This window comes from Psychrobacter sp. PAMC 21119 (assembly GCF_000247495.1).
Classification (GTDB): Bacteria; Pseudomonadota; Gammaproteobacteria; order Pseudomonadales; family Moraxellaceae; genus Psychrobacter; species Psychrobacter glaciei.
The window spans coordinates 1-57,671 of the sequence record NZ_AHVZ01000014.1 but is presented as its reverse complement, the minus strand read 5'-3'; the positions used below and the strand labels follow the sequence as shown (position 1 = coordinate 57,671).

At 43.7% G+C, this 57,671-nt stretch carries 44 protein-coding genes and 1 pseudogene (1 of these 45 running past the window's edge); 18 read left to right on the top strand and 27 right to left on the bottom strand.

The annotated features are described in order from the left end of the window. The 5 genes from nhaC to RH96_RS06070 all read right to left on the bottom strand — a co-directional run. Window positions 1–1,304, bottom strand: partial view of a Na+/H+ antiporter NhaC gene (gene nhaC / locus RH96_RS06090; protein ID WP_010198580.1) — the 5' portion only. Its footprint begins 160 nt before the window's first position; 1,304 of the gene's 1,464 nt are visible here — the first part of the coding sequence; the start codon lies at window positions 1,302–1,304; its stop codon lies off the left edge, out of view. A 205-nt stretch (window positions 1,305–1,509) separates the two neighbouring features. After that, entirely contained in the window at window positions 1,510–3,000 is a 1,491-nt protein-coding gene (locus tag RH96_RS06085; protein WP_010198578.1) for an aldehyde dehydrogenase family protein, read from the bottom strand. A gap of 142 nt (window positions 3,001–3,142) precedes the next feature. Beyond that, a complete protein-coding gene (locus tag RH96_RS06080) occupies window positions 3,143–4,555 on the bottom strand; it encodes a VOC family protein (RefSeq protein WP_010198575.1) in 1,413 nt (470 codons plus the stop codon). A gap of 285 nt (window positions 4,556–4,840) precedes the next feature. Then, window positions 4,841–6,106, bottom strand: a complete 1,266-nt coding sequence (locus RH96_RS06075; protein WP_010198573.1) for an aspartate aminotransferase family protein — start codon at window positions 6,104–6,106, stop codon at window positions 4,841–4,843. Between the two features lie 210 nt (window positions 6,107–6,316). After that, entirely contained in the window at window positions 6,317–7,291 is a 975-nt protein-coding gene (locus RH96_RS06070) for a LysR substrate-binding domain-containing protein (RefSeq protein WP_010198566.1), read from the bottom strand. 455 nt (window positions 7,292–7,746) lie between these two features. Between RH96_RS06070 and RH96_RS06065 the strand changes: the two genes are divergently transcribed. After that, on the top strand, window positions 7,747–8,946 hold the full coding sequence (locus tag RH96_RS06065; RefSeq protein ID WP_010198564.1) for a sugar transporter: 1,200 nt from the start codon (window positions 7,747–7,749) through the stop codon (window positions 8,944–8,946). Window positions 8,947–9,060: 114 nt separating this feature from the next. On the opposite strand, the gene arfB is transcribed toward RH96_RS06065, so the two are convergent. Next, window positions 9,061–9,474, bottom strand: coding sequence for an alternative ribosome rescue aminoacyl-tRNA hydrolase ArfB (gene arfB / locus RH96_RS06060; protein ID WP_010198548.1), 414 nt, complete (start codon window positions 9,472–9,474; stop codon window positions 9,061–9,063). 378 nt (window positions 9,475–9,852) lie between these two features. Here arfB and uvrA point away from each other — a divergent pair, with 378 nt between their 5' ends. Next, window positions 9,853–12,414 carry an excinuclease ABC subunit UvrA gene (uvrA, locus tag RH96_RS06055; RefSeq protein ID WP_010198545.1) on the top strand — a complete coding sequence of 854 codons (2,562 nt, stop codon included), beginning with the start codon at window positions 9,853–9,855 and terminating at the stop codon, window positions 12,412–12,414. A gap of 31 nt (window positions 12,415–12,445) precedes the next feature. Here uvrA and RH96_RS06050 read toward each other — a convergent pair whose 3' ends face one another. From RH96_RS06050 to RH96_RS06030, 5 genes are all read right to left on the bottom strand, one after another. After that, a complete protein-coding gene (locus RH96_RS06050; RefSeq protein WP_010198544.1) occupies window positions 12,446–13,279 on the bottom strand; it encodes an HpcH/HpaI aldolase/citrate lyase family protein in 834 nt (277 codons plus the stop codon). Between the two features lie 173 nt (window positions 13,280–13,452). Next, entirely contained in the window at window positions 13,453–14,217 is a 765-nt protein-coding gene (locus RH96_RS06045; protein ID WP_264623037.1) for an SDR family oxidoreductase, read from the bottom strand. 162 nt (window positions 14,218–14,379) lie between these two features. Further along, window positions 14,380–15,174 (bottom strand): SDR family NAD(P)-dependent oxidoreductase, encoded by a 795-nt coding sequence (locus RH96_RS06040; protein WP_010198540.1) that lies wholly within the window; start codon window positions 15,172–15,174, stop codon window positions 14,380–14,382. Window positions 15,175–15,177: 3 nt separating this feature from the next. Continuing rightward, window positions 15,178–16,185 (bottom strand): NADP-dependent oxidoreductase, encoded by a 1,008-nt coding sequence (locus RH96_RS06035; RefSeq protein ID WP_010198539.1) that lies wholly within the window; start codon window positions 16,183–16,185, stop codon window positions 15,178–15,180. Window positions 16,186–16,406: 221 nt separating this feature from the next. Further along, the gene (locus tag RH96_RS06030) at window positions 16,407–18,212 is read right to left on the bottom strand and encodes an acyl-CoA dehydrogenase (RefSeq protein ID WP_010198537.1); all 1,806 of its coding nucleotides are present in this window, start codon (window positions 18,210–18,212) and stop codon (window positions 16,407–16,409) included. Window positions 18,213–18,411: 199 nt separating this feature from the next. On the opposite strand from RH96_RS06030, the gene RH96_RS06025 reads away from it, so the two are divergent. Further along, window positions 18,412–19,458, top strand: a complete 1,047-nt coding sequence (locus RH96_RS06025; protein WP_010198530.1) for a GlxA family transcriptional regulator — start codon at window positions 18,412–18,414, stop codon at window positions 19,456–19,458. Window positions 19,459–19,679: 221 nt separating this feature from the next. On the opposite strand, the gene RH96_RS06020 is transcribed toward RH96_RS06025, so the two are convergent. Beyond that, a complete protein-coding gene (locus RH96_RS06020; RefSeq protein WP_010198528.1) occupies window positions 19,680–20,921 on the bottom strand; it encodes an LD-carboxypeptidase in 1,242 nt (413 codons plus the stop codon). A gap of 273 nt (window positions 20,922–21,194) precedes the next feature. Between RH96_RS06020 and RH96_RS06015 the strand changes: the two genes are divergently transcribed. Further along, window positions 21,195–21,671 carry a YkvA family protein gene (locus tag RH96_RS06015; RefSeq protein ID WP_010198525.1) on the top strand — a complete coding sequence of 159 codons (477 nt, stop codon included), beginning with the start codon at window positions 21,195–21,197 and terminating at the stop codon, window positions 21,669–21,671. Between the two features lie 286 nt (window positions 21,672–21,957). Here RH96_RS06015 and RH96_RS06010 read toward each other — a convergent pair whose 3' ends face one another. Both RH96_RS06010 and RH96_RS06005 read right to left on the bottom strand, forming a co-directional pair. Further along, entirely contained in the window at window positions 21,958–22,245 is a 288-nt protein-coding gene (locus RH96_RS06010; protein ID WP_010198522.1) for a hypothetical protein, read from the bottom strand. 115 nt (window positions 22,246–22,360) lie between these two features. After that, window positions 22,361–22,915 carry a hypothetical protein gene (locus RH96_RS06005; RefSeq protein WP_010196135.1) on the bottom strand — a complete coding sequence of 185 codons (555 nt, stop codon included), beginning with the start codon at window positions 22,913–22,915 and terminating at the stop codon, window positions 22,361–22,363. Between the two features lie 394 nt (window positions 22,916–23,309). Between RH96_RS06005 and dnaQ the strand changes: the two are divergent. The 8 genes and pseudogenes from dnaQ (at window position 23,310) to RH96_RS05960 (ending at window position 32,048) form a co-directional block, all read left to right on the top strand. Next, window positions 23,310–24,913, top strand: a pseudogene (gene dnaQ, locus RH96_RS15305) (DNA polymerase III subunit epsilon). A 147-nt stretch (window positions 24,914–25,060) separates the two neighbouring features. Next, window positions 25,061–26,743 carry a hypothetical protein gene (locus RH96_RS05990; protein ID WP_010198519.1) on the top strand — a complete coding sequence of 561 codons (1,683 nt, stop codon included), beginning with the start codon at window positions 25,061–25,063 and terminating at the stop codon, window positions 26,741–26,743. Between the two features lie 345 nt (window positions 26,744–27,088). After that, window positions 27,089–27,754 carry an NAD(+) diphosphatase gene (nudC, locus tag RH96_RS15335; RefSeq protein ID WP_010198517.1) on the top strand — a complete coding sequence of 222 codons (666 nt, stop codon included), beginning with the start codon at window positions 27,089–27,091 and terminating at the stop codon, window positions 27,752–27,754. 190 nt (window positions 27,755–27,944) lie between these two features. Beyond that, on the top strand, window positions 27,945–28,778 hold the full coding sequence (locus tag RH96_RS05980) for an RnfABCDGE type electron transport complex subunit B (RefSeq protein WP_010198515.1): 834 nt from the start codon (window positions 27,945–27,947) through the stop codon (window positions 28,776–28,778). Window positions 28,779–28,862: 84 nt separating this feature from the next. Next, entirely contained in the window at window positions 28,863–29,558 is a 696-nt protein-coding gene (gene nth, locus RH96_RS05975) for an endonuclease III (RefSeq protein ID WP_010196146.1), read from the top strand. 90 nt (window positions 29,559–29,648) lie between these two features. Next, window positions 29,649–30,245 carry a DJ-1/PfpI family protein gene (locus RH96_RS05970; RefSeq protein WP_010196150.1) on the top strand — a complete coding sequence of 199 codons (597 nt, stop codon included), beginning with the start codon at window positions 29,649–29,651 and terminating at the stop codon, window positions 30,243–30,245. 165 nt (window positions 30,246–30,410) lie between these two features. Next, complete coding sequence (gene metK, locus RH96_RS05965; RefSeq protein ID WP_010196152.1) at window positions 30,411–31,577, top strand: methionine adenosyltransferase; 1,167 nt, start codon at window positions 30,411–30,413, stop codon at window positions 31,575–31,577. 84 nt (window positions 31,578–31,661) lie between these two features. Next, window positions 31,662–32,048: a DUF3144 domain-containing protein gene (locus tag RH96_RS05960; RefSeq protein WP_010196153.1), complete on the top strand. Its 387-nt coding sequence runs from the start codon at window positions 31,662–31,664 to the stop codon at window positions 32,046–32,048. 496 nt (window positions 32,049–32,544) lie between these two features. Here RH96_RS05960 and RH96_RS05955 read toward each other — a convergent pair whose 3' ends face one another. Together RH96_RS05955 and RH96_RS05950 are read right to left on the bottom strand one after the other, a co-directional pair. Next, complete coding sequence (locus RH96_RS05955; RefSeq protein WP_026037053.1) at window positions 32,545–32,883, bottom strand: RidA family protein; 339 nt, start codon at window positions 32,881–32,883, stop codon at window positions 32,545–32,547. A 59-nt stretch (window positions 32,884–32,942) separates the two neighbouring features. Next, window positions 32,943–34,190 (bottom strand): NAD(P)/FAD-dependent oxidoreductase, encoded by a 1,248-nt coding sequence (locus RH96_RS05950; protein ID WP_010196161.1) that lies wholly within the window; start codon window positions 34,188–34,190, stop codon window positions 32,943–32,945. 486 nt (window positions 34,191–34,676) lie between these two features. Here RH96_RS05950 and RH96_RS05945 point away from each other — a divergent pair, with 486 nt between their 5' ends. Then, window positions 34,677–39,374 (top strand): AAA domain-containing protein, encoded by a 4,698-nt coding sequence (locus RH96_RS05945; RefSeq protein WP_010196164.1) that lies wholly within the window; start codon window positions 34,677–34,679, stop codon window positions 39,372–39,374. 113 nt (window positions 39,375–39,487) lie between these two features. On the opposite strand, the gene thrH is transcribed toward RH96_RS05945, so the two are convergent. Both thrH and RH96_RS05935 read right to left on the bottom strand, forming a co-directional pair. Continuing rightward, the gene (gene thrH, locus RH96_RS05940) at window positions 39,488–40,159 is read right to left on the bottom strand and encodes a bifunctional phosphoserine phosphatase/homoserine phosphotransferase ThrH (RefSeq protein ID WP_010196166.1); all 672 of its coding nucleotides are present in this window, start codon (window positions 40,157–40,159) and stop codon (window positions 39,488–39,490) included. A gap of 11 nt (window positions 40,160–40,170) precedes the next feature. After that, complete coding sequence (locus tag RH96_RS05935) at window positions 40,171–40,779, bottom strand: LysE family translocator (RefSeq protein ID WP_010196169.1); 609 nt, start codon at window positions 40,777–40,779, stop codon at window positions 40,171–40,173. Window positions 40,780–40,923: 144 nt separating this feature from the next. Between RH96_RS05935 and RH96_RS05930 the strand changes: the two genes are divergently transcribed. Continuing rightward, window positions 40,924–41,808, top strand: a complete 885-nt coding sequence (locus tag RH96_RS05930; protein WP_010196172.1) for a LysR family transcriptional regulator — start codon at window positions 40,924–40,926, stop codon at window positions 41,806–41,808. Window positions 41,809–42,174: 366 nt separating this feature from the next. Here RH96_RS05930 and RH96_RS05925 read toward each other — a convergent pair whose 3' ends face one another. After that, window positions 42,175–44,361, bottom strand: a complete 2,187-nt coding sequence (locus tag RH96_RS05925) for an ATP-dependent helicase (protein WP_010196174.1) — start codon at window positions 44,359–44,361, stop codon at window positions 42,175–42,177. A 445-nt stretch (window positions 44,362–44,806) separates the two neighbouring features. On the opposite strand from RH96_RS05925, the gene ychF reads away from it, so the two are divergent. The 3 genes from ychF (at window position 44,807) to RH96_RS05910 (ending at window position 48,368) form a co-directional block, all read left to right on the top strand. Further along, window positions 44,807–45,898, top strand: coding sequence for a redox-regulated ATPase YchF (ychF, locus tag RH96_RS05920; RefSeq protein ID WP_010196176.1), 1,092 nt, complete (start codon window positions 44,807–44,809; stop codon window positions 45,896–45,898). Window positions 45,899–46,071: 173 nt separating this feature from the next. Continuing rightward, entirely contained in the window at window positions 46,072–47,493 is a 1,422-nt protein-coding gene (locus tag RH96_RS05915; protein WP_010196179.1) for a deoxyguanosinetriphosphate triphosphohydrolase, read from the top strand. 191 nt (window positions 47,494–47,684) lie between these two features. Then, complete coding sequence (locus RH96_RS05910) at window positions 47,685–48,368, top strand: TetR family transcriptional regulator (protein ID WP_026037055.1); 684 nt, start codon at window positions 47,685–47,687, stop codon at window positions 48,366–48,368. A 27-nt stretch (window positions 48,369–48,395) separates the two neighbouring features. Here the strand turns inward: RH96_RS05910 and gspK are convergent, their stop codons facing one another. The 6 genes from gspK to RH96_RS05880 form a co-directional block, all read right to left on the bottom strand. After that, window positions 48,396–49,493: a type II secretion system minor pseudopilin GspK gene (gene gspK / locus RH96_RS05905; protein ID WP_141629672.1), complete on the bottom strand. Its 1,098-nt coding sequence runs from the start codon at window positions 49,491–49,493 to the stop codon at window positions 48,396–48,398. Between the two features lie 42 nt (window positions 49,494–49,535). Next, window positions 49,536–50,387: a type II secretion system minor pseudopilin GspJ gene (gene gspJ, locus RH96_RS05900; RefSeq protein WP_010196187.1), complete on the bottom strand. Its 852-nt coding sequence runs from the start codon at window positions 50,385–50,387 to the stop codon at window positions 49,536–49,538. Beyond that, window positions 50,384–50,875 (bottom strand): type II secretion system minor pseudopilin GspI, encoded by a 492-nt coding sequence (gene gspI / locus RH96_RS05895; RefSeq protein ID WP_010196190.1) that lies wholly within the window; start codon window positions 50,873–50,875, stop codon window positions 50,384–50,386. Before gspI ends, gspJ begins: the two co-directional genes overlap by 4 nt. 3 nt (window positions 50,876–50,878) lie before the next feature. Next, window positions 50,879–51,691 (bottom strand): prepilin-type N-terminal cleavage/methylation domain-containing protein, encoded by an 813-nt coding sequence (locus RH96_RS05890; RefSeq protein WP_010196192.1) that lies wholly within the window; start codon window positions 51,689–51,691, stop codon window positions 50,879–50,881. A gap of 193 nt (window positions 51,692–51,884) precedes the next feature. Beyond that, window positions 51,885–52,568 (bottom strand): TetR/AcrR family transcriptional regulator, encoded by a 684-nt coding sequence (locus RH96_RS05885; protein WP_010196194.1) that lies wholly within the window; start codon window positions 52,566–52,568, stop codon window positions 51,885–51,887. 233 nt (window positions 52,569–52,801) lie between these two features. Then, window positions 52,802–53,590 carry a TatD family hydrolase gene (locus tag RH96_RS05880; RefSeq protein WP_010196197.1) on the bottom strand — a complete coding sequence of 263 codons (789 nt, stop codon included), beginning with the start codon at window positions 53,588–53,590 and terminating at the stop codon, window positions 52,802–52,804. Between the two features lie 311 nt (window positions 53,591–53,901). Between RH96_RS05880 and RH96_RS05875 the strand changes: the two genes are divergently transcribed. Further along, window positions 53,902–54,567 carry an acyltransferase gene (locus tag RH96_RS05875; protein ID WP_010196198.1) on the top strand — a complete coding sequence of 222 codons (666 nt, stop codon included), beginning with the start codon at window positions 53,902–53,904 and terminating at the stop codon, window positions 54,565–54,567. 53 nt (window positions 54,568–54,620) lie between these two features. Here the strand turns inward: RH96_RS05875 and RH96_RS05870 are convergent, their stop codons facing one another. After that, a complete protein-coding gene (locus RH96_RS05870) occupies window positions 54,621–56,408 on the bottom strand; it encodes a GspE/PulE family protein (protein WP_010196200.1) in 1,788 nt (595 codons plus the stop codon). A 102-nt stretch (window positions 56,409–56,510) separates the two neighbouring features. Beyond that, on the bottom strand, window positions 56,511–57,362 hold the full coding sequence (tsaA, locus tag RH96_RS05865) for a tRNA (N6-threonylcarbamoyladenosine(37)-N6)-methyltransferase TrmO (protein ID WP_010196202.1): 852 nt from the start codon (window positions 57,360–57,362) through the stop codon (window positions 56,511–56,513). Window positions 57,363–57,671 lie beyond the last annotated feature (309 nt).

The window sequence follows — 57,671 nt, the reverse complement described above, 5'->3', positions numbered from 1 at the left end:
AGGGTTGCAGCAACAAAGCTACCGCCCATGTTCCAAGGAATCAGCGGTGACAACAGCGTGCCACTGTCTTCAATAGAGCGCGTGAGTGTCGTGCGCTTATAGCCCATTTCTTTATATTTGTCTTTTAATAAACGCCCTGGCAGCACCAACGTTGTATAAACGTCACCGATTAAAGTACCGACACCAAGGACGCTGGCATAAGTCGTCAAAATCAAGCCGATACGCGATTTTACTGCCTTGTCTATTTTCGCCATAATGGCTTTTAAGGTGCCGTAGTGTTCAAGCGAGCCGACAAAAGCGAGTGCAAAGATGGTCAAGGTAATGACCCATGTCATTGACATGACGCCGCCTTTTGATAGCAATTTATCAACCACTTCAAAGCCCGTTTCACTGACAAAGCCGTTTTGTAAAACGTTAAAAATATCACTGACCCCAACGCCTTGCATAAAAAACGCAATAACTGATGCCACGACAACACCGCCCAAAACAGTTGGTATAGCTGGCATTTTCATCACAGCGGCAATCACGACTACAAGCGCAGGGAATAAAGTAATGACACTTAAATTGTAATTGTCAGCCAAATTGGTTTGTAAGGCTTGGATAGAAGATAAATCAATACTGTCATCGCCATAACCCATGCCAATCCATGCATAAAGCGCTAAGGCAGTAACCATGGCTGGGACAGTCGTTGGTAGCATACCTTTGATATGGTCCCAAAGCTCCACGCCCGCTGCCGCAGGTGTCAGGTTAGTGGTATCTGACAATGGCGACATTTTGTCCCCAAAAAAAGCACCCGAGACGATAGCACCGCCTGTAAAATGCGCTGGAATACCAAGTCCCATACCAATGCCCATCATCGCTAGCCCGACTGTACCGACCGTACCCCATGAGGTACCAGTGGCAACAGAAATAATGGCACAAATAATACAAACTGAAAATAAAAAGGAGGAAGGAGAAAAAATACTGAATCCATAGTAAAGAATGGTCGGCACCGTCCCTGCAATAATCCATGAACCAATGAGCATACCGACACCCATCAGAATAATCATCGCCGGCAAGCCGATTTTAATAACTTTTAAAAACCGCTCCTCCATACCCTGCCAGTCACGGCCACGCATCTTCATAAATAAGCCAGTGATTAAGATGCCACAGGCTAATGGAATGTGCGGGGTAAAGTCTTTAAATATGAAAAACTGCACCATAAGAATCATGGCAGTCAATACGAGAGGGGCAATATCAAGTAAGAAGCTAGAAGACGGACCGTAGCCATCATCAGCGGGGTCATGCGGTTTGTCATCGATCATGATAATTCTACCTTCCTTAGTAGTCGTCAATGGTCATTACAACCAATCCTTGATTGCTTATAGTTTTTGGTGTGCCAAACATATATAAAATATGCTTGGCAGTTCACGCTGAACACCTTATTTTTGACCACTTATGATGAGTCATTTGTGCTTAACCATTTATATATGAACAATCAATCACCCTGAGTGTTCATACATCTTCATATCAACCAAAACTAATGCCTTGGGCAAGTGGTAGCTCTGTTGAATAGTTGATGGTGTTGGTTTGGCGACGCATATAAGCTTTCCATGCGTCTGACCCTGACTCACGTCCACCGCCTGTTTCTTTTTCGCCACCAAATGCACCACCAATTTCAGCGCCACTAGTGCCGATATTGACGTTAGCGATGCCGCAATCACTACCGCGATCACTGAGGAAAGTCTCCGCTTCACGCAAGTCATTGGTAAAAATACATGACGATAATCCTTGTGGCACATCGTTTTGCATCTCGATTGCCTCATCAAAGTCTTTATAGGTCATGACATATAAAATAGGCGCAAACGTCTCACTTCTAGCAACGTCATTTTGCTCATCAAACTCGACAATGGCAGGCGTGACATAATAGGCATCAGGGTATTTATCTGCTAGTACGCGTTCCCCGCCTGTCACTATCCCACCCGCTTCACGAGCCTTATTCAAGGTCGATTGCATGTTATTAAAGCTGTCTTCATCAATCAATGGGCCGACCAAATTGCCTTCGAGAGGATGACCAATGCTGACGGTTCCGTAAGCTGATTTGATGCGTGGTAAGATATCGTCTTTGACAGATTCGTGGACGAAGAGGCGGCGTAATGTGGTGCAACGCTGACCCGCTGTACCAACCGCTGAAAATATAATGCCACGTAGCGCAAGGTCTAAGTCGGCAGTCGGTGCCAAAATCATTGCGTTGTTGCCACCAAGCTCAAGCAAGCATTTACCAAAACGCTCAGCGACTTTAGGCCCGACAATTCTGCCCATGCGTGTACTGCCAGTCGCACTGACCAAGGCAATTTCTTTGTTTTCGACCAAGGCATTACCGATATCCGTCTTACCTAATATCACTTGGGACAAATGATCTGGTGCATCACCGAACTTTGCCAAGGCTTTTTCGAACATGGCTTGACACGCCAAAGCAACCAAAGGAGCTTTTTCTGATGGCTTCCAAATGACAGGGTTACCACAAACGATGGCAAGCGCTGTATTCCAAGACCATACCGCTACAGGGAAGTTAAAAGCGGAGATGACACCGATGACACCAAGCGGATGCCACGTCTCACGCATGTGATGACCTGGGCGCTCTGAAGCAATCGTCAAGCCATATAGCTGACGTGAAACGCCGACAGCGAAATCGCAAATATCGATCATTTCTTGCACTTCACCTAGGCCTTCTTGTTTGATTTTCCCAGCTTCGAATGATACGAGCATGCCCAAGTCTTCTTTATGCTCACGCAGCACTTCGCCCAGCAGACGAATCAATTCGCCGCGCTTGGGGGCAGGAACGACACGCCATTCCTTAAATGCTGCTTGGGCGTTTTGGATTTTCTTATTGACCTCATCAACGCTATCTAAGGTTATCTTGCTGATAACCGTCCCATCGATAGGCGTATTGACTTCAAAATCGCCATGTTGATATTGTTCTTCTTTGACACCCATGGCTGACATGTATTGCTTAATCATATTCAATCCTTTGTATAGTAATTTATAATCTCTTTGGTCGACCTTTAAGCTACCTTGCAATACTTTAACTTGCAAAATAATAATTTTCTTACCCTCATTCCATTTTGGAATGGTGAACAAATAAGATGACTGTTCTTGTCTTTTACCTACCGTTTCCTAAAGAAATTAGGCATTTTTCCAAGCTTCTATTCTGTATATCTTCATACAAAGCAAGCTCATCATAAACATTGGTACCAAGGGCTTGCTCGAACTCCTGTTGGTTTGATTTGCCATCATAATTGCTTTGCTTGTCCTGCTGAAGATTGGACTGAAAAATACCAGCCGCACTGACTGGCAAAAAATCTTCATAGACGATAGGCTCAATACGGATAGCACCTTGGTTAATCAGAGCATTTACTGCTTGTCTTGAATTAACCATTTCTAGATTAGACATATCATTGTTGATATCCGCAGTACTATCGACTGGTTGATAATAAAAATAAGCAAATTCCTTATCATGCATCGTCTGGTAATCATCAGGGAAAGCGGTAAATACCTCGGCTAAAATTCGATTGTATTGAGCTGCATTACCCTCATTTGGAGTAGCTCCTAATTGATGGCGTGCTTGACTAAGTAGCTTTTCATATAGCGCTCTACCTTTTGGCGTTAATGCCACACCGCGCTGCTCAATCTCACCAAACCGTGCCGTATGATGACCCTGTTCATACTCACCCTCTGAGTTTTTAAAACTAACCGCTTCCTCTAATGCCTTAAAGCTCGTCTGTCTTAATAAAATCGGACAATCCCGTTTTGGTGGTCCTTCGATAATCGCTTTTGGTGGCATGCCTTTTGCCTGCATACCTTGCTGTACAGTATCTATATCTAGTGTTCTAGGGGTTAAATGATTGATATGTGGGCCTTTAAAGCCGACGACATCAGCAATGAGACCATGCTGTGCTAATAAGCGCTGATATAGCTCTTTTGAGACTGGCGTTTTATCATGCCAGCGAAAGGTCTCTAAAGCTTCTTTGATAAACTGCTCACCTTCCTCTGAGGTCAAACCGCCCTGCTTTTCAAAGCGCTCAATCAGGCTGACGACCGTATCGGTAAAGATATTGCGGTTGGCTAATGCGTTTGATGCTTCTTGTTTTAGTGCGTCATTATCAATTAAGTCTAGACGCAATAAAGAAGTGAAGACTCGAAACGGGCTTTGATTTAAGGCTTGCGCGTCAATCGCTCGAAAAGCCGTAGAATGCACGGGCACGCCAGCAGGCGCTAAATCATAATAACCAACAGGGTGCATACCCATGACAGCAAAGAGCCTGCGCATCATACTAAGCTCGTGCGCTGTGCCCAATCTAATCGCCCCGTGGCGCTCCATACTGAGTCTATCAATCTCTCCGGTGTGCTCCAGCTGCTCCTTAATATCAGAGTGCTTGGTTAGCACCTCAGTATTCACCTCAGCGACTAAATCTAGCAAGTCACCATATAGCGGAACCTCGGTTTGGTACATGGCTGACATCGCCATAGAAAACTCGTGACGAATAGCATCGCTGCTGATAAATGTGTGATTCACAGATAAATATCCTTATTAAAATCTTAGAAATTTTTATTACTCTTAACTTATTAACTAGGGCGTGTCATCATTTAGATTGTGAGACTTAAAATGAGGAAAATTGCAGCCAAACAAGGAAGAAATTGCCGTAAATATGAACATATTGACAAGATTTCTGACGATGTTTGGCTAAATTTAGCCATTTTAAGACCACTAAATGTATTCATGTGCTAATTGATGACACGCCCTAAGCTAGTCCGACAAAAAACTATGTCGTTGCCATTAAATTATATCGTTGCCATTTCATCAGAGCCTATTATCAGGAATCGTACTTAACACTTCTTTTAAAACATTAAGACCGGCTTGCAGGGTTTCAGGCTCGATTGTTAGTGGCGGTAGCAGGCGAATAATGTGGCGATATTTACCGCTAGGCATCAACAGCAGACCACGCTCGCGCGCTTGCGTTAACACATACGTCATCACGCTTGGATCGACATCATGTTCAGGATGTCGCAGCTCGATACCGCGCATCGCACCGATACCAGTGAGGCCAAACAGCCAAGGTGATACACCCTCTTGCTGCCATTGGTTCACCGTCTGCTCAATGGTGTGGGCATAATGTCTGGCAGACTCCCACACCGCATCGTCTTGCATAATATCTAACGTCGCATTGGCGGCAGCACACGCGACCGGATTACCCGAATAAGTGCCGCCTAGACTACCTTTAGGCAAGCCATTCATTATGCTGGCTTTGCCGATCACTGCGCCTAACGGCAACCCACCTGCGATACTTTTGCCTAGCAATATCATGTCAGGCTCAATCCCTAAATGTGTAAAGGCAAATGGTGTGCCCGTACGACCGTAGCCCGATTGAATCTCATCCATAATAAGCAAAATGCCGTGCTCATCACAAAACTGGCGCAGATACTGAGCAAACGTGGGTGACATTAATTGAAAGCCACCCTCGCCTTGTACTGGCTCTACGATGATGGCACCGATATTATCGACATCCGTTTCTACAGCAAATAGACGTTCAAGCGCATCGATAGCCTGCTGATCGCTTACTTCATTATCTGGACTAGGAAAAGGAATGTGGTAAACGCCACCTGCCAATGGTCCAAGCCCCCGCTTATAAGGCGCGACTTTACCATTTAGATTGACCGCAGCCAGCGTGCGCCCATGAAAGCCACCATCAAAAGCAATGACACCCACACGACCTGTTTTTAGGCGGGCAATTTTTATGGCATTTTCGGTGGCTTCTGCGCCGCAGTTAGTCAACATACCTGATAGCTCGCCACTGATTGGAATCAGCTCACAAAGCCGTGGCATAAAGGTTTGATACGGCTGATGGGCAGCCGCATTGTAGGCATAATGAATAAGTGATTGGGCTTGATTGATAATCGCGGAGACGATATGAGGATGACAATGACCAAAATTTAAAACCCCGATACCGCCGACAAAGTCGATGTAGCTGCGGTCATAACTGTCCCAAACTTTGGCATTTTTGCCTTTGGTGAGGGTCACAGGATGCACCATCGTAAAAGCGTCTGTAACGTTATAGTGCGTATCCATTAAGCATCTCTCATCTTCCTTGAGTGTGATGCTTATTTCAGCAAAACCGTACCGATTCAGCAAACGAATAATAGTTGTGCTGGCATTCCTTTTCGTCATTGCCAACCAAAAAACAATCTTAAGGCGCGTTAAAAATTACAATTATTTAACCATTGCTTGCTGCTATCACAAAGGTTACGAAAAATGCATCCCAGTTGTACTGTATCTGTTTTAAAGTGAATCCACTATATCGATTGAATTGAGGACATGCCCTAGCATCAGCTCGTGTTGATTTGAGGTTTCAAGATACGCTGACACCCATTCTAAAATAACTTTTACCTTATGCGATCTGCCTAAAGACAAAGGATAAGTTATATAATAAGACCCCCGTCCTTTTGCCGCATAGCGCCATGCCGTCACCAGCGTCCCTGACTGCAATTCAGGAGCGACCAAACGCAGTGGTACAAGTGCAATACCATAGCCGAGCAAAGCGGCAGCAATACATGCATGAAAAGTATCAAACCGTGGGCCGATAAACGTTCCATCGATACTAATGCCTTGCTGCTTGAAATACTCATACCAAGCACTTGGGCGCGAGCTCAACTGTAGCAACGTACAGTTATCTATATTGCTCGTACAAGGATTTTTATCATGCAAGTATTCAGGTTGGCATACCGCCACACAATACTCGTCAAACAGCTTAATCGCTTCCATCCCGCCCCAAATGCCATCGCCATATAAAAAGGCAATATCGACGTTTTGGTCTTCAGTAAAAAATGGCCCAACTTGCTCTTTTATATCTAAATTAATCAATGGATGGGCTTGGCTAAAGCCACTGAGCGCAGGTAACAACCAGCGAGAACAAAAGGTTGGGTGTGAGGCAATCTTAAGCACTTCTACATTGTCACTATGCGACATCAAACTGGTGGTTGCCACCTCGATATGTTTGAGGATTTCCAACACCTCAAGATAATAAGTCTTGCCAGCTGGTGTCAATGAAATGCGGTGCGGTGTACGATAGAAGAGTGAGATTTTTAACATCTCCTCTAGCTGAGCGACCTGCTTACTGATGGCGCTTTGTGTCATATGCATCTCTTGCGCGGCATTGGTAAAGCTCAGATGCCGTGCAGCCGTTTCGAAACACTGTAGAGCAGTCGTCGATGGATACTTTCTAAAAGCAAGCGGCTTATTGGTTTCGGTTTTCATAGTTTGTTTTTCTTTTATTTTTGGTATGAGGACACGCCCTATTAAAATGTAAAAACAGGGATAATTCATACAGAGATGACTACCTATTCGTGCACGCTCAAATAGCATGAGAGAATAGGTAGCCATCATTATTTAAGCGCTGATTCGCCTTGATTATTGTATCAGTCTACTTGAGCATGCTTCTATTGATAAAAGCATTATTTCACTGCCAGTATGTTGTCGGCAGTCAGTGTCGACTTCCTAGAGGCTAATGTCAAAAACTAATGTCATATCCTATTCATTTTGTGAATACCGACGCTCATTATCAAATAATTACTTTAACTACGGCGACTGACTTGCTATCTTGCCTGCCTTCTTTTCATCATTGCGATGTATTTTTACCCTTATTTTTAAGCGAATAAATCACTTTAAGCTAACTTTCACCGTTAGCGCCTTCTTTATTTGTATTGGATCTTATGAAACCTAACATTGAGGTGAGCGCAGACGCTCGCCGGACTCAGTATTTTCAAGTATTTTTGATGGGGGTTAGCGCCTTTATCATGAATACCACCGAATTCGTTCCCGTTGCGTTATTAAGTGACATTGCGCAAGACTTTGCTATTACTACAGCAGAAACGGGCTGGATGTTGACGCTGTATGCGTGGATTGTCGCGGCCATGTCATTGCCATTGATGCTGCTGACCAGTCGCTTTGAGCGCAAGCGTTTGCTGTTGGCCTTGTTTGCGGTGTTTATTGCCAGCCATGTGTTGTCAGTATTTGCGTGGAGCTTTGAAGTGCTGCTCATCAGCCGAGTTGGCATTGCGCTCACGCATGCGATATTTTGGTCCATCACCGCAGCGATTGCGATACGTGTGGCACCGGAGGGCAAAAAGGCGCTGGCGCTTAGCGTGCTTGCGACTGGTACGTCATTAGCGATGGTGTTGGGTGTGCCTTTAGGACGCGTGGTCGGTCAATGGTTTGGCTGGCGCGCGACTTTTGGTGGTATTGGTGGGCTTGCCCTTATCGTATTCATTCTGCAAATGAGACTGTTGCCCACGCTGCCTAGTATGTTTGAAGGGTCTTTTAGAAAGATTCCAGAATTACTCAAAAACCCCTTATTGGTCTGCCTATATCTGCTAATTTTACTGGTCTTTACCGCGCACTATACGGCTTACTCGTATATCGAGCCTTTTATGCGTCAAGTCGGCTCAATCAGCGAAAACGCTGCGACTATTGTGCTGCTATTGTTCGGTGTCGCAGGGATTGCGGGTAGTGTGATATTCAGTCGTTGGGGTGATAAATTCAATACCAGATTAATGCTGATATCGACGATATTGATATTACTATCTATGCTCACGCTGTTGTTTGCGGTGACCTCAATATGGGCGCTCAGCTTGATTGCCCTACTCTGGGGCGCGGCGCTCATGCTGCTGATTATCTCCATGCAAGCCAAGGTCATCATGGTCGATGTCAATGCACAAGACATGCTGATGTCGATGTTTTCAGGGATTATCAATTTAGGCATTGGGACGGGCGCACTGTTCGGAGGCTATGCAGTGACGCATATTTCACTATCGAGCGTGGGATATGTAGGGGCGGCTATCGCGGTTATGGCATTGCTACTGATGCTATTTATGATAAAGCGCTTTCCTGAGTTAAGCAGAAAACTTGGTTAGCTAAGGGCAGATTAACCAAAGTTCATTCAGCGCACAAAAAAATGCCAGCCACTTAGATGGGCTGGCATTTTGCTTTTTGGTTAATTGTTAAAATCCACCTTCAAATCAGTCTATCTAAAAATCCACCTTACCGCGTAATACTTTTGTTTTACCGCGCTGAGTTTTTTGATCGACACGTTTACGCTTAGCATTTCTGCTCGGTTTGGTCGGCCTGCGTGTTTTATTGACGTAAGTAGCTTTGGTGATAAAGCTTTGTAAGCGTTCAAACGCATCAATTTTGTTACGTTCTTGGGTACGAAATTGCTGCGCCTTAATAATGAGCACGCCTTCTTTGGTAATTCGGCTGTCTTTACTATCAAGCAAACGCTGCTTATTTACATCACTCAAGCTTGAGGCATGGATATCAAAACGCAGATGAATCGCAGAAGAGACTTTATTGACGTTTTGCCCGCCTGCGCCTTGCGCACGTATGGCGCTAATCTCTACGTCACTGTCATTTAAACTAATGGTATTGCTGATAAAAATCATAGGATGCTTTTATAGATAATTGATAGTTATGATTAATGATAAACCATTATCAGCTACCTCGCCACTTGCCAGCTCACCACTCCAAAAATCCGTATGTCTTAAAAGCAGTTTTTCAAAACTTATAAGCTGAAATTCAGAGATGAAACCTCATAAATGTTATTGTTTGGCATTGCTATGTCTGTCATCTGTCTATAAAGCGTAAGCCTATCTAAGGATTCGATATTGACATGCTAGGATGGTTTTAGATTGCCAAAATACTGCTTAAGCCAAGACATTGCTTAATTAGCTAACTATTTAGCAAGCAGTTTCTTGGCCAAAACTTTACCCGTCTTTTTCAAAATAAAGCTAAAAATACGATTTGATAGGAATAACTGTTTTATGACCACTAAAAATAAAAAAGTAAAACCCACTGCAAAAGTTGATGACAATGCCACTAAAAATATCGCTTGCGACCCTGCTCACAGCATCCAAGTCAGAGGCGCAAGGGTTCACAATCTAAAAAACGTCGATGTTGATTTGCCGCGTAATGCCCTTGTGGTATTCACGGGTATATCAGGCTCAGGCAAATCTTCGCTGGCATTCGGTACTCTTTTTGCTGAGTCACAACATCGCTATCTTGACTCAGTATCGCCTTATGCCAGACGCTTAATCGATCAAGTGGATCAGCCTGACGTCGATTCGATAGAAGGCTTACCACCCGCCGTCGCCCTGCAACAACAACGAGGTACGCCGTCTGTGCGCTCATCGGTCGGTAGCGTGACGACGATTTCAAATGGTTTGCGCATGCTCTACTCACGAGCGGGTGAATACCCTGCTGGTCAAGGCATACTCTACGCTGATGCGTTTTCTCCAAATACGCCAGATGGCGCTTGTCCTACTTGCTCCGGTATTGGCCGCGTGTTTGAGGTGACAGAAGAATTGCTAGTCCCTGACAATACCAAAACCATTCGCGAACGCGCCATTGCCGCTTGGCCACCTGCGTGGCAAGGGCAAAACCTAAGCCGGATATTGACCACACTGGGCTACGATATCGATAAGCCGTGGAATACCCTGCCCCAAAAAACCCGCGATTGGATTCTCTTTACCGATGACACCCCAGAAGTCCCAGTTTATCCAGAGTACAACGTTGAACAAGTACGCGACGCTATTAAAAAAGGTGAAAAACCCAATTATAAAGGGACGTTTACCAGTGCTAAGAATTTCGTCTTGCACTCTTTTGCTAGCACTCAAAGTCCGCGTACCAAAAAGCGCGTTTCCCAGTTCATGCAAATCTCTGAATGTCCAGAATGCCATGGCAAAAAACTCAAAAAAGAATCGCTATCGGTGAAATTTGCGGGTCTTGATATTGGTGAACTGTCTCAATTAACCCTAACCGAAATGGCGCTCAAACTTCAGGATGCTGCCAAGACCAAACCAACTGACAACATGCCAAACCGAGAAAAGGCCATCGTTGCTCAACGTATTGCCAATGACATTCTGTCTCGAGTTGAGGCGTTGACCACGCTAGGCTTAGGGTATCTGTCGCTTGAACGTACTACACCTACTTTGTCTCCGGGTGAACTACAACGCCTAAGACTCGCTACCCAAATTCGCTCTAAACTGTTTGGTGTGGTCTATGTGCTTGATGAGCCGTCTGCTGGATTACATCCTGCCGATACTCAAGCGCTATTGGGCGCATTGGATGAGCTGACAGCGGCTGGTAACTCGTTATTTATTGTTGAGCATGACGTCAGCGTGATTCGGCACGCCGATTGGATTGTCGATGTGGGGCCAAAGGCTGGAACCCATGGCGGCGAAGTTATTTACAGTGGCCCTGTAGCAGGCTTGCGGGACGTTGCGCAATCACGCACAGGGCAGTATCTTTTTGAGACTGAAGGGGCGGTTGAGCATACCCCAAGAAAAGCAAAAGCCTCGCTACAGCTGGTCAATATCGAACGCAACAACTTGCAAAGGCTAGATGTAGCGTTTCCATTGGGGGTGATGACAACGGTGACGGGCGTATCAGGTTCAGGCAAATCAAGTCTAGTCAGTCAAGCGCTGGTCGATCTCATTTATAGCGAATTAGGGCAGAAGACAATCATCGAAGCGCCGACTGGCGAAGCTGATTTACTAGAGCAAGAGCTAGAAACTCAGACCAGCGGTAAGATTGCTAATGGTATGGAGCACGTAAGTCGATTGGTGACCGTCGATCAAAAAGCCATCGGTCGTACGCCGCGCTCAAACCTTGCTACTTATACCGGCCTGTTCGATCATGTGCGCAAGTTATTTGCAGCAACCCCAGAAGCAAAAGCGCGACGTTACGATGCCGGTCGATTCTCCTTTAACGTTAAGAAAGGCCGCTGCTCAAATTGCGAAGGTGTCGGTTTTGTGAGTGTCGAACTGCTATTCCTGCCGAGCGTTTACTCGCCATGCCAAGTGTGCCATGGGCAACGCTACAATGATGAAACCCTTGAGATTACTTATCGAGACAAAAACATCGCTGAAATCCTCGATCTCACTGTCGAATCTGCTTATAAATTCTTTGTAGAAGAAGCACCCATCCTACGAGCATTAGATGCGTTGCTAAAAGTCGGACTTGGCTACTTACGACTTGGTCAGCCAGCAACCGAGCTTTCGGGCGGTGAAGCACAGCGCATTAAGCTTGCCACCGAACTGCAACGGACACAACGAGGAGACACGCTTTATATCCTTGATGAACCTACAACTGGCCTGCATCCTTCGGACGTGTCGCTATTAATGACACAATTGAACGGACTCGTTGACGCTGGTAACACTGTGATTATGGTTGAGCATGACATGCAAGTCGCTAGTAACAGTGATTGGATTATCGATATTGGGCCAGGCGCTGGTGATGAGGGCGGTCTTATTGTGGCAGAAGGCACACCAGCAGAAGTCGCAAAATCAAAAGCCAGTCGTACCGCGCCTTTTTTGCTGTTTTAATCTGTTAGTGCACATTTTATTAAAAAACATCTTATGAACTCAGCAACTGACGGCAGCGCTCAATCACGGGCGCATCGACCATCTCGCCATCTATTTTAAATATCGCCTGCCCGCTCCGCTCGTATTCTTCTATCACACGTCTTGCAAACTCAATATCGGCGTCAGTCGGTTGCAGAGATTGCTTAACAGTTGCTACTTGCTTTGGATGGATACAAAGCATTCCGGACATGCCCATTTGTGACCATAATTGCACTCGCTGCCCAAGCCCCTTAGCATCGTTAAAATCGGTATAAACCGTATCAATAGGCGCTAATAATTGATGTACTTTTGATGTGAGTAAAAGCTGATAACGAATTTGATTGGCAATAACATCTGCTGCCGCTGTACCTACGTGCACCTGTAAATCATTGCATAAATCTAAAAACCCATAGCTAAATGCAAGCAGTCCAGCGGATTTTGCCATACTATCGATTTGATATAAACCAAGCGCTGTCTCTATTAATGCAATGACGGGCAGTCCAGTCATGTTATGAGCGTTTTCAATATCTGATGCTTGCTCAGCTTTGGCTAGTAACACGCCAGCCAGATTGGGCATTTGCTGACATAACACCACGTCTTTGAAAAACTCCTCGCTACCTGCTTTATTGATGCGTACCCAAATCGGCTGATAATCCTGACTATTATAATAGACTTGTAAATCTTTGCGAGCTTGCACCTTGTCCGTTGTAGCAACCGCATCTTCTAAATCCACAATCACTGCATCTGTCCCACTGGCAAAGGCTTTCTCTACTCTATCGATGCGAGTGGCTGGAACGAATAACCATGTTTTGACATTGGGAAATTTTTTAACAATAGATGCTTGCATGCTTTACTCCTTCCTTAAATACTATTACTTCAAACACTATTACTTCAAACACTATTATTTCAAACACTGTTACTTAAAATATTAGTACTTACTATAACCAAATAAAAAACCGTATGCCATTTATCAGCATACGGTTTTAGAAATGACTCTACTTTTAGAGGGCAAACGGCTAACTAAGCCAGCATGCCACCATCAACGACTATCGTTGCGCCCGTCGTATAACTTGACGCATCAGACACTAGGTACAATACCGTGCCAGCCATCTCGTCAGGATTAGCCACGCGTCCTAATGGAATCGCATGTAGCGCCATTTTTAAGACTTTATCATTGGTGGTCAATGCTGAGGCAAATTTGGTATCGGTTAAACCTGGTAATAACGCGTTGACACGAATATTTAATGGGCCGCATTCTTTGGCAAAAGATTTGGTCATGCTAATCACAGCCGCTTTAGTGATTGAATAGATACCTTGCTTGTCACCTGCGACCAAGCCATTGACCGAAGCGGTATTTAAGATAACCCCGCCGCCCTGCTCGCGCATCATCTTACCAGCAGCTGTCGACATAAAGAAATAACCACGAATATTGACTTCAACCGTTTTATCAAAAGCGGCTAAGTCCGTATCTAAGATATGCCCGTAATAAGGATTTGCAGCGGCATTATTGACTAAAATATCGATTTGACCGAACTCACTTTTGATATGCTCAAAAATAGCATCAATCTGATCCATCTCACCCACGTGACAGGCAAAGGCACTGGCTTTGTGACCATCAGCGACAATGCTATCAGCGACTGCTTGGCAAGCATCAATTTTACGACTAGAGACAATGACGTGTGCGCCTCTTGATGCCAATAGACGGGCGATAGATTCGCCAATACCGCGACTAGCACCTGTAACCAAAGCAATCTTGCCTGTTAAATCAAATAAATCTTTCATCATTACTCCTTATGTTTTGAATTAGCTATTCAGTCTTTTATCGTGAATACTTAATAAATTATAGTCAAAAAACTGCAAATCCATTACAAGGCAGCCGAGCGTAGATAGTACGAATAGTACATCGAGCGAGGCTAACACCGTAATGATTTAGCAGTTATTTGAATATTAAGCCAACATGCCACCATCAAGGGTAAACGCATGACCATTCATAAAGCTGCTTTCATCGCTCGCGAGCCATGCAATCGCACCTGACACTTCATCAACTGTCCCTAAACGGCGTAGCGGGCTGGCATTAATTGTTGCTTTTTGCGCGCGCTCGCCCATCTTCGCCATGGTATTTTGCACCATAGGGGTGTCAATAAAGCTTGGGCATACGGCGTTAAAGCGAATATTGACGCGCGCATATTCATGAGCAGCAGACTTGGTCAGTCCCATCACGCCATGTTTAGCGGCGCTATATGCTGACAATAACGGCGCAGAACGCAGCCCTGCGATGGATGCCACATTAATCACGTGACCGCCACCATTGGCTGCCATACAAGTAACAGCCGCACGCATGCAATGCCAGACGCCTTTTAGATTAACGGCAATATTACGGTCAAAGTCCTCATCGCTTAGCTCATGCATCGGTGCAGGCTGATGGTCGATGCCCGCATTATTTACCACGACATCAAGACCACCCAGCGTTTCCATGGCAAAGACAAATAATGCGCGCACTTCGTCGCCACTCGTCACATCGACCTTTTTAAAGACGATACTATTGCCAGCGTCTTGACCTTGCTTGGCAACGGCTGCGCCCATCTCTTCGGCCATATCACCGATCACGACTTTCGCACCGCGACTGGCTAGCAATAACGCACTTGCCGCACCAATGCCAGATGCACCGCCTGTGATTAAAATACGTTTACCAGAAACGTTACTGGCTACGTCTGATGCAATTCCATTTGTATTCAGTGTCATGATTTATCCCTCTACCTTAAGTACCAGTTTGCCGAAATTTTCACCTTTAAAAAGCATCATCAGGGTATCTGGGAAAGTCTCGATACCTTCAACGATATGATCTTTTACTTTCATATCACCTGACTGAATCCAGCCAGCAATCTCTTTCATCGCGATTGGATACTCTTTAATATTATCAAAGACAACGATGCCTTCCATACGGGCACGATTGACCAATAACGATAGATAGTTTGACGGCCCTTTTACCGCTGTGGTGTTGTTATATTGGCTGATCGCACCGCAAATCACGATACGCGCGCGTAGATTAATTTGAGTAAGGACGTCATTTAAGATATCGCCGCCTACGTTGTCAAAGAAGACATCTACTCCATTTGGACAGGCTTGCTTTAAGCCTTTTTTGACATCCTCATTTTTATAATCTACCGCAGCATCAAAACCTAGCTCATCGACTAAGAATTTACATTTCTCAGCACCGCCCGCGATGCCAACGACTCGGCAGCCTTTTAGTTTGGCAATCTGTCCAACCAAACCACCAACTGCACCCGCAGCACCAGAAACAACGACTGTCTCGCCAGCTTTTGGCTCACCTGTTTTTAATAAGCCAAAGTAACCGGTCATACCCGGCATACCGAGCACGCCTAAGTAATAAGATAAGGGTGCAAGGTTTGGATCGACTTTGTATAACCCAGTACCATCACTGACCGCATACGACTGCACGCCATTATGACCACAGACATAATCGCCGACGGCAAACTTCTCATGCTTACTTTCAATGACTTCGCCCACGGTACCCGCACGCATGACATCACCAATTTGTACCGGTTCGATATAAGATTTGGCGTCGTTTAACCAGCCACGCATCGCTGGATCCATCGAGATATATTCAATTTTTATCAGTAACTGACCGTCTGTGATGGTCGGTAGTTCTGACTCAGTATAATCCCAAGTCTCCGCACTCGGTGCGCCAACAGGTCTTTCTTTTAAACGCCACTGCTTATTCATTGTTGTCATTATTTATTCCTTTAAATTTTTATAAAAAGCCATTGGTATCGTTTGCTTAAAAAGAGTTTATTCAAAATAAGACAAATATATTAAAAAGCGCTCTTCTGGGATAAATTTTTCTCGCTTGCTGTGCGCTTTGTACTCCAGAGGCTTCGAAAAATTCATCCCAGCATCACATTGGTCGTATTATTCAGGCATGTTCTTATGTTGAAAACATTCCAAACAATCCCTTAAAACCATTCTGCTTGCATATTGGTACATACCGCATTGTCGTTATTTAACAGCTCGATATCGCGATTGATTAACGGCAATTCCCAATCGATAAAGTACTTTGCCGCTTGGATTTTACCTTGATAGAAATTCTGCTTTTCAATATCTGTTGTCTCGCTTAGCAATTGCTCAGCTTTACTGGCTTGGCGAATCCAAATCCAGCTGACCACGATAGAGGCAAAAATATTCATTAGTGCTTGTGCGTTACCCGTTAATGTAAGTGCTTTTTCTGTTTGCAGGATTTTACTTAAATGCACCAATACTTCATGCAGATGACCCATATAAGGCATCAATTTACCGGCAAGTTTAGCAGTCTCGGGCGTGGTAATGCTTTCTAAGTCTTGGGTAATTTCACGTTTTAGAATTTGAATACCAAGACCCTTGTTTTGCCATAACTTACGGAATGACAAATCTAACGCTTGCACACCATTTGTGCCTTCATGAATGGGATTAAGACGATTGTCACGCCAAAACTGCTCGGCTTGATACTCACGCGTATAGCCTGCACCGCCCAATACTTGAATACCTAAATCATTGGCCTTTGGACCATATTCAGAGGGCCATGCTTTTAATACTGGCGTGAGTAAATCCAGCAGTTCTGATAGCTCAGCTTTTAGTGTTGCATCTTCACAAGTATTGATACGGTCAATCAGGTTTGAGCCATATAAACACAGTGATATGCCGCCCTCGCTATAGGCTTTTTGCGCAAGCAACATACGCTTCACATCGCCATGCTGGATAATCGCTGTTGCTGCATCTTCAGGTTTGTTATTCGGTGCAATTCTGCCCTGTGTTCTGTCTTTGGCATAATCGAGCGAGTATTGATAACCACGATAGCCAATCATCGCTGCACCAAAGCCAACCGCGATGCGCGCTTCATTCATCATCTTAAACATATAACGCAAGCCGAAATGCTCTTCGCCGATAAGATAGCCATAGCACTCGCCTGCATCGCCAAAGCTTAATGCTGTAGAAGTCGCGCCTCTATAACCCAGCTTATGAATAAGACCCGTTAAATGGACGTCATTATGCTCGCCAACCGATAAATCATCATTGAGTCGATACTTGGGTACGGCAAATAAAGAGATACCTTTGACACCACCAGGACCGCCCGGCACTTTGGCTAGTACCAAATGCACAATATTGTCAGACAATTCGTGATCGCCTGCTGAGATATAAATCTTGCTCCCTTTTACGCGATAGCTGCCGTTGTCTTGTTTGACGGCAGTGGTTTTGATATCGGCAAGCGATGAGCCAGCATGTGGCTCAGTTAATGCCATTGTGCCGGTAAATTCACCCGTTAGCATACGCGGCATAAAGGCATTTTTAATCTCATCGCTGGCGAAATGTGAGATGACATTAATCGCCGCCGTGGTCAAAAATGGATAAGCTGTCGTTGATGGGTTGGCCGCCATAAAATAGCCTGCCACTGCGGTCATAACCGTTTCGGGTAATTGCATGCCACCATCATCAAAGCTATAACGACCAGCGATGAAGCCCGACTCACGAAACGCATCAAAGGCGACTTTTACGTCACTTATCATGCTGACTTTTTTCCCATCGAACTGTGGCTCGTTTTTATCTGCTACATGGTTATGCGGCAAGAATAAATTGGTCGCGATTTTATTGGCGGTGTCGAGTACCGCATCAAAGGTTTCGCGGCTGTGTTCTGCGAACTTCGGATGCTCGGTTAAATGTTCAGTGCCCAATACATCATATAGTTGGAACGGTAACTCAAAGTCATTGATAAGCGTATCTGCTGCCATAGTATTCTCGTTAACTCATTAAATTTGGTGATTCATTGATATTAATCTAATTTAACGCCTTGCCATATTGTCATTTATGACATAATTATGGTCAAATAAGACATATCATCTAACCTATAGTGAGTGAATTTCAAATTACGTATCGTGCAGCTGGTGAATATCAGCCATAAATTTGCATACACTTAAAGGAAGCCAAATTTTGCCCTACTTCAAACCGTTTAAAGTGATTATCGTTGGCTTCGATGGCGTGCTCGGCAGTGTGCTCGCTGGGGCGCTAGATTTATTTTCATTTACTGGCGTCAGCTGGCAACGATTTTTGGATGAAGAAGTAGAGCCTAGATTTAGTGTGCAGATTGCAAGCTTAGGTGGCGCGGATATCAGATGTAGCAATCGTTTGATTATGCGTGCGCATTGCGATATTCAGGAAGTCACAGAGTGCGACTTACTATTAATTCCAACCATTGGCGATTCAATCGATAAAGTATTGAGCCAAAATAGTGAGTTAATTCCGCATATAAAGCGACTGGCGAATACCAAGGCGGATATCGCTAGTAATTGTAGCGGGGCTTTCTTTTTAGCAAAAGCAGGCTTGCTCGATGGCAAAGTAGCGACCACCCATTGGGGCTATGCCAGTAAGTTTAAGGCAGATTTTCCACTGGTTGATTTGCAAGAAAATCAATTTGTCACTCAATCAAAGAATCCATCAAAGAACCAGCCAAAAAGTGATTTAGCACACCAATCAGGCAATATATTTTGTGCGGCAGGTGGTAGCGCCTTTTATGACTTGGGATTGCTATTAATTGAGCGGTACTGCGGGCGTGAGATTTCTACCCAAGTGGCAAAAACCCAGATTATTGATAGCAAAAGAGGCAATCAAAACAGCTATACCAATGTGACATTGCATAAACCACATTCAGATCAGCTGGTTAAGCAAGTACAAGAGTTTATCGAGGAAAACTTCAAGCAATCTATTCAAGTTAGCGGCTTGGCAGCCATGGTAAATATCACGCCGCGCACCTTAAACAGACGCTTTCAATCCTGCGTGGCGATGCGCCCGATTGAGTATATTCAAGCGGTGAGAATTGAGCAGGCCAAGCGCTTACTGGAATTGGGCGATGTGACGATAAAATCGTTAGCGGAGCAAGTTGGCTATGATGATATTTCCTCATTCACTAGGCTTTTTAAACGCGCTACTGAACTGACCCCGAAAGAGTATCAGGATAAATTTTCACGCTTGGCGATTTAACTTTATAGTAGATTTTTTAGAAGTAATACGTTGCTGCAACAAATTTATCACAGCAACAATTTTATATAATTAATTCGATATAAAAACGATACAGCGAGACGAAAAGTTGTTTTTCGCAGCATCTGTCGGCGTAGGCACAGCACGCAAGAAAAACAACTTTTCATTGAGCGACTTGATAGTTACGTATCTGATTTATTTAGATTCGACTATAAAGCTAAATTTTATTGCCACAAGCCTTCAACATGAATGGCATCGGACTTAATAGTAGGATAATCGCTAAATGCCAACTGATAGCCATCGACTGTATTGGCGCTAAGCTGGCACGTCGCCCCCAGTGGAAAGCTGTGCTTTTGACCAATATGACCAAAGCGCATGCCGCTATAAATCGGTAGCCCTGTCAGCTTATGCAATTGACGAATCACGGTGGCGACATCATAACGCTTGTCATAGCTGTCCTCACCTGCGCCCGATAGCGCGCCAAACACGATGGCTTGCTGATCTTTAAACACACCTGCCAAATACAAATCATACAGCATGCGCTCAATACGATAGGCTTGCTCGCCGACATCTTCTAAAAATACGATACCGCCAGCAATCCGTGGTACATACTCACTGCCTGCCAGCGCCGATACGACACTCAAATTGCCACCCCAAATAGTGCCCGTTATCGTTTTTGGCTCAGAACTTGACAGAATACTCGGTAAATTTGGACTGGTTAAAGACGCATCTGGTATATTGATAGTCAGATTTGGATTGGTTAATGCTTCCGCAAATTGTCGACAGCTGACTTGGTCGGGTTTGGTTTTGCCAAACTCACTATAAAGCATCGGGGCAGCAAGCGAGCTCATATCACCCTTTGCCAGCAATGCACACTGAATCGCGGTCACATCACTAAAGCCCGCCAGTATCGTGCCACGCTCCTTCATAATACGACCAAGCGTCGACCAATCCACCATCGGCAATAAACGCACAGCACCATAGCCACCGCGTACCCCAAGTAGCAGTTTAGGCGCTTTAATCGCACCCGTAGCGATATTTTGCAAATCACTAGCGCGCTGCGAATCCGTACCTGCAAAGCGCAAATACTGCCGTTTGGTAACCGTAGGATTGTCGACTTTGAAGCCCGCACAAGCCATGCGATCTAACGCCAATTCATTACGCTCGTCACTACCACCGACGTTGGAGCTGGCAAAAAGCCGCGTCTCAATATTTGGCGTGATACAACTCGTTTGCGCCTGCAACGTTTCGGGCGCTGCTTGTTGTGCTTGTCCTGATGGCAGGCTCTCATCCATCAACGCCGTTGGCAGATCATCTTTGGTCAGTTGCGTACTGCTATTTTGCTCAGTAGTATTAGCAGCCAGCGCTTGAGTGATGCTTTGGGTCGCTAACAGCCCTGCCCCTGCGCTGATTCCGACTTGACGTAAAAACTGACGACGATTCAGCTCAGAAAATTTCTTGGTCATTACTCTACCTTTTATGCCATGCAGTTCGGGTCTATTGAACAGACATCTTTAGCACACGTTAAATATTTGTTTTTATAACATCTCATAACACTGGATTATAGCGCAGGTTTGGACAATATCGCGTCTTAAGATGGTTTAGCTCAGCTCAATCTATCGTTTCTATAGTCAACAAAACGATACAGAATCACTCACAGTCTTATTTGGTTGAAGTCGCTACTCTTGTTATAGTAAAGGGCGTTCAATAGTCTTTAATAAAAAATAAGGAATATAAGTATGGCTGACAAAGAGAAAGACAATAAAAGCCTGATAGACAGCATTAAGGTCATTTTAGGTAAAGAAGATAAGCTAAACGACCAGCTCGAAAACGGTCGCGGCCTTGAGCGTTATACCAAGGATTTGCTACTGCTGATGAGTTTAGTTAAAGATTATTATCAAGGCAACTATCGCAACATTCCCTACAAAACCATTTCTGCGGGCGTGGTCGGTCTGCTCTATGTGCTAAATCCTATTGATATTATTCCGGATTTTATCCCCTTTATCGGTCAAATCGATGATGCGTTGGTACTGAAATTTTGTCTTAAGCTCATGGAAAAAGATTTGCGCAAGTACAAGACTTGGAAAGATCAACAAACAGCCTCTAAAGATGAAAAATCTAATAAAGACGCTGCCTCAAAGCCGACCGATAAAAAGCTAGAAGATAAGACTAAGGACACCGAAAAAAAAGCCACAAACAAAGAGTCCAAAAAGTAGTGATAGCTTTAAATTAACATTAATAATAAAGAAACGGTCAATGAGCTATTCATTGACCGTTTCTTCGTATTAGGGGCGTGACCTCAATTCAAGCGATTATATCTAAATGGGCTAAAAATGGCTAAATTTTGCCAAACATCGTCAAATAGCTGATCAATATCACGATATTATTTGCGCTATTTTCCTCGTTTGACTGCAATTTATCTCATTTTTATGACCATTTTTAAAATGAGAACACGCCCTAGATTAACGACATTTTTATCTATTTTACTTTTTCAAAATTTTATCAATCCGGCACATCATAACGGGCTTTTTCGGGATTAAGACCGAATGAATACACAAAGGTCGCAACGAGGCTGTTTATAATGATGAACGGGAAATCGATAGCGGTATGTCCAAGCACGTAGCGACCGATGAGCCATGAGACAATCAGCATAACAATAAAGAACCCGCCCAAATACGCCAAGATAGCTGGATGCTTAAGATTGTAAGGCTGCTCAGGTTCAGGTTTTTTGTTTAATACATAGGTTCTTATCGCCCAACCAGCCGCATAAGAAAATCCACCCAACACCACATAACTAAAAAATTCATATTACCTGACTCTAATGACTTAACTACTTATGAGAAAAGACTACTTATAAGAATAGACTGCTTATAACAAAAGATTGTTTATAATCGATGACCTATGCTTAGCTGCCTGTACCGACATTATCAATAATAATATTGGCATGCGGATTGGCTAAAATATCAGTATTAACGTCATCACACTCTACGCGATAGATAGTATTGGCACCGCGATAAATATACGACAAATACTCACTGTCCAGTAGCGGATCGATATTGGCATAGACAGGCTTCACATGAGCCAGTACCAGCACTCTATCGGGACGGCCAATGACAGCGTCAACATTATCAGGATCTATAGAGAAAAACGTGGGTATCTCGCTACTTTCGAGCACTTCTAACGGCTCGGCGTCATCCCAGACGCGCCCGCTACTTGCCGGCTCTTTCATTTGCATCATCCATGTGCCACCCTGCTGACTGACTTTTATTTGCGCAGGCTCATCATGACTGACCGTATAGCAGCCTTCAAAGACAGACAGATCTGCTGCCGCTTCAACTACGTCGGTATCGGCTTGGGTGCTAGTATCATTGCAAGCGCTCAACAGTAACGCGCTACTCGCAGTGATACTGACCATCAACAGCGTCAATCTTTTATAAAAAACGTTTGAGCGTAAGGACATAATAGGGTTATCCTGCATTCGTGCATTAAAACTTTTAGGAAGATAAGAAGAAAGCTGTCGTTAATCAGTGCCGTTCGTGAGTTATGAGGAAAAAGTAGCCACTGAAACTGCCCTTTAAATGACTATTCACGCTACTTTAGGATGTTAGTAGTCTGATACTCATGCCGTCAGGGGCTCGTTTCCTTATAACAATTCTGCCTATTTTAACAGAAAACGGAAGGCGTACTATTATGATATGTGGTTTTGCGATTTTGTGCATTACGATTGCCCATATCAACGATAGATTTGTTATACTCAAACGCATTTGAATGATGCGCCACCACTGTTTTGATGGCGCTCGAAAAACCGCTTAATTCTATTCTACGTTAATCACTTATTAGGTCATACATTTTTTATGTCAGACAATCGCACTTCTACGCCACATAGCCATAAAGACCACGCGATTGATCCGTTGGCCGCCAAAACAAATACCACGGTGGCCTACACTGATGGCGCCTGTAAAGGCAATCCGGGTGCTGGTGGTTGGGGCGCACACTTGATATTTTAGTGATGGGCACACGCAGGATTTATATGGCGGCACGAAAGAAACCACCAATAATCGCATGGAGTTAATGGGTGCGATACAGGCATTGACCCTTAGCCCGCATGAGCACAATCTCGAGATTTGGACAGACTCCAGCTATGTCAAAAAAGGCATTACTGAATGGATTGAAGGCTGGAAAAAACGAGGCTGGAAAACAGCCAGTAAAAAACCCGTTAGCCAATCAAGACCTTTGGCAACAATTAGACGCGTTATGCCAACAGCGCGACGTTGACTGGCATTGGGTGAAGGGTCACGCTGGACATGCAGGTAATGAAAAAGCGGACGAGCTGGCAAACTTAGGCGTGACGTCCAGCAGTGAAGGTTTATCGACAAGAGATGCGCAAGAAATGGCTAAAAAAAAAGAGCCAATAATGCCTAATGAATCGCAAAACACCTCTAATCAAAGCGCCTCTAATAATGATGACTGGCTAAAATATGATCCGTTAGGTCTTGATATGGATGACGAGCTTGACGAAGAAGTGCTCGATTATGAGGCCCTCGATGATGAAGCATTCGACAACCCTCTATTAGACGAACAAAGCCATGACAATGCTAGCAAACCAATGAGTACCACAGACATGCCAGAAGCCCAGACGATGACGACTGACACCATAATGAATAATGACAATCCAGATACGCCGACTGATGAGCCAAAATTTGACGGTGACACCAGCCGTGCCAATCCATATTTTAAGCCATTGCTACCCAAGCCAGTAAACCGTCACCAATCTGATCGTCAGCTGATTATGGATACCGAGACCACAGGACTTGATGCCCTAAAAGGCGATCGTATCGTCGAAGTCGGCATCGTTGAGATGGTTGGGCGTAAATTACCGGTGAAAAGCTACACGTCTATATCAATCCGCAGCGCGGTATGGATGAGGAAGTTATTCGTATTCATGGTATCTCAGAAGCGTTTTTGGCTGATAAACCGACCTTTGATCAAGTTGCTCAGTCCTTGTACGACTTTATGGATGGTGCCGAAATCATCGCTCATAATGCCACCTTTGATATGAACTTCTTAAATATGGAGTTTGCTAAAGTTGGGATGAATGACTTTGCACAACGGGTAAAAGTCACTGACTCGCTAGTCATGGCCAAGCAACAATATCCAGGGCAAAAAAACACCCTAGATGCCCTCGTGCGCCGCTTAGATGTCGGTAAACAAGACCGTACATTCCATGGAGCATTATTGGACTCCGAGATTTTAGCCGAAGTCTATCTGGCGATGACTGGTGGACAAGTCACCCTCGCTATCGAAGAAGACTCTCAAGCAGACGGTGGACAGACAGCGCATGCTCACTTTGCCAATTTTGGCCTCTTTATTACTAGCATCACCCACTGATGAGACGGCCAATCAGAGTTGGTATAGCGAGTTAGCCGAAGAATATTCTGAATTAAAAGCCAACATATAGCATGTGATTAAATAACCTTTTATACTGACATTTGGATACTGTATAGTTTTGATTATCATCATGAGCGTTATCGGTTACTCATAAACGCCTGTTAAATCATCGTCTAAATGATCGCTATTTTCATCAGTACGTTATGGAAAAATAACTATGAACCAGTCTACACAAATGAAATTAACTGCCCCAACGCTTAGTGTTACTGACTTTAACCTGCCATCGCTACATCTGTTGCATGATGAAATTATCGTCACCCTTAAAGACACTGAGATTCATCTGAGCGAATTTAACGATGACAATAGTCAATCTCCTTTATTATTAGACTCTATTACTGTGCTAAAGCAGCTGTCTTGTATTTTTGAATTGATTTCTTTGGTTGGTGCAGAAGTGTTAAATACCGCCATCGTCAATGGCTTACAGCGCCTTTATATCAGTGGTGATAATAACGATACTGCGTTGATTATGGATCTGTCAGAAGCCATCATGACTCTGGATCGTTATGTGGAATTTGTGCTATTGACTGAGTCAGTAGAGCCAACTTTGCTATTACCTATCATTAATAAGCTTAATGCTCATGGACAGCTCGCGCCTATCGAAGCAGACTATTTTGCGACATTTGGTAGTAGCAGTGTCATTATTGCCAACCCTGAAAAAAACTTTCAGCCCTTGCACGAGCTTAACCTCGACAGTGAGCTGCTGACCTATGCCTATCGTAGTGGTCTTGGGATTGCACTGCTCAATCAAGATGGCGTAGTGAGCCAAGATGCTCAACAAAATCTAGATGCCATGAGTGCTGCATGTGCGTTGATAGCCGCTCATAGCAACAGTCTATTCTGGCAAGCCGCTACTGCTGCGGTCACTGATCTTGCGACCATTTTGCCACTTAACCTCAGCCAGAAGCATACGCTCATTTATCTAGAGCAGCAGTTCCAAAGCTATCTACCCATCATGGACACGCGTTTTGCTGATTTAGTCAGTTTTGCTTGTCAGCGCGATAACGAAGCAGCAAAACTGCTGCGTGAACAATATGCGTCCAATCAATTAGAAGGCCCACAGCGCGAGCAAATGAAGCGCTTTTTATTCGGTCCTAATCGTGCGCTAACGGATACGTTGAACGCTATTATTCAAACGCAAATCAATACGATTAAAGAAGATGTCGATAGCTATGCACGCGGTGATTCACTCAATCCTGCTGATATGCAAACAGCACAAATTATCGAGCAGTTGACGGTACTGGGTTCAGCATTACGCTTGTTGGGACTGTCAAATGCGGCGACCAGCCTGAATGCAGCAGCAGATGCAGTAAGCAAATGGCGCACACCCTCACCTGAAGATTTTGATTATCTACTATTGGCATTAATGCATGCTGAAAACGCTACTATCGCCATGGCTGAGATGCATACCCCAGGGGCGATCTACTTGCCACTCAATAACCCCCATATCTCGTTGCATCAGCTCAATACAGCTTATGATACTTTAATACAAGAAAGTCGTACTGCCATTGCTAGTGCCGAGCAAGCGATTAACGATTACTTATCTGAGCCTGAGCGCGATATGCTCAACATTCAAAACATACCTGAAATGCTACGTCAAGTAGCAGGCGCGGTACGCTTTTTACAACTGCTAACACCGGCCAGTATGCTGAGTCAATTGGCCAACTATATACAGCAACGTATCGAAAGTGGCAATCGCATCGATGACAGCACCTTAGCTTATATCGCTGACGTTATTATGGCTGTTGATCATCATTTAGATGGTTTTGAGCACAACCGTCCAGTGAGTAAACAAGCGCTTAATGTCGGTCAAAGAAGCTTAAGCCAATTACTTGCCGCTTAATGATTTTAGCGGTATCTGTGCTGACGAGTAATTTAAAACTTTATTTTAAACAAGTTCGTATCTCATTTGCTACGTACTTGATTTAGACCGTTTGGAAACCTGCTTATGACTCGCGCTTTTTGTATTTAGTGATGATACCTTACTCTGCCATCAAACGATCAATGGCTGGTGGCCATTGCACATCCAACTACCACCGTTCAATATCAGTAAAATAACAGTGACAGTAACAGTGACAAAGAGCTACAGCCTACCTATCAGATAGGCAACGTAGCACTACTCGAAAGCCTAGCACCAAGTCACTGGCAGTCTGAGGCTAATGATAGTATCAATGATGGTACAGAGAGTTTGGTTGCGACTGAGTCTAATTCTAAAACTACCGAGGACGCTGCCACTTTCACTGCGCAAGCAGCCAATGCCATCACGTATGATTATGCAGTAGCGCATGATATCGCATTGCCTATTATTGCAGAGGGCAGCGGGAACGCTTTTGTGCCGTATCGACAGCTTATCACGCAGTTACCTGCCGCCTTATCAGCTCAGATTAGCCAAGCCATACAGCTGTTACGCTGGCAGACAGATACGCAGTTTTGTAGTCGCTGCGCATCCCCAGTCGTTCATGCCACAGCAGATGAGCGCGCCATGGTCTGTCCAGTATGCCGATTACGCCAATACCCCCGTGTCCAGCCTTGCGTCATCACGGCTATCACTCGACCGAACCCTCAAACCGGTGAAATGCAAATTCTGCTCGCCCATCATCACCGCTATGGAGAACAAAAGCGCCCCCTAATGTACGGCTTGATTGCAGGTTTTGTAGAAGTGGGTGAAAGTCTAGAGCATGCGGTAGTGCGAGAAGTAGCAGAAGAGGTGAATATTAGCCTATCAGATATTCGCTATGTCAGCAGTCAGCCATGGCCATTTCCTTCTAATTTAATGCTTGGCTTTCGCGCTTCTTATGCGGCTGGCGATATTGTAATACAAGAAGATGAGCTGTCACACGCCGATTTTTTTTGACCTCTCTAATCTGCCCAAAATACCGTTTAAGGGCAGCATTGCCTACGAGCTGATCGCCCAGATTGCCCATGAACAAGGCATCGCACTATAGTAGATTGGTTATCTACTATAATACAAGCGCCTCACTTTAATGTCTCTATCCATGTTAATAACGCCAGTCTTGATGACCGATGTTAAGGTTTTTAATTAAATGCAAAGCAGTAGTAATATTCGTCTAATCAATCTACCCATACTGTTCGATACCTTGAATATCGAAACATTGCCTGCTGATATGCAAGCAAAAATTGCCCTTATTGATGCCTGTCTGCCGCAGACGCAGTGCGGTCTGTGTGAACATCCAGACGGTTGCCTGCCTTATGCTACCGCTATTGTAGTAGATAACGAGCCGTATAATAAATGTGTGCCGGGCGGTCAACCTGTTACCGATGCTATTGCGCAAATCGTGACTCTTGACAGTGATGAAACAACCTTCAAAGCCGCGCCATCTCAGTGGCCGATAGACGCCACATCGACGCGACCGACCGAGGTACGCGCCGTCATCCGTGAAGATGACTGTATCGGCTGTACTAAATGTATACCCGCCTGCCCCGTCGATGCTATCGTTGGTACTGGCAAGCACATGCACACTATCTTTACGGACTTGTGCACGGGCTGTGAGCTTTGTATCGCACCTTGCCCAGTTGATTGCATTGATTTGGTCACGATTGAGCGCGAGCTGTCTATCTCTGAGCGCGAGGCAGAACAAGAAGACTTAAGGCAGCGCTATCATGCTCATCTTAGACGCGTCACCGAGCAGCTTGCTGATAGCAGCAATAGTAGACCGGTGGTCAGCATGGTAGAAGCAAAGCTGAGTAATGCCGCCAGTCAATCGCTGAATATCAGCGAAGCACAAGCAAAAAACACCATTGCAGCAGCCAAGCTACGCAGTAAAATCAAAAAGCTAGAAAAACAATTAAGTGCTCGTCCAAATGAGAGCAAACAAACGGATCTTGACGCATTGCAAGCCGAACTTGCGCAGCTATGACCATTTTATAAATACGTGCGTTATATAGTGGCTTCACGTTAAAAATGTTCAACAGACCCTAGACTAATTAATGGTAAAAATACCATGAGTAAAACCGTCAAGCACAAAACTGCCGATACCCCACCATCGCGGCGCATGCCCAATCGTGACGTCCGTCCATTCTTTGAAAAGTTGGCAGCGACGATTGATGAGCCAGTGACGGAATTACATTATAAAAGTAATTTTGAGCTATTGATTGCAGTCATCTTATCTGCGCAAGCGACGGATGTGAGTGTCAATATTGCCACCCAGAAATTATATCCAGTGGCGAATACCCCTGAAGCAATCTTGGCATTGGGTGAAGAGGGTTTAAAGTCCTATATAAAAAATATTGGCTTATATAATGCCAAAGCTAAAAACGTCATTAAAACCTGCCAAGATTTGATTGAGAAGTTTGATAGTACCGTCCCTGATAATCGTAAGGACTTAGAATCGCTCGCTGGCGTTGGACGCAAAACCGCCAATGTGGTCTTAAATACTGCTTTTGGGCAGCCAACTATGGCAGTCGATACGCATATCTTTCGCGTGGGCAATCGTACTGGCCTTGCCACGGGCAAAAACGTGTTAATCGTTGAAAAAAAGCTGGTCGAACGTATCCCAGACGACTTTATCGTAGATGCGCATCATTATCTGATTTTGCATGGCCGCTATACCTGCCAAGCTCGTACACCCAAATGCGGTGCTTGTCCTGTCTATGACGAATGTATGTTTAAGGACAAAGCCAAGTTTTTGGAATTGTAGTTTTAAGGATTATAGTTTTAAGGACTGTAGCTTTCAGAATTACAGCTTTCAGAATTACAAGCACTCTTTATTTAGAATTGAGGAAGCCCAATGCATACGCTAACCGCCCTACTATTTGACGATTTTGAGACCTTGGATCTGTTTGGACCTATCGAGATGTTTGGCTGCTTGCCTGAGCATTATCGTCTGCAATTTGCCTCGCTGAGTGGTGGTATCATTCACAGTAAACATGGCGTTGCGATGCAAACGGTCGCTGTCACAGAATTGGCGTATCAGACTGATATTGTATTGATGGTTGGCGGAATGGGTACTCGCCAGCAGATCAATCATAGACCGTTTTTGCAGGCGCTTACCACACTGGTTGAACACGCTGATTGGGCGCTTAGCGTTTGTACGGGTAGTGCATTATTGGCTAAAGCTGGTGTTTTGGATGGTAAGCGTGCAACGTCTAATAAGCTCTCATGGCAATGGGTAATAACGCAGTCTGATAAAGTTGATTGGGTAGAGCAAGCGCGCTGGGTCATCGATGGCAAGTTTTATACTTCTTCAGGGGTTAGTGCTGGCATGGATATGGCGCTTGGCTTTATCGCTGACAGACATGACATAGAGACGGCTCGTCAGATCGCTAACTATACTGAATATCGCTGGCAAGAAAATAGCGATATTGATGACTTTTACCATGGTTAATCCAATCCATGCCCAGTTACTTCATAATACTATCCATCGCTAGAGTTTTAACTCGATTCACGGTAAAATGTCATAATTTTTGATTCAATTTTGCCTTATTTTCCGTTAACATTTAATCCTGACTGAGTTTATAGATTACAGTCCTTGCCATTAAGCGATCCAACTATGCGTGAATACAACTTATTTACCTCAGAATCTGTGAGCGAAGGCCATCCTGATAAAATGGCTGACCAAATCTCAGATGCTATTCTTGATGCCATCTTACGTGAAGATCTCCATGCCCGCGTTGCCTGCGAAACCTTGGTTAAAACAGGTGCCGTGATATTGGCTGGTGAAGTGACCACAACGGCAAATATCGACGTCGAACGTATCGTGCGTGATACTGTCAACGGTATCGGTTATCATCATTCTGACTTGGGTTTTGATGGCGAGACGTGTGCGGTTATTAACATGCTGGGTAAGCAATCTCCAGAAATTGCCCAAGGTGTCGATCGTAGCGATCCTGAAGAGCAAGGTGCAGGCGATCAAGGCTTGATGTTTGGCTACGCCAGCAACGAGACTGAAGTATTGATGCCAGCCGCTATTGAATATGCTCATCGCTTGATGGAGCGTCAGTCTGAGCTACGCCGCGCTGGCGATCTGCCATGGTTGCGTCCCGATGCCAAGGCGCAAGTTACCCTAAAATATGATGGCACTCGTCCCGTTGCTATCGATGCTGTCGTCCTATCGACCCAGCATGATCCCAGTATCTCGCAAGCAGATTTGCAAGAAGCGATTATGGAATCTATCATCAAGCAAGTATTGCCAGCAGACCTACTGCATGCTGGCACACGCTACCACATCAATCCCACGGGCAAATTTGTCATTGGTGGGCCGGTTGGTGACGCTGGATTGACGGGTCGTAAAATCATCGTTGATACTTATGGCGGCATGGCACGTCATGGCGGCGGTGCCTTTAGTGGCAAAGACCCTTCAAAAGTAGATCGCAGCGCTGCTTATGCTGTGCGTTATGTTGCCAAAAACATCGTCGCTGCTGGGCTGGCTGACCGCTGTGAAGTGCAAGTGAGCTATGCCATTGGGGTCGCTGAACCGACATCTATCTCGGTCAACACCTTTGGTACCAGCAACATCAGCCATGACGAGATCATTCGCCTGATTCGTACCCATTTTGATCTGCGCCCTTATGGCATTACCCGTATGCTGAACTTATTGCAACCTATGTATCAGCAGACTGCGACGTTTGGGCATTTTGGTCGTCCTGGCTCTGAAACTGCCTTTACGTGGGAAAAAACGGACAAAGCTGAAATCTTAAAAGCAGACGCAGGCTTGTAAAAATACCACGTTATGTCCCTTAGTCTCTTACAAACAGACCGTCTCTATAAATCCAAAATTACCGATACTTATTAGGAATCGCTTATGTCTCAAGACAATATTCAAGACAGCAACACTCAAGACAGCAACATTCAAGACAACAATGTTGATGCTAGCGTTGAAATCACCCCTGAAATGCAGGCGTTTTATCAACGTGCCGATGCCATCATTGGTATCGCCAACAGTCAGTTGGGTTCTGATGCTCATTCAGGTCAAGTAGGCGCGTCTTTGTTGTATGCTGCCGCACGTTATAGCGCGTCAGTTGCTTCTATTGGCTTTGTAAAGGGTGATGATTTTGCCAAAGAAAAAGACGATATCGTTGAGTTCTACGTCAAACAGTATCGCCAAATGCTAAGCGACAACTTAACCGATTATGCACAAAACTTTGATAAATACGTACAATTGAACCAAGATGATAAAGTCGCTAAATAAGTCTTTTTAAACACTTAAAGCATAGCAATTATGCTTTATGGCAGGCTTAAAGATCATTAGACATTAAACCCAAGCCTAATTGTAGGCTTGGGTTTTTTATTAACCCTGAATAGTTAAGCATGCAGTCCATTCAATTTAAAAGAAATACAAGGCGACCGAGTGTAGATGTAATTACTTCAAGCGAGGTTAATACTATCACTCTTTTATATAGTCAAAATACCCCAAAAACGCTGCGATACTGCTGATATTAATTTTTTGTAGCTTCTGCCTGCACAGGCACAGCAAGCAAGCAAGCAAGCAAGCAAAAAAATTGATATCAGCATTGCGTGATGTATCGATATTACTTTTCACTGACTATAGTGGATTGACTATAGTCTTGGATGCTGGTTATCGACCATAGCATTAAAGCCTGTGCATATATTGAGCACAACATAAAAAAGGACATGATATCGCTATCATGTCCTTTTCGTTTAATACAAATATTACGTTCAGTCTACTACTCAGCAGCGATAGCGATCATCTCAACTAATAGCTCAGGACGTGCTAGTGCTGACTCGCCACAAGCACGGGCTGGAGGCTGAATGCCTTCAAACCATTTATCATAGACTTCATTCATAGCAGCAAAATCTGCCATGTCTTTGATCCAAACCGTCACTGATAGTAATTTTGATTTATCGCTACCGACTTCTTCTAGCAGCGTTTGGATCTTTTCTAAACACGTCAAAGTTTGTGCTTTGATATCGTCTTCTGTATTGCCCACTTGACCACATAAATATACGGTCTGGTTGTGGACGACAATTCTGCTCATGCGTTGAGTGCTGTGTAGTTTTTTGATCATTTTATATCCCTTCAAATTATTGATTTAAGTCTGTGCTAAATCTATCAAATGCACTTTTATTTCGAAAAACGCTGGGCGCTAAATGGCGCAACATCTACCAATAATGGCTTGTCATGAATCATCTCTTCAACGAGACGCCCTGTCATAGGCCCTAAAGTAAAACCTTGATGACTGTGACCAAACGCAAACCATAATTTGTCATGCTTATCCGCAGGACCAATAACTGGCTTCATATCTGGCATACAAGGACGTGATCCTGCCCAAGCTTCAGATTCTACCGCGTCTTCTAATGGTAAGATTTTGCGAGCTAGCTTCAATACGGTTTTTAATTGGCCAAAATTCTTTGGCGCATCCATAGTGGTCATCTCAGCACCAGTCGTGATACGGATACCTTGCTGCATTGGACCCATCACAAAGCCTTTGTCCATATCGAACATGCTGTGATTGATGGTGTTTTTTTCCGTCACTTTGAAATGCTGATGATAACCACGCATTGGGAACAATGGCAGATTATAACCAAGCGGTTTAATCAAGTCGTTCGACCAAGGACCCGCGGCGATGACCAATTTATCACTATAATACGTATCGTTATCAGTGATAACTTTCCAACCTTCGCCGTCTTGTACGATTTCTTTGACATCGCTTTCTTTGATCGTGCCGCCCATCTCTTGGAAATTTTTCGCATACGCTTTGACCAGCGAGCTTGGGTTCGATACTTGCCAAGAGTTTTTCCAATGAATCGCCCCAACGAAACCTTCAAAATTGGCGCTAGGTTCCATTGCTTTTAGCTCTTCAAGGTTTAGGACATTATGTTCAACACCTTGGTTGCGAGCATCAATGGCTGACGCTTGTGCTTCTTTAAACGTCTCTTCAGAACGATGCAACTGTAACCAGCCATCACGCGTGATAAGCTCGTCAGCACCAGATGCTGAAATCATTGTCTGATGCTCACTGGTACAATGCGCGATCAGCGTCTGCCACTCTGATTCGATTTGTTTGACAGTCGCAGGTACAGAATATTTCCAGTACTGTAATAGCGCTTGATGGTAACGCAGAATCGCTGGTATGCGATAGCGAATGTCAGTACCTTGGTTCGGTAATACTCTGATCATTTCAGTCAATTGACGAGGAAAAGGATGGGTATGAATGGCTTCACGCTGAATCAATCCAGCATTACCATACGAGGTCTCTGAACCTGGTAATTTCTTATCTAACATCAGTACTTGTGAACTATTTTTTTGTAGATGCCACGCAACTGAGGTGCCAACCATACCTGCACCGATAACGATCACTTCATAGCGCATAACCTATCCTTTTCTTAGGGTGTTAATACAGAGTATCAAATATGAGGGTCTAACAGAATTAGGTGGTAATAGTAACGCATTAGAACAAATTTTAAACCCTTATCTGACGGACTTTTTTGTTATCTAATACTTTTAGTTATATATTCGCTAGATAAGTATTTTTAAATGGAATAATGTGGCAATTAAGTGGTCATTGACGGGTTATACGAAAATATATCTAATGAATTAAGGCATCTTTAAAGTCATGAGTAGCAAGTTGCTTAGAAAGTTTAGTCAGTGGAAATTGCATCTATTATTAATCTATCATTACCACACCGGCTCGTCACTTTCCTTAATCAACTTTAATCAACTTTTTAACTATCTTTTTGGACAACTTTTCTATGAATACCTTCTAAGTAGTGACATTAATTTCTGTGCTATAGTTTGGTCTTTGTGTTTTCAGTGAAGTAATCGCTAATATTTTTGATGATTTGGAAGATTTAATAAATGAGTATTTACGCACAAAGATTGGCCTCTCAAATTGAATTCATTAAACAGTGTGCTTTGATGAAAAAAGCGCCTACTCAAGACTTTACGAAGCACAGTGACTTCACTTGTACAGAAGAGCAAGTATTAAATCTGCCTGGTATCAGCCTAAATATCATAGATGGTAGCTCTGAAGAGGTTTGGCTACGTCTAGAACGTTTACGTGAAAACTCAGCACCTAAACCTAGCAGCTCACTGTTAGCAAATTGGTTAATATTTCCAATAAAATGCGGCGATCAGCCTTTATTGCAAGAAAAAATCAATGTACAAAATTTAATAGACGATGGTGCTATCGCTCATGAAGAAGCATTCACACCATTTGAAGTCGAGGATAACCATCAGGATGAGACATTAGAGTTAGATGAACCATTACAGGCAAATATTTATTTAAGAGATTTTCCTGCAAGGGACGCTGTACGAGATGAATTCAATACGTACCTCAAAGATATTTGGCAACCTTGGCTAGCAAAAGAGAAACTCGTTCGCCAAAGTATTGCTCTGTATTCCAGCCTATTCATGCTGAATCAACAGCTTCAGGGCAATCTCGCTGATGCACAGCTAGAGCTAGTATGGGGTGTTGGTATTGCCCTACGAAAAAGCACTGACAATGAGCAAAGTAGCAAACAAATAAAGTATCCCCTATTGACACAATCTGTTGAAATCACCTTAGATCAGAAAACGATGGCGTTACTCATCAAGCCTACCCTATCTGTGCCTACGCTTGAAACTGAGCCTTTCTCCATGGATGAGAATCAAGGTTTAGCCAAGTTATTGAAAAACAGCAAAGCGTTTTATGATTCAGAGGATGTGTCATTAAGTCCTTTTTTACCAAGTAGCTATGAGCCTATCTTAAAATCAGCCGTTACTTTGCTTGACTCGTCTGGCGTTTATCAGCCAGACCATACTGGTGCAGATGATCGAAAAATACCTAAAGCGAAGAACAACCTAATCGTCACTGATACTTGGGTCATTATGGCGCGTCCTAGAAGCAATAATATATTTTTGCAAGATTTAGACAAGTTCGCTATTCAGCTTGAAAATAGCGATGACCTTCATTTACCAAGTGCGCTTATAGCAATGCTGACCGAGCCTGCTACAGAAAATAAAGAAATCATACTACCCGCTTATCGTGGTTTATCTATGGTCAGCGGCAGTGAAAATTATACAGACATGCCAGCTGAGCTATATTTCCCTAAAGCATTCAATGATGAACAAGTACAAATCATACAGCAGTTGGATGTTCACGATGGTGTGGTCGTTCAAGGCCCACCTGGTACAGGCAAAACCCATACTATTACCAATGTCATTTGTCATTACTTAGCACTTGGCAAGCGGGTACTGGTCACGTCGATGAAAGACCCAGCGCTAAAGGTACTACAAGGACAACTGCCTGAATCTATTCGCCCGCTCGCCGTTAGCCTGCTGACCAGTGAAAACGAAGGTCTAAAGCAGTTTGAACATACCATCAAAAAAATATCGAGCGAAGTATCTAGTATCAATCGCGAGGCCTACAAAAAAGACATCCTCATGTTTGATAATCAAATCGATACCATCCATGCACAGTTGGCCAGCACTGATCATAAAATTACGGCTTGGGCACGGTTAAACCTTGATGATATCACCATCGATAATGAAACTATTAAGCCCATAGATGCCGCGACTGAGGTTGCTCAAAACCGGCAGATTATCGAAAGTTTTCCCGATAAGTTGGGTATAGAAGAGAACTTTAAGCCTCGATTTACTCATGCTGATATCACAGCGCTAAAAGACGCAAGAGTAAACCTCGGCAATGACTTGAGTTATTTTAATAAAAAGATTCCTGCTATTGCAGACATACCGCCTACCAATGTTATAAAGCAACTTCATAAGGATTTAAGTTACCTCAATGAATCGCAAACAGCTGAGCAACAAGGAGAATTGCCAAGCTTAATCAATGACAGTGCTAGCACGCTAGATATTGCTCAGGAAACCACTGCTAATACATCTCGTTTAATTGATTTACTGCAAAAAATTGGAGCGGCTAGTCAGAATTGGACCACAGATATTCAGCAGCATTTAGCTAATGAGACTAAGCAAGATATTATCGGCCATCTCACTATACTAAACGATGAAATCAAAGCGCTTTTTGACGAGAGAACTATTTATTTAACCAAACCTATTACGATGACTGATGATTTTGATAAAAATCCAGAGCTCGTTGACGCGGTGAAAAATTTATCTGAAGGCAAAAAACCATTTGGTCTCGCTGGTATTTTTGGTAAGTCTGCTGAAAAGAAAAGCCTTGAGTCTATTACGATAGTCTCGTCAGCACCATCAAGTACAGAAGACTGGCAATATATATCCAGCTTTATAGCGTTTAGAAAAAAAGCTCAAGCGCTTATCCTTCGCTGGAATGCCTTATCAAATGAGCTGTCCTTACCAATATTTGAAGTGTCGTCTAATAATCTGGCTGCGTTACATTCAGCCGTTCATCTATATGATGAGATCATTGCTAGTAAAAACTTGCAGCACAGTATCAAGCAAGCGTTAAGCACTATATTCATAGATTGGGATGTTATTTCTGCAGCATCGTATGACACGGATATTTTGGCTGAGATTGAAAGTGTTCTTAAACAACATTTAAAGAGACATAATCTGGCTGAAAGTCTCACACTAAAAGAGACATTACTTAATAACCTCGCTGACGGTGAAGGCAATATTAGTGAAAAAATAATCGCCTTTTTCACTCAAAATATTGGTGACCCGCATTTATCTGATGAACAATTACAAACAGACTATCAAGAGCTGTTAAATGAGCTGCAACGCGTGAATAACCTTGCAACAGACTTACAGACAGTCGCTGACGTTACCCAACTCATTGAAGATAACGGTGCACCACTTTGGGCAAAAAAATTACGTTTTGAACTTCATAATAATTCTCAAGACACCTTGGCATCAGATAACTTGCAACCTGACGACTTACTGCCTGATAACTGGCAGCAGATTTGGCGAATTGGTAGACTGACAAGCTTTATCGACAGTATCGATGGTCGCAAGGAGTTAGTTCAACTGGCAAAAACTCGTGGCAATTTAGAAGTAAATCTGGCACGACTCTATCAAGAAGCCATCACCAAAAGAGCATGGCTAAAAGTTGCAGAAAATGCGACACCAAACGTTAGAGCGTCTTTAGAAAAATACCGCTCTGCCATTATGCGTATCGGTAAAGGAACAGGTAAAGGCGCGCATTATTATCGCCGAGAAGCGCGCGAAGCCTCTGCGGGAGCAAGTGCTGCTATCCCGTGTTGGATTATGCCGCATTATCGTATTTCTGAATCCTTGCCAGCAGAGTTTGGCAGTTTTGACTTGGTTATCATCGATGAAGCATCTCAATCTGATTTAACGGCGTTGCCAGCAATCATGAGAGCAAAGAAGGTTTTAATCGTTGGTGACGATAAGCAAGTGTCACCAGAAGGCGTTGGTCTCGATATCGAAAAAATTCGCAATTTGATGGCTCAATACTTGAGTAATCAAGTCCCTGTCTATCGCTCACAGATGTCACCTGATCGTTCAATATATGACTTATTCAAAGTCGTTTTTGCCGATAGCAGCGTCATGCTAAAAGAACATTTCCGTAGTGTGGCACCTATCATTGAATTCTCAAAACGTGAGTTTTACAACCATGAGCTGATACCTTTGCGTAAAGCCAAGCCTTCAGAGCGCTTAGACCCTCCATTGATTGATATTTATATCACCGATGGCTATCGGTTAAAAGGCTCTGATATTAACCCGTCAGAAGTCAGATTTATTGTCGATGAAATCAAGTTCATCGTTTCTGACCCAGTCTACAAAGGTAAAACCATCGGTGTTGTCTCATTGCTAGGTAATAAGCAAGCGCATAGCATTATGGAGATACTCAACAAAGAACTAGATGAGGCGGTAATGACTGCTTTCGATATTGCTTGCGGTGATGCCCGAACCTTTCAAGGTAAAGAGCGCGATATCATGTTTTTGTCATTGGTAGTAGTACCCGGAGCGGCTCATGCACAAACGAGAGACACTTTCGCCCAGCGTATGAATGTCGCTGCTTCAAGAGCGCGCGATAGAATGTATTTAGTACGTAGTATTGAGCTAGACGAGCTTAGCCAAGCTGACCATTATCGAGCAGAACTCATCAAACACTTTCAAGGACCATTCATGCAAGACGAAGAAGAAGTCTCTGATTTGCGTCAAAAATGTGAGTCTCCCTTTGAAACGGAAGTCTTTGATCTTCTGGTGGAGAGAGGCTATCGAGTGGTTCCACAGGTTAAAGCAGGTGCCTACCGAATCGATATGGTAGTCGAAGGTGAAAACGACAACAGCCTAGCCATTGAATGTGACGGTGATAGATATCATGGGCCTGACAAATGGGACAGCGATATGCAACGTCAGCGTATTTTGGAGCGTGCTGGCTGGAAATTCTGGCGCTGCTTTGCGTCCACATTTGTCACTCGTAAAAAAGAAGTTATCCAAGGTTTATTAGCAGAATTGGAACGTTTAGAGATTTATCCAATCACTATCGACACAGCATATAGCAGCCCGTATGTTGAATCTAGAGTCGTCACGACTGTTGATGCACCACAGATCGATATTGAAGCTAACATTGATGCCAATATAGATAGTGAAACGGAGACTGACGCTTAAATATATAAGAGTCGGTCAATACTATGGCGTGTCACCATTTAAACTGTAAGGCTTAAAATTAGATAAATTGCAGCCAAACAAGGAAAGTAGCTCAGATGATATCGAGATCTTGACTAGCTGTCTGACGCAGTTTGGCAAGATCTAGCCATTTTTAGGCTCTTTCGTTCAGATTGAGGACACACCTTAATAGAATCAATAATCTCCTGATAGCTATTTACGATATTAAACATAGGTAAGGCTTTCTCTACAACTTCTTTTGAAGGTGAGAATAAGTATCCATGAGTGGCTGCGCTTAGCATCGTAAAATCATTAAACGCGTCGCCAATCGCTATACTATTTCCCAATGATAAAGGATATTTTTCTATAATCTCATGTTTACCATGTTGGCGACTGTATAGTGCTTTATTAACATAGCCTGCACTATCAATCTGCAAACGATGACAATATACGGTATCCATTGGAACTTCGAGCTGCTGCAAGAATCCTTCAAGTAATTCATGAAAGCAGTCTGACACGATTTTAATCTCAAAACCTTTCATCTTTAATGCTTGTAGAAACTCTTTTGCTCCTTCAATTGGATTAAGTTGCCCGATAATACTTTGTATTTTTGGTAGCGTGATCTGATATTTTTCTAGAACAGCTATGCGATATAGCATCAGTTTTTCATAATCCTCTACTTCCCTTGTTGTGATGCTAAGCTCAGATATATCTAGGCGTATAGCCAAAAATTTCCATATTTCTGGGACTAAGACACCTTCCATATCGATAAAGGCTATTTTATTCATTTTGACTATCCTTAGTTTAAGTTTGTAAAGAGCAAGAACATACCTAATAAGGCTAATATGAAACCAATCACTCGATTGATTGCTACTTGTCTATTCAACATTTTTTCTCTTAAAGTACGCTGAGAGAACAATAAAGCCACTAGAGCAAACCATATGAAATGAGCTACCGACATGAACAGTCCGTAACCGATTAAAATGGATTTTGGGGTGATAGCGCTAACAATTTGTGTATAAGTGCTAATAACAAACAATGTAGTCTTAGGATTCAGGGCGTTCGTAAAGAAACCATATCGTAACGCTTGTGCAGAACTGATGCAGGTAGAAGAACCCACGTCCTTTACAGGTTTTTGTATAAATGTTTTATACCCAATATAAATGAGATAAAACGCACCAAGATATTTTATGATAGTCAAAAAATTGGGCGCAAACTCCATTACAATGGCAACGGCCAATAAGGTATAGGCGACATGTACTAATACTCCTAACGCTATACCAATAGAAGTTAATACACCAATAGAGCGCCCATATAAGTAGCTATTTTTGGTCACAATAGCAAAATCAGCGCCTGGACTGATGACAGCAAGAATAGTAATCATAATAACGGCTAAAAATTCTGTCATTTGTCTATCTCTATGCTTCTATTAGCTATATTTCCTGTATTTTTCACACTTACCTCGTGTAGTTATTCAATTCAGTTGTATCTTCCTATATTTATTAGTAAACTAAAATTGATTTATTTACATGAGTATTTATGAGTTTTTGGCATGATAGAAAAGATATCATTAAATTCGCTGAAGTTTTTTTATTACGTTGCACAGCATGGTAGCGTGACGTTAGCATCTCAAAAATTGTTTGTGACACAGAGCGCAGTGAGCAAACAGATTAAAAATCTAGAAGATGCTTTAGGTCTTATTTTATTTGATAGAGTGAACAAGAAGCTTGTACTTACCCCAAATGGCAGCTTACTTTTCGCCTGCTGCCAGCAAGTTTTTGCAAAATTAGACGATTGCCTTGTCGATTTAAAAAATCAGCAATATGAAAAGAAACAATTGGTACTATCCTGCGAACCTACAATTTCTATGAAATGGTTGATACCGCGTTTAGCTGAATTTAACTCACTAAACTATGGCTTTGAAATTGTGTTACTGACGGGCGGTGGAATCGTAGACTTTCAAGGGAAATCTATCGATATTGCTTTGCGCAGAAACGATTTTGAATGGGACAAGAATATATTTCATGAGAAAATTATTGAAGAATACATAGTTGCTGTTCGCAACACTAGAACCGAACAGACAAATACGCTTTTACTTACTTCTTCTCGACCAAATTTATGGCAACACATAAACAAGTCTAAGTTAGTGAGTAGTGACATTTTATCGTACGAACACATGGTGTTAGAACATTTCTATTTGTGTATTGAGGGATGTTTAGCTGGTTTAGGAACAGCTATTGTTTCAATATTTATGGTGGAAAAAGAAATCTCACATGAATTTTTAGCATTGGTACATCCTCCCGTAGCGGACAGTTCTTCATATAATTTATTATCCTATTACCCTTTTTACGAAGATGAAAGAAAGGTGATATTCAAAAACTGGCTGAAAACAGAGATGCTGATTAGCAAGGTACAGTTTATGGGAAATTTGAAGTAGATCTGGAGCTTACTTAAATTCTATGTATTTGCTTATACTTCAATAACAAGCAATGGATAACCAATATTATATCAATGAACTGCTGAGAAAATTTCCAGTAATATGAATCGCTTTGAGGACATCAACTGCTCCCAAAAGCAGCTCATGCTGTCATTTATTAAAACCACCTTTTAGGCTGAGACAAAAGCTCATCTATACGATAAGTATCAAAAGAGCATGACTAAAAGTCGCCGAAAATGTAACGCCAAACGTTAGAGCATATTTAGAGAAATATCGCTCTGCCATTATGCGTATCAGTAAGGGAACAGGCAATGTATCAATGTGCTAATTGATGGCACGCCCTGTAGCGTTAATACACTTCAAACATCACCACCACACTGGATCATCACTCGCCAGCGTCTCTAACAGTTTTTTAGAGCTTTTAACCTCAACTTCATCGGCAGAGAGCTCCGCGATAAAGCGTGAGGGCTTATCGAAATACCCTGAATAACTGGCGAAGTAATCAGGTGCGGTTAGATACAATCTGGTCTTGGCTCGACTACAGGCGACATAAAATAATTTTCGCTCCTCTTCCAACTCTTCAAAGTCATCCAACGAGCGATGATGTGGCGTGATGCCATCGACCAATGAATTGACAAACACCACTGGCCACTCCAACCCTTTGGCACTATGAATAGTCGAGATAGTGACTTTGTCACTGCCATTTTCATCCGGCTGACTGGTTGTCGCTACCGAATCATTGGGCGGATCGAGTGCCAAATTTTCTAAGAAATCATCAAGGCTACTGTGCTCTGTTGCCAAATTTTTGAGCACCCGAAAATCCTCACTACGCTCACGCCAATTCTCTTCAATCATCTTTAGGATAGGAATGTAAAAATCAAGTACCAGCTCAATGATAGCCTCAACCGACTCCGCTTGTTGCGCTTTGGTCAAAGTCGTATGAAGCGATTCTAACTGCGGACTTTTTTTGCTAAATTTCGGTAGTAATAATGGCTCAAAGGAATTGTTATCAGCATTAATCGCTTGAGTCAAACGCGTCGCGGTAACTGTCCCAACGCCTTGGAACAAGGTCAAAATTCGATGCCAAGCGATGGTGTCATTAGGATTATAAAGAATTTTTATAAAGGCTAAGACATCCTTGATATGGCGGCGCTCAACGAACTTAATACCCCCTACCACGATAAATGGAATATGGCGCTCCATAAATTCTAACTGTACATAATTAGACTGAAAAGACGTGCGGCACAGTACTGCAAAATCGTTGTAATCGTAGTCTGTCTTGTGCTCGATAATCTTATCGGCTATATATTTGGCCTCTTTTGTTTCATCGCTTAAACGGCTAAAGGTTGGTTTGTTGCCCGTTATGCTCGCGTTTGAATAGAGCTGCTTTTGATACCCTAGCGTGATTTGCGCGGACAAAGCATTGATATAATTTAAAACAGCAGGCGTACTACGATAGTTTTGCTCAAGCTTAATGAGACTCGCCTCAGGATAGGTCTCACCGAAGAGCAAGATATTCTCGTAATTAGCACCGCGAAACGCATAAATACTTTGATTGTCATCACCGACCACCATCAGCGAGACCGAGACTGGTGCACAGATAAGATCAATCAGCTGCTTTTGCGGAATATTCGTATCTTGATATTCATCAACCATAATATAGCGGTAGTTTTCTTGTAGCAGCTGACGGAATTTGTCGTTAGACTTTAGATGACGCACCACTTGGCTGATAATATCGTCAAAATCATACAAATGATTGGCGCGTTTATACTCATGAAAGTCGACAGCCAATTGCTCAATGATAGGAATATGAATAGCAATATCAGGATAATTATCTTCGATCAAGTTACGAATAGGAATGCGCCGATTTCTAGAGGTTGAGAAAATATTCTGTAAGGTTTTCTTGCGTGGAAATGCTTGTTTCTTAGTTTGCGCTGGGTACTTCTTTTCTTTATAAATCAAGTCAATCGCGTCCTCAGCATCCCCCGTATCTAGAATCGTGAAGCGCGGATTGATACCCAGTAGCCCTGAATATTGACGCAGCAGCCTATTGCAAAACGAGTGAAAGGTGCCACTGGTGATATCATTTAGCGCTTTACTGGTCGGCAAAATATCCTCGGATAACTGCTCGTCAGATAGGGTGTTAGTGAGCAAGGTTTTCGCGCGACTCTTAATCTCATTGGCGGCTTTTCGAGTAAAGGTCAGTAGCAATATTTGCTTAGGAGGCACACCATTCTCTAATAGATAACTGGTGCGATACGTCAAGGTTTTGGTCTTACCAGAGCCAGCACCAGCGATGACCAATACCTTGCCATCGATAGTAGTGGCTGCTAACAATTGATCCGGATTGAGCTCACTAGCGTAGTCTACTTTTAAGCCTAAATCACTATTCAACCTTTGCTTCAGCAGCGCAACATTGGCAGCATCATCGGCGTCGATTAGATTTGCCTCTAGCTTTTTAATTGCTTTTTCAAGACGCGCAAGCTTGGGTTTAATCTCCATAAAGTTCTGCGGATAGTGATAGCGGTGCGTGTCAAAAATAGTGGATGTCATTATAGGATATTGCCTTTCATTTTATTTTAGCCGCCTTTATCTGTATAAAGCACCTAATACGTAGCAGTTCAGAGATTTAGCTAAGAGGTTTTGATGTTAATGATTTTTGCTGTTAATGATTAAGATTGTTAGTAAAGTTTAGCGAGTTATAGGTACTCACCTTTAATGCGCTTGTCAGCCAAATTATTATTTTATAGTACAGCTTACCATAATTGATAAAACAGCAAAATTGCCAGCGATGACTAGGACAGACTCGGACAAAATCTTAGTATACCGCACAACAACCTCACCCCTATTCCGGTAAATTTGCTACAATATGCCCAATTTTGATTTACCATTTAACTAAGTTTTATAATGACTAATTACTGAGTTCTATGGGGACTAAGTAGCAAGTCTTATATTGACTAAGTACCAACTGATTTTATTCATATATTGAGAGCATGTTATGGGTTTTAATTGCGGCATCGTCGGCCTACCAAACGTGGGTAAATCTACCTTGTTTAACGCCTTGACCAAAGCGGGTATCGCCGCTGAAAACTTTCCGTTTTGTACCAAAGATCCCAACACGGGTATTGTACCAGTACCAGACCTACGCCTAAAGAAACTGGCTGATATCGTCAATCCTGAACGTGTACTACCGACGACGATGGAGTTTGTGGATATCGCAGGTCTAGTCGCAGGCGCGTCAAAAGGCGAAGGTATGGGCAACCAGTTCCTAGCCAACATCCGTGAGACTGATGCGATTGCCCACGTGGTACGCTGCTTCGATGATGACAACGTCGTCCACGTCGATGGTCGCGTTAGCCCTATTGATGACATCGAAACCATCAATACTGAATTGGCATTGGCCGATTTAGAAGCGGTTGAGCGCGCTGTGTTTAACTTAACCAAAAAAGCCAAAGGCGGCGATAAAGACGCTAGTGCCATGCTTGATGTGTTCAAAAAAATCGAACCATTGTTAGCAGACGGTCAAGCAGCTCGCGCGGCAAACCTTGATAGCGATGAGAAAAAACTCATCAGAAGCTATGGTTTGATTACCCTAAAGCCAACCATGTATATCGCTAACGTCTCTGAGGACGGCTTTGAAAACAACCCTTATCTAGATGCGGTACGCAATTATGCGACTGGTGAAGATTCTATCGTCATCGCGCTATGCAACCAAATCGAATCTGAAATCGCTCAGCTTGATGAAGACGACAAAAAAGACTTCCTAGCTGAGATGGACATGGAAGAAGCCGGTCTTGATCAAGTAATCCGTGGTGGTTATGACTTACTGGATATGCAGACTTACTTCACTGCTGGTGTCAAAGAAGTTCGTGCTTGGACTGTCGCTATTGGCGCAACCGCACCGCAAGCTGCTGGTGTAATTCATACCGATTTTGAGCGCGGTTTCATTCGTGCCGAAGTCATTGCTTATGATGACTTCATCGAGCACAACGGTGAAAAAGGCGCAGCGGCCGCTGGTAAATCACGTTTGGAAGGCAAAACTTACATCGTGCAAGATGGCGATGTGATGCATTTCCGCTTTAACGTTTAACGTTCAAAGTTTAATAAAGCGAATTGCGTGTTTACACAGTCTTAGTAGAGAACAACCAAAAGTCAGCCTTTGTGCTGGCTTTTTTTATTATAATAACGTCTGTTATTTTCAAAAACAGCAAATCCGCTGAAAATAATTATTAAAATAATGATAAAAATAACGGGTTATAAACTATGACGGCTCATATTTATCAATCGCTTAACAGCAGTGCACATTGGGCACAACTATTTAGTGCGCAGCGCTTGGGCAGCCACAAAAAAGCTCCAGCGCAAGACAGCGCGCGCTCATCCTTTCATAAAGATTACGACAGACTGGTGTTTTCGCACTCTTTTCGGCAGCTCAATCAAAAAACCCAAGTCCATCCATTGACCAACCAATTGGGCATTCATACGCGCTTGACGCATTCGCTTGAGGTCTCTTGTATTGGACGCTCATTAGGGATAATGGCGGCAGAAAAACTGCATGATAAATTAGCCAGCGGTCTACCAGCAGGCGTCTCGCCAGCCGATGTCGGTGTGATTGTTCAAGCAGCTTGCCTCGCTCACGATATTGGTAATCCGCCTTTTGGTCATGCAGGAGAATACGCCATTCGCGATTGGTTTATGCATCCTGATCGTCAGGCTATTTTGCAAAATCTGAGTAATAATGAGCAATTAGACTTACTGGCATACGAAGGCAATGCGCAAGGATTTCGGCTACTCGCCCGTAATGAGCATCATCCTGATAAGGGCGGTATGCGCCTCACTTGCGCGACGTTGGGTGCCTTTATGAAATACCCTTGGCTAGCGACGCATAGCAATCATGTTTCTGAAAGCACTTCTCCAAGTAATTCGCTCACCAATGTACAAAAATTTGGCTGCTTTTATAGTGAAGCCTCTCAGTTAGAAGAATTGGCAGCGTGCTTGAGTCTACCGCGCTCGCCGCAACATGATGGTTTTGCGCGCCATCCCCTCGCCTATCTATTGGAGGCCGCAGATGATATCTGCTACGCGCTGATAGATTTAGAAGATGGTATCAATCTGAATATGCTAACCTATAGCGAGGTCGCCACGATATTTTATGAGTTGATTGGTGAGCGTCCTAGTAGCGTGAGCTTGCCAGCGCATATGTCTGTCAGGCAAAGCCTAGCATCATTGCGAGCACGTGCTATGATGCGCTTGGTCAACACCGTCACCGACGCTTTTGTCGCTAATAGCGAGCCCTTGCTGGCTGGTACACTGCAAGGCAGTCTATTTGCACATTGTGATGCAAATGTGCAAAATGGTATTAATCAAGCCAAACAATTGGCGCATGAGCAAATATTCAATCACCCAAGCAAAGTGCGGATGGAATTGATGGCGAACCAATGCTTGCATCGCCTCTTAGATGCCTTTATACCATTGGCTTGGACAAACGCAAAAACTGCCCCGATGTCATTTGAGCAGCAGCGACTGCAAAAACTCCTCCAACCGCACCTCGATGAGCATCGACGGGTACTATCCGATAATATCTATCACAATATTTTAAATATATTGGACTTTATTACTGGGATGAATGATCATGAGGCATATAGATTGGCGCAGGAGCTACAAGGTCATTGGGGTACGATGGTCTAGGGCGCGTCCTCATTTTAGAAACGGTCACAGCGTCCATCTCACCCAATGTACTCAGTGTAATATTTGTGCTTAATTGCCCGATACTCACTATAAATGGCTTTGACTATAAATTAACACAAGTTGCGTATTTCAGTCGTATTTCTACGCTGAAGTGAGTATGATAAACCTCTATCGGATAATTTTGAAATATTATGAGCAGTCGCGAACAAAAGAAACTTCAAACCCGGCACGCCTTCTTTAATGCCGTGCTCGATCTCTGTATGACAGGACAGTCTTTTAGCTCCATCAGTCTCAGGCAGGTGACACGTGAGGTTGGTGTCGTGCCAACGGCATTTTATCGCCATTTCGATGATATGGAATCGCTTGGGCGGGCGCTGGTGGTTGAAGAATTGGGCGGGACACTCGCCATATTAAGCGACAGTTTACAAATTGGCCGTAGGCGCAGCTTTGATCGCCAAATCGCCAAGAGTATTCAGCTGTTTTTATATATGGTCAGCGAGCAGCCTTGTTATTGGCAGTTTTTGGTCAGCGAACGCTATGGTGGTTCAGAGGCCGTGCGCAAGGCCATTAATGAATTGATCAAAAAGCATGGACAAAGCTTAGCAGAAGATTTGGCCTTACAGCCCGCCTTTACTCATATTGATGCCTATGATTTACGCTTACTGGCTGAAGCAGGGGTTAATATGTTTTTTTCTTGGATTATCGACTGGTTAGAGCTGACGTATACTGAAGATCATGATGACGAAGCTGATTTGTCTGAAATTGAAAAAAAGAAACAGCTGATGCTGCATAACTGTACTCGTCAAGCACAAATGTTGTTTTATGGCGCATACAACTGGAAGTCTACTGAAGAGACTCGCCTTAGCGATGACTAAGTAATCTCCAAAACCTTTGAGTGCGGATTAAAAACTCGGCCGAAATACCCATAGACGCTGTGTAACAACCTTAATTGACTTCGCTGTTTTTCTCTTATCGTTATTACCCGTACTGTTGGCATCATTGCCATTTTTATCATTGCTATTAGCATCGTTGTTATTAGCAGCACTACTATTCTCGGTCTCACCATCATCAGTGGCAGCTTTGCTAATCAAGACAGTAGCAAAACGTTGCCGTGTTTGACCTGTATTCGCACTATCTGTCGCTGTGATAAGCGCCTTAAAGGCTTGACTGTCAACGGCTAATAATGGCGTTAATGCTGCCCGCTGCTCTGCATTAATGCCTCCCAATTGTGGCAATTGCCATAATTCATCAATAGATGGCAAGACCTGCTTGCGCCTCATCTCGGTCAACCCACGCATCTGCTCGCTAGTCACACCGTCCACCAAAGACGCCAGCAATTCAGGGCTGGCGGTATTGACATTGATAGGCACATAATAAGGGACGGCAGTAATGTAAGGGCGTAGCGCCGCCAGTACTTCAGCGCCTACTCCTCGAACGTCTGGTAGCTGATCGATGCTAAGAAATGGCTGGTTCGGTAAGGTCCCATCTACTGCCCCGCTGCGCTGCTGCGAATATACCACGCTCTCATCACCCCCATCTTGATAGACCTCACCATCTGCATCTTGATAATCCAGTACTGCAATAGCGATATCGGGCTCTAGGTTTAATTGTGTTAAGAGTCTTTGAAAGACAGCCAAGGCTGCCGTATTAACCGCACCATTCTGATATAAGTTATTGATATTAAAACGACTGGCCTCGTCACGCAGTTCGATGCTAATGCTATGATTATCTAAGGCATAAGGCGGTATTGGCTGCGCCCAAATATCTTGCTCGCTATCCGTATCATTGAGCTTATTATCCGCACGAATCAAGGTCACTGCCAACTGCTGACCGGCGTTAATATCTTGTAATAACTGATTCTGATCAAACAATAAGCCACTACGCCTGATAGCAATTTTTTGACTGGCAAGCATCGCCCCTGCGACCACCGTAATACTAACCACCAGTAGCAATATAGTCAGCAGCGCTACCCCGCGCTGAGAATGCGCTGTCATTGACATAAGCGACCTCTCTGATTGGTACAAGGGCACATTTTCAATACCTTATAAATTAGCATTGCCCACACCAGCGTTAGCAGTATTGCTACCATTAGTATTATCGTTATTACTGTTGTTACCGTCATTACTGCCATTATCGTTGCTGTTATCATTTTTACTATTAGGTGTATGTTGCATACTACTACGAGGGAATGGCTGCGGCGCAAGTGCCCATTGCCAAGTGATAGGCATATCTTGATAAGTGAAGCTGACGGCAATACCTTTTGGTAATAACTCAGCCTCAGCTTGGCTACTCGCTGTATTAGTCGCTTGCCCAGACGCTCTATTCACATTGCTGTTATTGCCACTGTTTTCGTCAGGGAACTTCGTCGCTATCTCTGGTAAATAGGCCTGCCAGCGTGCTGCTGTCACCCCTTCCAACAATACACTATCCAAACTAACGCTATCAGGCCCCGTTGCGAGGCTGGTATATTGACGGCGAATCAAGCGCTCATCGGCAAAAATATATTCGACGTGCTGCATACTGGTACTGCTTTGGTAGCGTGGGTCAGGATCTGCAAAGCGTACGAAGCTGACACGCTCGCCATCTAGGCTCATAAAAGGCTCAGGCTCTATCGCATTGTCTTGGCTGCTTTCGTTGCCACTATTTGCGACACTAATATCTTGAGTACGGGCATCTTGCGTCGTGGGTAACTGATAAGGAATGATTTGCCCCATATCTTGTTGTAGCTGCAAATAGGCATATTGCAAGACAGCCAGATTATCAGCATGAAATTGTGCGCGCTCACGGGCGCGGTTCACACTATCAAACACTTGCCAACCAGCCACTGCCAACATCGCAAATATTGCCATAGCGACCATCAGCTCAAGTAAGGTAAAGCCGCGTTGCTGTCTCACGGGTTACCTCCACTTGAATTTGGGTTCGCTAAATCCAAACTACCCACATCTTGTTCTGGATTACTCAAAACCACCTTAATATCCGTCACTGTGTTGCCTGTCTGTCCATCGATAATAGGCGCGACAGCGATAGTAACTTGTTTCAACGCTGGGGTAATGGTGTCACCGACTGTCATCACTACTTGCCAATCCCGACCTTGCGCATTAAGCGTTTGGCTGCGATTGGCGGTCAGCCATGTATCTTGAATCTGTAGATCAGCCGCCGCATTTTGGGCAACGAAATGAGCCAGCGTACGGGTACGCAACACATCAACCGAGCTGAGATACGCACTGCTGGCACGGCTAGCAGCGACGGCGACGACAGCTAAAATCGCTAATGCGACCATCACTTCAATCAAGGTAAAACCGCTTTCGCGTGTCGACTTTAAAAAGGTATCTTCGCTAGGCCTAGTAGCCGAATTGATAGGCAATTTTGATAACTTAACCATCAGCTACAGTCCTTGTCCTAACGACATACTACCGTCCGGCATGATGGTAATTACCTCACCCACCAAACGCGAATTATGACGTACTTCGATCGTTACAGGCGTTGCTTGCCCGGTGCCAAACCAGAGTATTTGAGGTACCGTCTGATCGGTAAACCAAGGCTGTAGCGTCTGATTCTGTCCTGCATTTACAGCGTTGCCAGCATCTAAGCTTTGCACACTCAAACTAACCCCATCAGGCATTTCAGGCAACGTGACTTCTGGTTCAATCTCCCAACTTGGCGTTGGTGTTTCGCCATTCGTACCCGACAAATCTGTAGACAATTCCATAGCATTTTTGGGACGGCTGTCCGTACCGTCTGAGATGATATCAGCGGTTTGATAGGCAATATAAGGATTCGATAAGGTGACGATAACCGGATTTACTTGACTTTGTTTATTTGCTTGTAAGCTTAAGCCCATCGGCTGCATACGCTCAGCTGATAACAGCCGAACGTAACTCAATGAATCGGTAAGGTGTTCATAAAAGGCACGGTTTTTTCGGGACTCACTACTACCAACTGACAAGCTCATCATGCCAGCAAAGATAGATAGAATCACCACCACTACCACGATTTCAACGAGGGTAAAACCAGCTTGCGCATGGGTGCTTTTTGATATTTTAGAGGATAAAACGGGAGGAGTTTTTACTATAGCGACATTGCAGCCGGTACGAGCGACCGAACTATTAGCCTTTTCAGTATATAGTAAGTGTTGACTTGCTAAGCCTAAATGGCAAGCGACCACTGAACTGGACTGAGTCTTAGCAGTGACCGGCATATTGCACCTATTGGCCTATGATTAGGGTTTGTTATATAAAGTGGTAAACATAGCAGAGTGATAGATATAGTAGGCTCACACAGAGCGTAATTTCTTGAGAGTTCTCATCACTCAAACCTTGGCAACTTTGGCGTGTTGCAATAAGAATATTACAACACGGATGCTTTTAAATTTATCTAAACGCCTACAGGCCCTAGTAATTGGTATTGCGATGTTCTTCTGACTCAGTATCAATTTGCTCTACCAGCTCTTGCATATCTTCATCCATGACTTCTTCATCGTCGGCAGGATAATGACTAGGCAACTCAAGCATTTGCTGGACAAAAGCATAACGCAGGGTATCACGGCGACCCAAATAACGCTGATAAAAGCTTGAGTTTAATAGTCCCGCACCGCCTTGACCCATCGCCCAAATAGAGGACAAATAGTCACGCGTACTCAAGTTACTGTGCTCATCCTTTAGATAAGCACTGATGATATCAATCAGACGCTTCATACGCTGACGGCGAATATCATACAGCTCACCAAATAAGCGATTGAGACCCGTCACCGATGCTGCCAAACGCTCTTCAATTTGATTGAGTAGCATGGCTTTTTGTGGATTAAACAGTTGCTGAAAAATCATACGAGCAACGCCTGCCGAAGGACAATCATCAATTCGATTAATCTCAAACAACTGCTCTTCATAGCGGATAATAATACGCAAATAGAGCTCATCTTTACTGGAGAAATGCTTATATAGCGTCCCTTTAGCTAAGTCCAGCTGATCCGCCAAACTGTCTAAAGTGATATCACCATCGCCTGACTCAAGTAGCAATTGCTCTGCCATCGCTAAGATATTTTCTTCTCGTGCCTTGAACTGATGCTGACGACTCATAATCTCTCCTAAAACCTGACAAGATTAAACATATGACCCTCGAATGGATTAGTGCGTCGGCGACAAGCGTATGAGGTCATACAAAGTCTACTCGAAAACCACCAAAGAAGATATGCTTATGTTTGCTAAATAGTCATTAATAATCATATGCTTACGCTCGGGATAATAAGTAAAAATAGCGTAAAGTAATAAGACTATCTAATAAATGACTGAGTGGTCATAGCATAACGATTTTAATGGTACTGTGCCAGTAAATTTTCAAAGTTTTTTGCGGTCAATGCCCCAACCTCATCACTACTACAACCATACATATCTGCCAAACAACTTGCCACGTAGGGTACATAGGCTGGCTCATTGGGTTTACCACGCTTAGGTACAGGTGCTAGATAAGGACTGTCGGTTTCGATAAGCAGTCGGTCTCTAGGCATGTTTTTTGCGGCATCTTTGATGGTTTGTGCGCTTTTGAAACTGACAATACCTGAGAACGAGATATAAAACCCTAAATCTAGCGCCCGCTTGGCCGTCTCCCAATCTTCAGTAAAGCAATGAATAATACCGTGCTCAGCGCCTTCCGCCTTTAAGATATCAATCGTATCTTCTTTGGCATCGCGCATATGTATGACGAGTGGTTTTTTTAAACTTTGACTGGCATGAATGTGACGTGCAAGGCTGGCTTGCTGCTCTTTTTTATTTTCAGTTGACCAATAATAATCCAGCCCCGTTTCCCCAATCGCCCATACATGGTCGGCATCAGCCGTTTCGATCAAACGCTCGACCGTCGCTGATTGCAAGATACTGATATCTTCACAAGGATGGATACCGACGCTCATGCCAAGATTTAGCGTCTCATCGCCATAGGAGCTAACGATATGGGCAATCTCGTCATATTCAGCAAAATCACACATAATCGCCATTGCCCGAGTGACATTGGCGGCTTTCATTGCGTCAATCGCACCAGACAATTGACCATCATACTTGGTTAAATCTAGACGATTAAGATGGCAATGGCTATCAGTAAACATAAATACTCTCGTTAATAAAAATGAATAAATAAAAAATATTAGGAATAAGTCTTCAAAGTGACAGTCGTATTGGTAACAATCATATTAGTAACAGTCGTATTGATTGCCCCAAAGGCAGCTGTTTTCAAGTAAAGTTTAGCGGTACACTATCAGAGGTATGGTTAACCGTGTCTGAAACGGTATCAAAACTGACTATATTCTTGACATGAGTTTTGACATGAGCCTTGATATAAAGACAGCTAACCAACCATAAAAGCCATGCGCTAGCGAAAACATTACGCCTTCTACTCACTTCTCATAAGCCCTTTATTATGAACCACAAAAAAACCATCAGTCTTTCTCCGATCATAAAAGCATTGTTACCCAAACGGTTATACAAAAAGCGGTTTTTATTACAAGATAAAGGGCATGATAATCATATTAGTATTGCTAAAGACGCGCGCATCATTGGTAATTCAACCATTACCATTCGCAAAGGTCATGACAATCAAATCACTATCGGTCAGGGTGGCAAATTTAATCAGTTAAAAATTGACATCAATGGTAATCATAATCAAGTCACGATTGGAGAGCACGTTAAGTTTTCGGGGCAATTATTGGTTGTCGGTAATCATCTGCATATTTATATCGGCAATCATACCACCGCCATCGATTGCTATATTTTGGCTCGCGATAAAAGTGTGACCATTGGTCAATCATGCATGATATCACGTGGTATCGAAATTCGAGCGACTGACGTCCACAAGGTCTATGATATAGACACTAACGCGCGAGTGAATAAGGCACATACAGACGTCATTTTAGGAGACCATATTTGGATCGCCGCCAATGTGACCATCTCTAAAAACGTCTCTATCGCCAGCGGTTGTATCATTGCAGCAGGGGCATTTGTCAATAAACCAGTCGAGACGCCCAACTGCATGATTGCTGGTACACCAGCCAAAATTATTCGCCAAAATGTACGATGGGAGCGTTAAATAATCAAGTCATAAAGCGACGTTTTACCATAGCGAGCATTGGCTATTTAAGGTCAATGCAATGGCACCACACGCATCACCTCTTCTAAGGTCGTCACGCCTTCACTGATGCGCTTTGCGCCCGATAAGCGCAACGGCTGCACACCTTCGCGATACGCTTGCTGCTTTAGCACGTCCAAATTGGCATCAGCAGCAACCAGTTTTTTGAGCTCATTCGATAGCGGCATAATTTCATACAGACCGATGCGACCTTGATAGCCCGTATGACGGCAATGCTCGCAGCCCTGCGCTATATAAATTTGTGCTGGCACGGGCGCACGCCAAGGCTGAACCAATTCCTGCCATTGAATTGCAATTTCACTATCTGCAGTCACATCCAGCGGTTTTTTGCAGTGCGGACATAATGTCCGTAGTAGACGCTGTGCCATGACCCCTAATATAGTCGCTGAAGTTAAAAACGGCTGAATACCCAAATCATGTAAGCGAGTGAGTGAACTTGGCGCATCATTGGTATGCAACGTCGAGAGCACCAAATGCCCAGTCAGCGATGCTTGCACCGCCATATTGGCAGTCTCAGCATCGCGAATCTCCCCAACCATAATAATGTCAGGATCCTGACGCATTAACGAGCGGATACCATCAGCGAAGTGCAGATCAACCCCTGGATTCACCTGCATTTGATTAAAGGCTGGCTCAATCATCTCGATCGGGTCTTCAATCGTGCAGACGTTGACCTGCTCAGTGGCGAGCTGCTTAAGCGTACTGTACAACGTTGTGGTTTTACCTGAGCCAGTCGGACCCGTGACCAAGATAATGCCGTTTGGATGCGCAGTCAGCTCATGCCAAGTATCAAGCTGCTTACCTGACAAACCAAGCTGAGCAAACGAGCGCACCAGCACTTCTGGGTCAAATACCCGCATGACCAGCTTTTCACCAAAGGCAGTCGGCATCGTCGATAGACGCAGCTCAGTTTCTAGACCTTTTGGCGTACGGGTTTTTAAGCGGCCATCTTGAGGTTTGCGCTTTTCTGCGACATTGAGTCGTCCTAAAATTTTAATCCGCGCCGTCACCGCGACGATAATCGCCAGCGGCATCTCGTAGACGGTATGCAGCACGCCATCAATACGAAAACGCACTTTTCCGGTCTCACGGCGAGGCTCTAAGTGGATATCACTGGCGCGCTGCTCAAAGGCATATTGCAACAACCAATCGACGACTTTGACAATATGTTGGTCATTGGCATCAGGATTGGTATTGTCACCCAATTGCAATAATGCCTCGACATTGGTGACATCCGCCGCCGCCCGCTTGTGGATGCTATTTGCTCCTGCAATCGCTTGCGTGACTTGATAGAACTCTTGCCGATAACGGTTGATCTGTTCAGGATTGATAAATACCGTACGAAAGCTTTTAGACTTAATGAGCTTTTCAATATTGCCATGCCAATCACTATAAAAAGGCTGGTCGGTGCCGATGACGACTTCATCAATTGTCACCTCAATCGGCAAAATATGCTGTGAGCGCGCATACTCAAAAGACATCAACTGCGTGACGGCTGGCACATCAACTTTTAAAGGATCAATACGTACGAGCGGCATATCTGCTTTGACAGCCAGCCATTCATTGAGCCATGGCAGTGTCAATTTCTGTTGTTGCTCATTATCCAAAGCATGTCCATTGGGTAAGCCAAATTCACTAATCGTGAGGAGCGGATGCTGCGCCTTATCACGGCGACTGGTAATCACCAAATTGTAGCCACGCTGATCAATCACCTTATCCGCCAATAATTCATCTAGGCACCAACGCAAATCAATCACGATCGAATACTTTTGAGCAGACATATTTTTCTTCTTTTATTAGAATTTTTTGCAAACCAACTGTTTTATGATGTCGATAAATTGGTATAAATAAAAACGACATAAAGAACGCGCTACTCTCTCACGCTACAAAACCACTGCTACAACGTCCGTTATCTGCAACTGTCCCGATTCTATCAACTGAAAACTGACATCGACAGACTTATAGCGCATAACAAACTGTTTATTTACTTCCTCACGGCGATAGGCAGGACGCGGATCTTGTGCAATCAATGCTTTGATAGCATCGAGGTCAGATCGTATGAGTTGCGTTCTTACCTTGTCAATGACTGCCGCTACTATACATAGTTCATTAGGTTCTTTATGAGGCTGTTTATTGACCACCATTTGTGTAAATTGATGGTAAGCAAACTCCGTTATAGTCACATCCAATGACATGGGTGCAGAAGGCGCAAAGCCACTTTTTGCATGCACTAATGCATCACTATAAGCCACATAAGGTTTGATATCGATAATGGGCGTGCCATCTATCATATCAGCACCGCTGATAATAAGTAACACTCGACCTTGTACTATTTCAATACGCTCAAACTTGACCACAGACAATCCCAAAGCGGATGGTCGATACATACTGCGACTGGCAAATACCCCTATTTTCTGATTACCCCCAAGCCTTGGTGGTCGAACTTGCGGGCGAAAGCGGCTGTCTGCTTTATTTACCTGCTTATCTTTACTCGCTTGATTGGTTTTATCCACATAATTATGATGAAACTGCCAACTGATCCAAATATGACTAAATGCTTCCAAACCAATGAATGCCGCTGGCGTATCATAAGGCGCTAGCATCTCAATCACACTGGTCAAGGCCACCAAATTCGGTTGCCTTGGCGCACCAAACTTCTGTGAAAGCGGCGCACGATGATAGCCAATAATAGGTGCTCGATGATGGTCATCCAAAGATGCATTATGGTCAGACATATATCCACTCCAATGATGGCAAACGGCCCTTATTAAGACAGTTGGCTCAATCATACAAAATTACTCACTAACGATATTCCATTTTATCATGCTACATAGCGGCTGCTAGACAGATTTTTATTTTAAAGTTTGGTATTATGATCGAGAAATTTATTGAGAATGGCTTGCATTCATACGACAGCGGTATTGCTCATGGGGATAAAAACCCTCGCTATTACTCTACAATTCCTAGGGCGTGTCCTCATTTTAAAAATGAGGATAAAAGTGAGGTAAATGGCAGTCAAACAAGGAAAATAGCGCAGATAATAT

What these genes read in the sequence shown, in the direction of transcription:
- RH96_RS06085 (WP_010198578.1), bottom strand. Translation starts at nt 3,000, where the DNA reads ATGATTAAGCAATACATGTCAGCCATGGGTGTCAAAGAAGAACAATAT.
- RH96_RS06075 (WP_010198573.1), bottom strand. Translation starts at nt 6,106, where the DNA reads ATGGATACGCACTATAACGTTACAGACGCTTTTACGATGGTGCATCCT.
- RH96_RS06070 (WP_010198566.1), bottom strand. Translation starts at nt 7,291, where the DNA reads ATGAAAACCGAAACCAATAAGCCGCTTGCTTTTAGAAAGTATCCATCG.
- RH96_RS06065 (WP_010198564.1), top strand. Translation starts at nt 7,747, where the DNA reads ATGAAACCTAACATTGAGGTGAGCGCAGACGCTCGCCGGACTCAGTAT.
- arfB (WP_010198548.1), bottom strand. Translation starts at nt 9,474, where the DNA reads ATGATTTTTATCAGCAATACCATTAGTTTAAATGACAGTGACGTAGAG.
- uvrA (WP_010198545.1), top strand. Translation starts at nt 9,853, where the DNA reads ATGACCACTAAAAATAAAAAAGTAAAACCCACTGCAAAAGTTGATGAC.
- RH96_RS06050 (WP_010198544.1), bottom strand. Translation starts at nt 13,279, where the DNA reads ATGCAAGCATCTATTGTTAAAAAATTTCCCAATGTCAAAACATGGTTA.
- RH96_RS06045 (WP_264623037.1), bottom strand. Translation starts at nt 14,217, where the DNA reads ATGATGAAAGATTTATTTGATTTAACAGGCAAGATTGCTTTGGTTACA.
- RH96_RS06040 (WP_010198540.1), bottom strand. Translation starts at nt 15,174, where the DNA reads ATGACACTGAATACAAATGGAATTGCATCAGACGTAGCCAGTAACGTT.
- RH96_RS06035 (WP_010198539.1), bottom strand. Translation starts at nt 16,185, where the DNA reads ATGACAACAATGAATAAGCAGTGGCGTTTAAAAGAAAGACCTGTTGGC.
- RH96_RS06030 (WP_010198537.1), bottom strand. Translation starts at nt 18,212, where the DNA reads ATGGCAGCAGATACGCTTATCAATGACTTTGAGTTACCGTTCCAACTA.
- RH96_RS06020 (WP_010198528.1), bottom strand. Translation starts at nt 20,921, where the DNA reads ATGACCAAGAAATTTTCTGAGCTGAATCGTCGTCAGTTTTTACGTCAA.
- RH96_RS06015 (WP_010198525.1), top strand. Translation starts at nt 21,195, where the DNA reads ATGGCTGACAAAGAGAAAGACAATAAAAGCCTGATAGACAGCATTAAG.
- RH96_RS06005 (WP_010196135.1), bottom strand. Translation starts at nt 22,915, where the DNA reads ATGTCCTTACGCTCAAACGTTTTTTATAAAAGATTGACGCTGTTGATG.
- RH96_RS05990 (WP_010198519.1), top strand. Translation starts at nt 25,061, where the DNA reads ATGAACCAGTCTACACAAATGAAATTAACTGCCCCAACGCTTAGTGTT.
- RH96_RS05980 (WP_010198515.1), top strand. Translation starts at nt 27,945, where the DNA reads ATGCAAAGCAGTAGTAATATTCGTCTAATCAATCTACCCATACTGTTC.
- nth (WP_010196146.1), top strand. Translation starts at nt 28,863, where the DNA reads ATGAGTAAAACCGTCAAGCACAAAACTGCCGATACCCCACCATCGCGG.
- RH96_RS05970 (WP_010196150.1), top strand. Translation starts at nt 29,649, where the DNA reads ATGCATACGCTAACCGCCCTACTATTTGACGATTTTGAGACCTTGGAT.
- metK (WP_010196152.1), top strand. Translation starts at nt 30,411, where the DNA reads ATGCGTGAATACAACTTATTTACCTCAGAATCTGTGAGCGAAGGCCAT.
- RH96_RS05960 (WP_010196153.1), top strand. Translation starts at nt 31,662, where the DNA reads ATGTCTCAAGACAATATTCAAGACAGCAACACTCAAGACAGCAACATT.
- RH96_RS05950 (WP_010196161.1), bottom strand. Translation starts at nt 34,190, where the DNA reads ATGCGCTATGAAGTGATCGTTATCGGTGCAGGTATGGTTGGCACCTCA.
- RH96_RS05945 (WP_010196164.1), top strand. Translation starts at nt 34,677, where the DNA reads ATGAGTATTTACGCACAAAGATTGGCCTCTCAAATTGAATTCATTAAA.
- thrH (WP_010196166.1), bottom strand. Translation starts at nt 40,159, where the DNA reads ATGAATAAAATAGCCTTTATCGATATGGAAGGTGTCTTAGTCCCAGAA.
- RH96_RS05935 (WP_010196169.1), bottom strand. Translation starts at nt 40,779, where the DNA reads ATGACAGAATTTTTAGCCGTTATTATGATTACTATTCTTGCTGTCATC.
- RH96_RS05930 (WP_010196172.1), top strand. Translation starts at nt 40,924, where the DNA reads ATGATAGAAAAGATATCATTAAATTCGCTGAAGTTTTTTTATTACGTT.
- RH96_RS05925 (WP_010196174.1), bottom strand. Translation starts at nt 44,361, where the DNA reads ATGACATCCACTATTTTTGACACGCACCGCTATCACTATCCGCAGAAC.
- ychF (WP_010196176.1), top strand. Translation starts at nt 44,807, where the DNA reads ATGGGTTTTAATTGCGGCATCGTCGGCCTACCAAACGTGGGTAAATCT.
- RH96_RS05915 (WP_010196179.1), top strand. Translation starts at nt 46,072, where the DNA reads ATGACGGCTCATATTTATCAATCGCTTAACAGCAGTGCACATTGGGCA.
- RH96_RS05910 (WP_026037055.1), top strand. Translation starts at nt 47,685, where the DNA reads ATGAGCAGTCGCGAACAAAAGAAACTTCAAACCCGGCACGCCTTCTTT.
- gspK (WP_141629672.1), bottom strand. Translation starts at nt 49,493, where the DNA reads ATGTCAATGACAGCGCATTCTCAGCGCGGGGTAGCGCTGCTGACTATA.
- gspI (WP_010196190.1), bottom strand. Translation starts at nt 50,875, where the DNA reads ATGGTTAAGTTATCAAAATTGCCTATCAATTCGGCTACTAGGCCTAGC.
- RH96_RS05890 (WP_010196192.1), bottom strand. Translation starts at nt 51,691, where the DNA reads ATGCCGGTCACTGCTAAGACTCAGTCCAGTTCAGTGGTCGCTTGCCAT.
- RH96_RS05885 (WP_010196194.1), bottom strand. Translation starts at nt 52,568, where the DNA reads ATGAGTCGTCAGCATCAGTTCAAGGCACGAGAAGAAAATATCTTAGCG.
- RH96_RS05880 (WP_010196197.1), bottom strand. Translation starts at nt 53,590, where the DNA reads ATGTTTACTGATAGCCATTGCCATCTTAATCGTCTAGATTTAACCAAG.
- RH96_RS05875 (WP_010196198.1), top strand. Translation starts at nt 53,902, where the DNA reads ATGAACCACAAAAAAACCATCAGTCTTTCTCCGATCATAAAAGCATTG.
- RH96_RS05870 (WP_010196200.1), bottom strand. Translation starts at nt 56,408, where the DNA reads ATGTCTGCTCAAAAGTATTCGATCGTGATTGATTTGCGTTGGTGCCTA.
- tsaA (WP_010196202.1), bottom strand. Translation starts at nt 57,362, where the DNA reads ATGTCTGACCATAATGCATCTTTGGATGACCATCATCGAGCACCTATT.